Raw genomic sequence first — 56,746 nt, forward strand, 5'->3', positions numbered from 1 at the left:
GTGCACCCCGGGGATCTTGCTGAGCAGCGAGTTCAGCACGCCGTAGTCGGCGTCGGTCATCCACTTGAAGACGGTGACCGCGACGATGATCGGCATGGACCAGCTGGCCACCAGCGAGATGTTGATCAGCGTGCGGACGAAGGGGCTGACCTTCTGCAGCAGCAGCGCCACCAGCATGCCGAGCACCAGGGTCAGCACCACGGCACCGGCGGCGAAGCCGATGGTGCGGAGCACGACCTGCCAGAAGAAGCTGTCGCCCAGCACCTTCGAGTAGTTCGCGAAGCCGACCCAGCTCGGCGGGATGAAGCCCCAGAGCTGGCTCTGCCCGTAGTTCTGGAACGAGATCTGGATCAGGTGGAACAGCGGGTAGCCCAGGACCAGCAGCAGCAACAGCAGCGCGGGGGCGAGGAGCAGCCAGGGCGCGAGCGGGGACGCGCCCCTCCGCCTCGGCGCTCGTGGTCGGGTTTCGGCGGCACTCATCACTGTGCTCCTCAGTTTTCCTCTTCACGCGGTCGTGCTGTGCCAACAGATCGTGCTGTGCCAAGGGTGGTGCTGAGCCAAGGCGGACCGTGCCTGGGGCAGAGCGGGCCGGATCGGGGATCCCGATCCGGCCCGCTCAGATTGATCAGCCGTTGATGACGGCGTTGATCTGCGTGTCGGCGTTCTTGGTGGCGTCAGCGATGGAGGCCTTGCCCGTCGCGATGTCCTGGAGCATGTTCTGCAGGATCGCGTTCTTCTCGACGGTCAGCCAGCCCGGCGCGGTCGGCACGAACCAGGTGTTGAGGGCGACCTTGGCCATGTAGCCGAGCTTCGGGTCGCTGCCCAGGGCGGCCATCATGGTCTTGTTGTTGGGCAGGTTGCCGGCGGTGACCAGGGCCTGCTGCGCGGTCGGGTTGGTGAAGTCGTTGATCCACTCGGAGGCGAGCGCGACGTTCGGCGACTTGACCGGGACGACCAGGTCCGAACCGCCGATGAAGGACGGCATGGTCGCGTTCTTCACGCCCGGCAGGGCGAAGGGAACGATGTTGTCCTTCAGCTTGCCGCCGGTCTTGTCGAACTTCGGGTCGGCGGCGGAGGGGGCCTCCCAGCCGGCGCCGAAGATCAGGTCGGACTTGCCCTGGCCGTAGACGATGTAGCGGTCCGACTCGTCCTTGGTCTTGTCGCCGTGCATGTACTTGTCCTCGATGGCCTTCCAGCTGGCCAGACCCGCCTGCGCGGCCGGGTCCTCGAGGGTGGCGGTGAACTTGCCGGAGCCGTCCGCCTTGGCGATCTGGCCGCCGTTGTCGTAGACGAAGGACATGGCCGCGTACCAGTCACGGGTGGGCTGGTACCAGGCGGAGAAGCCGGAGCCCTGCTTGGCCTGCACCTTGTCCAGGTCGCCGGTCAGCTCGGCCCAGCTGGTCGGGGTGTTGTTGGTGACACCCGCGGCCGCGTTGACGTCCTTGCGCCAGGCGGCGGTCTTCACACCGGCGTAGTAGGGGACACCGAAGAGCTTGCCCTGGTAGGTGGCGGTGGACTGGAGGGCGGGCAGCCAGTCGGAGGAACCGGTGAACTTGGTGGCGTCCAGCGGCGCGAAGGCGCCCTTGATCATGTAGGAGAGGGTCTCGGTGTTGCCCATCTCGATGACGTCGGGGACGTTCGGGGTCGCCAGCGCGGCGTCGAACTTCGTGTTCTTGTCGCCCCAGGAGTAGTACTGGACGTCGACCTTGGTGTTCGGGTGCGCCTTGGTGAACGTGGCGGTGGCGGCGGAGACCGCGCCCGGCCAGTTCTGCTGCGCGTCGACCGCGAGCCAGACCGTGATCTTCGCCGGGTCGGCAGCGGGCTTGGACTTGTCGGTCGTGGAGCTGGAGCTACAAGCGGCGATGCTGAACAGCATCGCGGTGCTGCCGATAGCGGCGATAAGTCGACGGTTCACGCCATCCTCCTGGGATGCCCGGATTCCCCCCATCTGTTCCGGTTGCGGCCTCTCGCGACGAGCAGTGTGCGGAGGCCGCCGTCCCAGTGATGGGTCGGGGAGTTGTAGTGGTCGATGTGGTTTAGACCAGTGCCTGGAGCTTGGCCTAGACCAAATGCGAGTGTCAACGGGTTGCACGCCAAAGACTCGGAGCCGTTATCAACCCGACACCGGGCCAGCGCCGGGGCGTGATCCGGTGGTACACCTCTTGACCTGGACCGGTCGCACGCATGCGAAAGGGGGGTCTTGCCAAGCCGGGGCTTCAAGGTCTAGACCATGTGGTACGCCTGGCCTGGACCAATCCCTTCCGCCGGTCAGTCTCAACGGAGGAAACTCGGTCCGGCGTCTCGTACTGAGCATGCTTTCGCGCACGCGGACGTGCCACCATAAGGGCCGAACGGCGTGCTGCCGACGGCGACGATCAGGGACAGGAAACAGGAGCGGTGATGACGACCGATGGGGGTCCCGGGACCGTGCCGGCGGAGGAGACTTCGGCAGGTGCGTCCACCGCGCGCGTCCCGAAGTACTACCGCCTGAAGCGCCACCTGCTGCAGATCACCCAGACCCAGGCGCCGGGCACCCCGGTCCCGCCGGAGCGGACGCTGGCGCTGGAGTTCGAGACCTCGCGCACGACCGTGCGCCAGGCGCTGCAGGAGCTGGTGGTCGAGGGACGACTGGAGCGCATCCAGGGCAAGGGCACCTTCGTGGCCAAGCCCAAGGTGTCGCAGGCGCTGCAACTCACCTCCTACACGGAGGACATGCGCGCGCAGGGCCTGGAGCCCGCGTCGCGGCTGCTGGAGGTCGGCTACGTCACCGCCGACGACCGGCTCGCCGAACTGCTGGACATCCGTCCGGGCGGACGGGTGCTGCGGGTCGAGCGGCTCCGCCTCGCCAGCGGCGACCCGATGGCGATCGAGACGGCCCACCTGAGCGCGAAGCGCTTCCCGGCGCTGCGGCGGAACCTGGTCAAGTACAACTCGCTGTACACGGCCCTGGGCGAGGTCTACGGCGTGCACGTGGCCGAGGCCGAGGAGACCATCGAGACCTCCCTGGCCACCCCGCGTGAGGCGGGCGTACTGGGCACCGACGTCGGCCTGCCGATGCTGCTGCTCTCGCGCCACTCCTTCGACGCGGCCGGCGAGCCGGTGGAGTGGGTGCGCTCGGTCTACCGCGGTGACCGCTACAAGTTCACCGCGCGCCTGCAGCGCCCGGAGGCCTGAGACCGGTGGGGCGGGCCAGGTTCGGCCTGCTCGGTCCGCTCCTCGTCGACGGGGCGCCGACTCCGGTCGGCCCGCCCCGTCCCCGTGCGCTGCTGGCCGTCCTGCTGCTGCGGGCGAACCGGCCGGTCCCCCGCCGGGAGCTGGCGGAACTGCTCTGGGACGGACGTCCGCCGGAGCACGGGGCGCGGACCGTCTCCAGCTACGCCATGCGGCTGCGGCGCGCCCTCGGCCCCGAGCTGGCGCCGAGACTGACCACGCACGGCCACGGCTACGCGTTCCACGTGGACCCGGCCGAGCTGGACGTCTCCCGCGCCGAGCGGCTGCGCGAGGCCGCGCTCGACGCGTCGCGCGGCGGCGACCAGCGGGAGGCGCGGAGCCGCGCGGAAGAGGCGCTGGAGCTGTGGCGCGGCGACCCGCTGGCGGACATACCCGAGTTCCTCGGGCGGGCCGCGGTCCTCCAGCACCTCACCGAACTGCGCCTGCAGCTGACCGACCTCCGGCTGGACGCCGCGCTGGCCCTCGGCGACCACCACGCCGTCCTGCCCGAACTGCGCGCCGCGACGGCGCACGACCCGCTCCACGAACCGCGGATCGCCCAGCTCATGCTCGCCCTCCACCGCGCCGGCCGCCGCGCCGAGGCACTGGAGACCTACGTCACCGCCGCCGCCTCCCTCTCCGCCCGGGCCGGCCTCACCCCGGGCCCCTCCCTCCGCGCCCTCCACCTCCGCCTCCTCTCCGACGACCCCTCCCTCACCACCCCCGAACCCCCCACCCGGCCGCCCGGCAGCGACCGACCGCAGGCAGGAGCCCTCCCCGAGCCCCCACCCGCGACACCGGAGGACGCCGCGGCGGCGCGCCCACCCGCGCGTGCGGACGGGGTCCGGCGAGCCTCGGCCCACCCACCGATGCCCGAGCGGCCGTCCCGCTCCCCGGAGGAGGGCACCGCGGCGGACGCACTCCCGGGCGAGAGCCGAGCAGAGGGAGCCCCGACCGACCCGGTCACGCCCGAGCAACCGTCCGGCTCCCCGAAGGGCGGCCCCGTGCGCCGCGACACCGACCCGGCCGCGCAGCGCGCGGCGCAGGCCGGCGACCCGCCGCACGACCAGCGCTCGCCCCGAGGTCCGGACTCCGGCGCCGGCCTCAAGGACCCGGCCGGCCTGCCCGGGGAGGCCGCCGCGGTCGGCACCTCCCTGGGCGGGAGCGAGGCCGGGGTGGGCGGTGAAGCCGCGGGGAGAGGGCCGCGCCGGGGGCGGGCCGTGCCACGGGAGTTGCCGGGGGCGGTGCGGGGGTTCGTGGGGCGGGAGGCGGAGGAGGGAAAGGTCGAACAGCTGCTGCTGACGGCCGGCGAGGGCGGCGCGGCGGTCGTCGTGGTGAGCGGGCCGGGCGGGATCGGGAAGACCGCGCTGGCGGTCAGGGTCGCCCAGCGTCTGCGCGAGGAGTTCCCCGACGGGCAGCTGTACGCGGAGCTCGGGTCCGCCGACGTCGCCACCGTGCAGGCGCGGTTCGTCGCCGCCCTCGGCGAGACCGAGCCGCTGCCGCAGGAACCGGGGGCGCGCGCCGCCCGGTACCGGAGCCTGCTCGCGCGGCGGCGCGTCCTGCTCGTGCTGGACAACGCCTCCGACAGCGCGCAGGTGCGTGACCTGGTGCCCGGTGACGAGCGCTGCGCCGTCCTGGTCACCAGCCGTTCGCCGCTCGCCGACCTCGACGGCGTCCGCACGCTCGCCCTGCCCCTGTTGACGGACCACCAGGCCACCGCCCTGCTCGCCGAACTGATCGGCCGCGACCGGATCGAGGCCTCCCCTGACGCCGCGCTCGCGACCGTACTGGAGGCCTGTGGCGGACTGCCGCTGGCCCTCCGGATCGTCGGCGCCCGCCTCGCCTCGCGGCCGGCCTGGCCGGTGTCCGCGCTGGCCACGCGGCTCGCGGACCGCCGGGGCAGGCTCGGTGAGCTCACCGCGGGCGAGCTGTCCGTCCGCGCGGGCCTCGACGTCGGCTACCGCGGCCTGCACGGGCGGGCGGTCGCACAGCTGCCGCTCGGCCTCGCCTTCCGGCTGCTCGGCGCGGGCGGACTGCCGGTCTGGTCGACGGCGGCGGCCGCCGCCCTCTTCGGCACCGACGAGACCACCGCCGACCGCGTGCTGGACGCCCTCGCCGACGCGCAGCTCCTGCAGGCGCACCGCGACGGCGGTTACCGGTGCCACGACCTGGTCGCCCTCTACTCCGCCGAGTTGAGCGAGACCGAGGGCACCGCCACGAGCGCGCTCGCCCGCCTCGCGGACTGGTACCTGCGCGCCGTCGAGGCCGCCGACCGGCTGCTGCGGCCGGGCGGCAAACCGCTCGTCGCCCTGCCCGCCGTCCACCCGGCCGCCGCCGGGGCGGAGCCGGCCTCCCCCGTCCTGCCCGACGCCGCCGCCTCGCTGAACTGGCTCGACGCCGAGCTCGGCAATCTCGTGGTGCTGATCCGCCGCTGCTGGGAGGCGGGCCTGGACGCTCCCGCGTGGCAGCTGCCGACGCTGCTCTTCCCGTTCCTGGTCCGGCGCAAGTACTGGCTGCCGTGGGAGGAGAGCCACGCGCTCGGGCTGCGCGCCGCCGCCCGCGCGGGCGTCGCGGAAAGGGAGGCCGAGCTGCACAACGGCATGGCCATGGCACTGGCCCTGACCGGCCGCGCCGACGCCGCGATCACGCATCTGGAGACCGCGTTGGAGCTCAACCGCGCCGCCGGCGCGGAGTACCAGATCGGCCGGACGCTGAACAACCTCGGCATGGCCCATCGCGAGAGCGGACGGCCCCGCGAGGCCATCGGCTACCTGCACCAGGCGCTGGAGTACCGACGCCGCACCGGCCCCGGCGACGGGGAGGCGGCGACCTGGTCGGGTCTGGGCGAACTGCACCAGGACCTCGAAGAGTTCGGACGGGCCACCGACTGCTACCGGCGGGCTCTCGCCCTGCTCAGGGCCGGGGGCAACCTCCACGCCCAGGCGCTGACGCTCAACGGCATGGGCGAGAGCCTGATCGCGCTCGGCGAGCACCGCGAGGCCGCCACCTGCCTGCGCGACGCCTGCGGAATCCTGGAGGAGACCGGCGACCCGATGAACCTGGGCATCGCCCTGGGCAACCTCGCCACCGCGCTGCGCCGGCTCGGCCATCGCGGTGAGGCGGAGGACGCCGACCGCCGCGCCCAGGAGCTCATGACGGAGACACAGCTCCCCCACGGCCACGAGCCGCGACGGGCGACGGCCCTGCCCGCCACCCGCAATCCGCTGGAACAGGCCCGCCCCCACGCCTGAACGCGTCGCTGGCCATAGCGCTCCCCACGTCCGGGCCGGCTCCAGCGGTCCCCTCGCGAAGGAAAGCCTGCCAGGCGGCAGTGACAATCCGATGGCATCTCGATGGCGCCCCTGCCGGGCCTAGGCGTCGGCGTCCGCTTCTGGGGATCCGCCGCCGCGGCGGGCCTGCTTCACCTCGCGGGAGAGCTCCCAGGCGTCCGCGACCGGGCCCAGGTGGGCCAGCTTGTCGGGGTTGAGCACGATGCGGATCGCCTGGATCCGCCCGTCGAGCACGTCCAGCGCCAGCGTGTGGACCACCCTGCCGTCCCGGTCGCGGACGATCGCGCCCGGCAGGCCGTTGATCTCGTGCGGCTCCGTCGTCACGTCGAGGCCGGCCAGCAACGGGAACAGCGAGGCCAGCAGCCGGGCCACGTTCCGGGGGCCGACAATGGCCCTGGCCAGCTGCGGAGCCTTGCCGCCGCCGTCGCCGACCATCGTCACGTCGGCGGCGAGCAGTTCCTGCAGCCCGGCGACGTCGCCGTCCCGCAGCGCCTCGAAGAAGCGCGACGCCAGCTCCTCCCGCTCCCGGCGATCGGCCTCGAAACGCGGGCGGCCCTCCTCCATGTGCCGCCGCGCCCGCACCAGCAGCTGCCGGCACGCCGCCTCGGACCGTCCGGCCGCCGCCGCGACCTCGTCGAATCCGAAGCCGAACACCTCGCGCAGCACGAAGACCGCGCGTTCCAGCGGGCTCAGCCGCTCCAGCAGCAGCAGCGCCGCCATCGAGACGGAGTCGGCCAGCTCGACCGCCCGCGCCGGGTCCTCGTAGGGGTCGGCGAGCAGCGGCTCGGGGAACCACGGCCCGACGTACTCCTCCCGCCGCACCCGCGCCGAGCGCAGCACGTCGACGGAGATCCGGGTCACCACGGCCGACAGGTAGGCCTTGGCCGACACGGGCTCGGTCGCCGAGGCGTCGTACCGCAGCCAGGTCTCCTGGACCGCGTCCTCCGCCTCGCTCACGCTGCCCAGGATCCGATAGGCGATCGAGAACAGCAGCGGGCGCAGTTCCTGGAACTCCTCGACCTTCTCCATACCGGCTCCCTTCCCCGTCGTTCCGCTCACCACCCTGGACGAGACAGCCGGGCCTCCTGTGACATCGCCGGAGATTCGACCCCTGTGACCTGCGTCACCCTTGATCGATCGAACGTACGCGATCTCAGTCGGCGGGATTCCGTGCACGCACCCGTGACGTGAGCGCGGCAAAGGTCTAGATTCCGGGGGTCAACAGATCGTCAAAAGGACAGCTGGGAGCCGCCGGTCATGCCAGATGCCTCACAAGCCTTGCCGACACCGACCAGGGCGCTGCCCCTCGTGACGCCCGTGCGGATCGTCTGTGCGGTCCTGCTGCTCGCCCCCTTCGTGGCACTGCTCTGGGTCTCCTCGTACGCGCGGATGACACCCGCGTTCGCCGGGATCCCCTTCTTCTACTGGTACCAGCTGATGTGGGTGATCCTCTCCGCGCTCCTGACGGGCCTCGCCTACCTGCTGTTCACCCGGGAGGAGAAGAGCCGCAAGGCGCTCCGCGACGCGGGCGCGGCGGCCGGCTCAGCCGCCGCGGACTCCGCGGCCTCCGGGGGTGAGGAGGCGTGAAGACCGACTGGGTCGCGCTGACCGTCTTCCTGCTCTTCTTCGCCCTCGTCACCGCCGTCGGCTTCGTCGCCGCGCGCTGGCGCCGCGCCGAGAACGCACACCACCTGGACGAATGGGGTCTGGGCGGACGCAGTTTCGGCACCGTGGTGAGCTGGTTCCTGCTCGGCGGGGACCTGTACACGGCCTACACCTTCATCGCCGTCCCGGCTCTGATCTACGGCGTGGGCGCGGCCGGCTTCTACGCCGTGCCGTACACGATCATCGCCTGGCCGCTGGTCTTCCTCTTCCTGCCGCGGCTCTGGTCGGTGGCCCGCAGCAAGGGCTACGTCACCCTGGCCGACTTCGCCCGCGGGCGCTACGGCAGCAAGAGCGTGGCCCTGGCCGTCGCCCTGACCGGCATCCTGGCCACGATGCCGTACATCGCCCTGCAGTTGGTGGGCATCCAGGCCGTGCTGGACACCCTGCACGTGGGCGGCGGCAGCAGCTGGGGCAAGGACCTGCCGCTGCTGATCGCGTTCGCCGTGCTCGCCGCCTACACCTACAGCTCGGGGCTGCGCGCGCCCGCGCTGATCGCCTTCGTCAAGGACACCCTGGTCTACGTCGTCGTCATCGTCGCGATCATCTACATCCCGATCCGGCTGGGCGGCTACGGCCACATCTTCCACGACGCGGCCACCGCCCTGGCCAAGACGAACCCGGCCACCGGCAAGCCGCGCGGCGCGCTGGTCTCCGGCCCGAAGGCGCAGTGGGCCTACGCGACGCTGGCACTCGGCTCGGCGATGGCGCTGTTCATGTACCCCCACTCGGCGACCGGCGTGATGGCCGCCAAGGACCGGCTGACGGTCCGGCGCAATCTCGCGATCATGCCGGCCTACTCGCTGATGCTCGGCCTGCTCTCGCTGATCGGCTTCATGGCCATCTCCGCGGGCGTCGGCAAGGGCGTCAAGGGCTACAACGCGCAGCTGGCCGTGCCGCAGCTGTTCCAGCAGATGTTCCCGAGCTGGTTCGCGGGGGTGGCCTTCGCCGCCATCGGCATCGGCGCCCTGGTCCCGGCGGCGATCATGTCGATCGCCGCGGCGAACCTGTTCACCAGGAACGTCTACAAGGAGTTCCTGAAGCCGAACGCCACCCCGGAGGACGAGACCAAGGTCGCCAAGCTGGTCTCGCTGGTGGTGAAGCTCGGAGCGCTGGGCTTCGTGCTCGGCATCGACAAGCAGTTCTCGATCAACCTGCAGCTGCTGGGCGGCATCTGGATCCTGCAGACCTTCCCTGCGATCGTCGGTGGTCTGTTCACCCGGTGGTTCCACCGCTGGGGTCTGCTCGCGGGCTGGGCGGCCGGCATGGCCTACGGCACCTACGAGGCCTACGGCGTGGCCGCGGCAGGCAAGCCGCACTCGCACTTCGGCGGCAGCTCGGCGAACATCCCGGTGATCGGCCAGATCGGCTACATCGGGGTGACCGCGCTGGTGCTCAACCTCGCCGTCGCCGTCGTGCTCACCGTGGGCCTGCGCCTGATCAGGTCGACCGAGGGCCTCGACGAGACCGTTCCCGCCGACTACACCTCCGACGTGGACCAGATGGAGCACACACCCCCCGTGATCGCCCCCGTCACCACCTGATGCGCCCTTAGAACGGGCCGCGCGCTCCCGCACACTGGGACGGCGGCCCGTTTCGCATTCCGGCGACGGGCAGGTCGATCCCCAGGGGGCGCGACGTGGCACTGACCGACCAGAACCCGAAGGCACAGCGGACGGCACCGCGCCGGCTCTTCCCCGGCCTGCCCGGCCCGCTGACGCTGACCGCAGTCCGGCACGGCCAGAGCACCGCGAACGCCGCCTTCCACGCGGCCGAGGCGGAGGGGGCCCTGGACGTCGGCATCAGCTGCCGCGACGCGGACCTCTCGCTGACCTCCCTCGGCCGGGAGGAGGCCCGCGCGCTGGGCCGCTGGCTGGCCACCCGGGACGGCGACGGACTCCCGCAGAGCCTCTGGGTCTCCCCCTACCTGCGCACCCAGGAGACCGCGGAGCTCGTCGTCGAGGAACTGGACCGCGCCGGGCTTCCGCTGCCCGAGCTCTGCACCGACGAGCGGCTGCGCGACCGCGAGCTCGGCGTCCTGGAGATGCTGACCTCGGCGGCGATCGAGCTCCGCCACCCGACCGAGGCCGCACGCCGCCGCCTCCTCGGCGAGCTGCGCTGGCGCCCGCCGGGCGGCGAGTCCTACTCCGACGTGGCGCTGCGGCTGCGCAGCGCGCTGCGCGACCTGTACGAGGCGGAGGCCAACCGGAGGGTGCTGGTCGTGGCCCATGACGCGGTGGTGCTGCTGCTCCGCCACGTCATCGACGACCTTCAGGAGGGCGAGCTGATCGAGATCGGCCGGGCCGGAGCGGTGACCAACACCTCGGTCACCCGCTGGATCCGCGACGCCAAGGGCGCGCTGACCCTCGACCGCTGGAACGAGCGCCCGCACCTGGCGTGACGCCGCGCGCCGCGGGCCCCGGTCAGCGCTGGACCGTTCCCGGTGCGGGCGCCGGAGGCCACCGCGTGGCCGGACCAGGGATCTCCGCGCCGGTCGCACCACCCCAGGCGCGCGCAGCCCTGCCGGTCTCCGGCTCCGCCGCGTGTGCGCGACACCTCTCGGCAGAGGACCAGTTGGTTGCTCGCGTCAGCCGGTGACACGGAAGTAGGAGGGGTTGGTCACCCCGACGGGCCAGCTGACCGTCGTACCCTTGGACTGCATCGGGGCGTAGGCCACCGCCAGGGAGAGCCACTCGCCGTGGGGCGCGGCGCGGGTGACGCGCATGCGGACCTGGAGCGTCGCGGACTCGCCCGCGCGCAGGCGGAGGCCGGCGCTCGGGCCGACGCGGCCCGCGAGCTGGCCGAGCGCGGGATCGAGGTCGACCCGGTGCCAGTGGCCGCCGCGCAGCGACTCCAGACGCAGCGCGTTCGCCCGCAGCGTCCGGCCACGGGCTCCGTAGACCAGGACCGGTCTGACCTGCGCGCACACCGCGCCCGTGCGGTTGCGGACGGTCAGCCGCAACGTGGTCCAGCCGCCGCCCGCCCGGTACGCGCCGTGGACGCCCGAGAGGGTGACCGCCATCGGACTCGGGCGGCTCGCGTCCGCGCACGGCGCCGCGCGGACGACGGGTGGCGCCGCCTGCGCGGGTATCGCCGCCACGCCCGTCCAGAGTGTGGTCGCCGCGCAGCAGCCGGCTGTCAGGGCTCGGGTCCATCGCAAGTTCATCACTCAACGAACATGGCACGTGACTCTCCGCACCGCCGCTCGAGCACCCCGGTCGGAGCAGCACCCCGCACCTCGGGCATCCTTCAAGGATGAGCATCATCGTCCGCCCCGCCCTGCCCTCCGAGTACGACGCCGCAGGTCACCTCGTCGCCGAAGCCTTCATCGCCGACGGCCACACCGAACGCGACGGCGACTACGCGAAGCTGCTCCGCGACCCCCGCGACCGCGCGGTCAAGGCGGAACTGCTCGTGGCCGTGGAGGAGGAGAGCGGGACCGTTCTCGGCTCGGTGACCTTCGCGCCGCCCGGCTCCCCCTACGCCGACCTCGCCGTCGACCGCGAGGGCGAGTTCCGGATGCTCGCCGTCTCGACCGACGCCGCCGCCCGTGGCCGCGGCGTCGGCGAGCTGATGGTGCGCGCCGTGATCGCGCGCAGCCGCGAGCTCGGACTGCCTCGGATCGTCATGTCCTCGCAGCAGCGGATGCGCCACGCGCACCGGATCTACGAGCGGCTCGGCTTCGTCCGCACCCCGGACCGCGACTGGTCGCCCATCCCCGGCGTCGACCTGTTCACCTACGCCCTGGAGCTGGTTCCCGAGGCCGGACAGCCGGCTCTCAGCTCTCGAACTGAGTAACTAACGACACAACATCTGGGGGTGCATGGCGAGAGCGCCACCAGATGTATGCTCATGCTCGCTGTCGACGCAGGGGAACCCGGTGCGAGTCCGGGACTGCCCCGCAGCGGTGAGCGGCCCTGCCGTGAGTCCGATGACCTGCCGTCAGTGTGCCTTCATGTGCCCACATGAAGGCACTGCACGTCAGGGCCTCGCGGGTGGGCCGACGGGCCGCTTCGCGCTGCCCTCCTCCCCCGTGGCCCCACTCAGCCACCGGCCGCCAACGAGGAGCGAGCGCGTAGATGACGGACACAGCCGTCCCCACCCTGCCCCAGCCCACCCAGGAGCCCAGCGGGCCGTCGGACGCCCCCGGCACGGCGCTTCTGGTCACGCTCACCGAGCGCTCCGTCGACCTGCCGCAGGTCGACCCGGGCAAGGTCGCCGCCGCCGCACTGCGCGGCCGCAGCGCCCGGGCGGACTACGCCGAGCTGCGGGGGCTGGCCATGGAGGCGGCCGCCGCGCTCATCGCCGAGGACCCGCAGTACTCGCGCCTCGCCGCGCGGCTGCTGGCCGAGGAGGTCCGCGAGGAGGCCGCCGGGCAGGGGGCGACCTGCTTCGCCGCGTCCGTCGCCGTGGGTCACCGCGAGGGCCTGATCGGCGACGCCACCGCCGCGTTCGTCGCCGCGCACGCGGACGAGCTGGACGCCGTCGTCGACCCGCAGGGCGACGACCGCTTCGAGTACTTCGGCCTGCGCACCGTCTACTCCCGCTACCTGCTGCGCCACCCCATCACCCGTCAGGTGATCGAGACCCCGCAGCAGTTCATGCTGCGCGTGGCCTGCGGCCTTGAGGTCGGCGGCGACGAGGCGTCGGTGGCCGAGGTCGCCTCGCTCTACACGCTGATGAGCCGGCTGGAGTACCTGCCCAGCTCGCCGACGCTGTTCAACTCCGGCACCCGGCACCCGCAGATGTCCTCCTGCTACCTGCTCGACTCGCCGCTGGACGAGCTGGACTCGATCTACGACCGCTACGCGCAGATCGCCCGGCTGTCCAAGCACGCCGGCGGCATCGGCCTCTCCTACTCGCGCATCCGCTCCCGCGGCTCGCTGATCCGCGGCACCAACGGCCAGTCCAACGGCATCGTGCCGTTCCTGCGCACGCTGGACTCCTCCGTGGCCGCGGTGAACCAGGGCGGCCGGCGCAAGGGCGCGGCCTGCGTGTACCTGGAGACCTGGCACGCGGACATCGAGGAGTTCCTCGAGCTGCGCGACAACACCGGCGAGGAGGCGCGCCGCACGCACAACCTCAACCTGGCGCACTGGATCCCCGACGAGTTCATGCGCCGCGTCGAGGCAGACGCCGAGTGGTCGCTCTTCTCGCCCGGCGACGTGCCCGAGCTGGTCGACCTGTGGGGCGCCGAGTTCGACGCCGCCTACGCGAAGGCGGAGCAGGCGGGCAAGGCCGTCCGCACGGTCCCCGCGCGCACCCTCTACGCCCGGATGATGCGCACCCTGGCGCAGACCGGCAACGGCTGGATGACCTTCAAGGACGCCTCCAACCGCGCCGCCAACCAGACCGCGCTGCCCGGCCGGACGGTCCACTCGTCCAACCTGTGCACCGAGATCCTGGAGGTCACCGACGACTCGGAGACCGCCGTCTGCAACCTCGGCTCGGTCAACCTCGGCGCGCACCTGGGCGCCGACGGCGAGATGGACTGGGAGCGCCTGGACGCCACCGTCCGCACCGCGGTGACCTTCCTGGACCGGGTCATCGACATCAACTTCTACCCGACCCCCGAGGCCGGCACGTCCAACGACCGCTGGCGCCCGGTGGGCCTGGGCGTGATGGGCCTGCAGGACGTCTTCTTCAAGCTGCGGCTGGACTTCGACTCGGCCGAGGCGAAGGCGCTGTCCACCAGGATCTCCGAGCGGATCATGCTCGCCGCCTACGAGACCAGCTGCGACCTGGCCGAGCGCCTGGGTCGCCACGCCGCCTACGCGGAGACCCGCGCCGCCCGCGGTCAGCTGCACATCGACCACTTCGCGGTGGCTCCCAGCTGGCCCGCGCGCTGGGAGGCGCTGCGCGCCCGCGTCGCCGAGACCGGCCTGCGCAACTCGCTGCTGCTGGCCGTCGCGCCGACCGCGACGATCGCCTCGATCGCCGGCGTCTACGAGTGCATCGAGCCGCAGGTCTCCAACCTGTTCAAGCGGGAGACCCTGTCTGGCGAGTTCCTGCAGGTCAACCCGTACCTGGTGGCGGACCTCAAGCGGCTGGGGCTGTGGAACGCGATCACCCGCGAGGAGCTGCGCGAGGGCAACGGCTCCGCCCAGGAGATCACCGACCTGCCGGAGGACCTCAAGCGCCTCTACCGCACCGCCTGGGAGCTGCCGCAGCGCGCGCTCATCGACCTGGCCGCGGCCCGCATGCCGTACCTGGACCAGAGCCAGTCGCTCAACCTCTTCATGGCCGCGCCCACCATCGGCAAGCTCAGCTCGATGTACGCGTACGCCTGGAAGGTCGGCCTGAAGACCACCTACTACCTGCGCTCGCGCCCGGCGACCAGGATCGCCCGCGCGGCCGTCCAGCAAGCCCAGTCCGTGCAGGAGGCCGAGGCGGTCGCCTGCTCCCTGGAGAACCCCGAGTCGTGCGAGGCCTGCCAGTAATGAGTGACCCCAGCAAGAACATCCTGGACCCGGGCTTCGAGCTGACGCTCCGTCCGATGCGCTACCCGGACTTCTACGAGCACTACCGCAACGCGATCAAGAACACCTGGACCGTGGAGGAGGTGGACCTGGTCTCCGACGTCGCCGACCTGGCGAAGCTGTCGGAGGGCGAGCGGCACATGCTCGGCCGCCTGGTCGCCTTCTTCGCGACCGGCGACTCGATCGTCTCCAACAACCTGGTGCTCACCCTCTACAAGCACATCAACTCCCCGGAGGCGCGGCTCTACCTCTCGCGCCAGCTCTTCGAGGAGGCCGTGCACGTCCAGTTCTACCTGACGCTGCTGGACACCTACCTGCCCGACCCCGAGGACCGCAACGCGGCCTTCGCGGCGGTGGAGAACATCCCCTCCATCCGGGAGAAGGCGCAGTTCTGCTTCCGCTGGATGGACAGCGTGGAGAAGCTGGACTCGCTGCAGACCAAGGAGGACCGCCGCCGGTTCCTGCTGAACCTGATCTGCTTCGCCGCCTGCATCGAGGGGCTCTTCTTCTACGGCGCCTTCGCCTACGTGTACTGGTTCCGCTCGCGCGGCCTGCTGCACGGCCTGGCGACCGGCACCAACTGGGTGTTCCGCGACGAGTCCATGCACATGGACTTCGCCTTCCAGGTCGTCGACACGGTCCGCGCGGAGGAGCCGGACCTGTGGGACGACTCGATGGGCGAGCGGGTCACCGCGATGCTGGAGGAGGCCGTCGAGGCCGAGCTGCAGTTCGGCCGTGACCTGTGCGGCGAGGGCCTGCCGGGCATGAACGCGGACCAGATGCGCCAGTACCTGGAGTGCGTCGCCGACCAGCGCCTGACCCGCCTGGGCCTGCCGGTCCGCTACGGCTCGGAGAACCCGTTCGCGTTCATGGAGCTGCAGAACGTCCAGGAGCTGACGAACTTCTTCGAGCGTCGGGTCTCCGCGTACCAGGTCGCGGTCGAGGGCTCGGTCTCCTTCGACGACGACTTCTGATCCACGCGACACGAGAGGGGCACGGCGTCGGTCGACGCCGTGCCCCTCTCTTCGTCCATCGGAGTGAACCAGCGGCTCAGTCGCTCGGTCGCTCAGTCGTTCGGGACGGTCTCGTAGCGCGGGGTGAGCTCGGCCATCTGCCGCAGGGCGTCCTTGCGGTCCCGCTTGCTGAGCCGGTCGATGTACAGGTACCCGTTCAGGTGATCGGTCTCGTGCTGCAGGCAGCGCGCGAAGAAGCCGGTCCCCTCCACGACGACGTCCTTGCCGTCCCTGTCCTGCCCCCGCACGACGGCGAAGTCCGGCCGGGCCAGCTCGGCGTACGCGCCGGGCACCGACAGACAGCCCTCGTTCCCGTCGTCCAGCTGCCGCTTCGCGGGGTCGAGGTCGTCCAGCACCGGGTTCACCACGACGCCGATGTGGCGGACGTTGTCGTCGTCCGGGCAGTCGTAGACGAAGACCCGCTGCCCGACCCCGATCTGGTTCGCGGCCAGCCCGACGCCCTCGGCGGCGTACATGCTCACGAACATGTCGTCGATCAGCGCCTGCAGCTCGGGCCCGAAGTCCGTCACCGTGGCACACGGGTGGTGCAGCACGGGATTCCCGACCACCGTGATCGGCCGCGCCGTCCCCCGCGACGTGTCGGGCTCCTCCCCGATCACCTGCTGCGGGGCCTCTTCCAACTGCTCTTCCGACATGCTCTCGCCTTCAACGTTCCCAGCACTCTCGCAGCAAGGTTACGTTGCGCGTTCAGAGCGCGGGGTCAGTTGCGCCCCAGGGGTGCGAGGAACTGCGCGACAAGCCACCCAGCCAGGTATGCCTCCGAACGCGCAGGACCGTCCTCCCCCAGCCTTCGGCCGGGGGTACCTCCTCCGGGTGGTCAGCAGACTTCTTCGAGGTCCCGGTACGCCCTGCGGCCGGGCGCGCTCGCCGCCCAGCGGTCCAGCAGCTCCTGGACCAGGCCCTCGGGCGCGGCCACGCCGCACTCGCGCTCGGGAACCCACATCTCCCCCTGCGCGTGGTGGCTCAGCCGCCCCAGCGGGCCGTCGTCGTGCGGGTCGTGGGTGCCGCTGTGGCCGTCGTCCGAGGCCATCCTGCTCTCCGAGCAGGCCCGGCAGAGCAGCCGGACGGACGAGGTCCAGTCCTCAGCCGCGTAGCCGGCCTCCGAGACCAGCCGTTCCAGCGCGTCCCGGTCACTCTCCGTCGCCGCCTGCAGCAGCACCACGTGCGTCGGAACGGGTGACGGCGCCCACAGCTCGATCTCGTCGAAGACCGGGAAGGGGACCCCGTCCGCCACGCGCTCCCCGTGCGGGGTGCCGTCGTGGAGGACCACCTCGCCCCAGCGCCGTCCGGAGGACGGCAGCGGAATGCTCAGGACCTCCACTCTCGCCGGGTCCAGGCGTCTGCCCCAGACCACCTCGGACTCGCCCTCCGGCGACAGCCGGACCGGCGTGGTGCCGAGGTCCAGGCCGACCGGGCCGTCCCCCGCGGGCACGCGCAGGCCGTAGGCCTGCCAGGAGCGGCGGGCCAGGGCCCAGTCCTGCAGCGCGGTCGCCGCGATGCCCAGGTTCCACCAGTCGGGCGCGCCGACGCCCGAGCCGCGGTCCAGCAGCGCGACCGCGCGCAGCCCCGCGGCCCGCGCCTGGTCCCAGTCGCGGCGGAACTTGTGCAGGAGCGCGAGATTGAACCAGGAGTCCGAGAGCCACGGTTCCAGATCCGTGGCGCGGACCAGCAGCGCGCCTGCGTCGTCGAGCCGACCGTCACCGATGAGCGTGAAGGCGCGGTCGGTGGTCTGCCGCCAGCTGGCGGACGGCCTCTGCCGTGCACGATTGAAGATCTTCACCTCAGCCTGCCGCTTGTCGGTCCCCAGCACCCTGCGTACTTGCGATACCTGCGTTCCGGCCGGGCCGGTCACGTCAGGGCGTGCACACGTTGCGTTGCTACATCCATAGGTCGACACATGGACCCGCAAGGGCCCTGCATCAGCATCCAACCACGAGCACCCCCTGCCCGCTGCCTACCCAGGCATCCTCAGGCAAACACGGGCCAATGCCTCGACCACTCGTGGTTCGTACTCCGACGCGGTGTTCGCCCGCAACTGGGCCAGCACCTCGGCGCGACGGGCCGGACCGGGGTCGTCGCACGCCAGGTCGTCGTAGGCGTTGGCGGCCCGGATGATGCGGGCGGCCATCGGCAGGCCGGGGTCGCGGGAGCCGTCCGAGCGCCGGTAGGGCTCGGCCAGCCGGGCCACGATCTCGGCCACCTGGGCGGGGACGCCGGTCCGCCGGATCACCTCGCTGCCCAGCCGGCCGATCCGGCGCTGCTCCTCCTGGGACAACAGCGCCGTGGCGCCGCCGGGAATGGGGTCGACGAGCGAGAGCTGACCGATGTCGTGCATCAGTGCGGCGTATTCGAGCAGCAGCAGTTCGCTTTCGGGCAGGGCGAGTTCGCGACCCACGCCGCGCGCGAGAGCGCAGACGCGCAGCGCGTGGCCGGGCAGCGTGTAGCCGGCGACCTCCGTCGCGCGGGCGAGGCTGGCGATGGTCTGCCGCTGGGTCGCCCGGATCGCCGCGTAGCGGCGGAAGCCCGCCTGGGTCAGCAGCAGAGGCACCGAGAAGAGCGGCAGGGCCCAGAGCCCGATCTCGCCCGCCGCGACGGAGATCACCACGCCGGTGGCCACGATCGCCGAGCCGATCCGCAGCAGCGCGCCGAACTCGTCCCGCAGGGCGCGCCCGAATCGCGCCTCGGACAGCAGTGCGCCGAGCAGGACGTCCGCGACGGCGGCGAGCGCCGCGCAGGCGGCGATGTAGGTGCTGTAGGCGGGGCCCTGCTGGAGGCCGTGGCGCAACAGCACGCCGTGGTTGTAGAAGGGCTGGAAGAGCAGCGCCGCGAAGCCGACGGAGAGCACCCGCCGCACCGCGGAGTCCCAGCACAGCCGCCTGCCCTGGACCAGTCGCGGGACCATGCCGACCAGCGCCGCCCCGCTGCAGACCAGCACCACCTGGCCGACCCCGTGGTGCGTCCGCGCCCCGGCGAGGCTGCCCAGCAGGGCGTAGGCCAGCGCCCCTGCCGCCCCGAGCGGCGTGTGCTCCCGCTCCCCCGGCAGCGGCGTCCGCACCAGCTCGCCGACGGCGACGAGTCCGCCGAAGGCCAACGCCACCCACGGATCGACGAATCCGTAGCGGACCGTCCAGAGCAGGGAACTGACGAGCAGCAGGACGGCCGCCGCGTAGACGGCCGCCGCCCGCCAGGTCGCGGGCGGAGCCTCCGGCCCCACCGCACGCCACACCGCCGCCAGCGGCGCCCTCGGCCCGGCCGACCGCGTCGGCTCCGCCCGCGCCGCTCCGGCGGAGCCGCCCTGCTGGGCCGGGAGGGCAGGTAGAGCGGGTCCGGCCGACGACGACGGTGACGATGGCGACGCCCCTGCGGCCCCCTCGCCGCGGGCGGCTCCGGGGGTGCGTTCGGGCTGCCCCATCAGGCAGCGCCCGCACGGGTCGGCTCGCGGATGCCCAGCGGCAGGTCGGGGGCGTCCTCGTCGCCGGGTGAGAAGGCCACCGGCTCCCAGCCGTGCCGACGGACGGCGCGGATCAGCGCGGCCACCATCACCGGGTCGAACTGGCTGCCCGCGCAACGCTCCAGCTCCACCACCGCCTCGGCGACCGGCCTGCCGCGCCGGTAGGAGCGGGTCGAGGTCATCGAGTCGAAGGCGTCCGCCACCGCGATCACCCGGGCGAACTCGGGGATCTCCTCCCCGGCGAGCCCGGCCGGGTAGCCGCGCCCGTCGATCCGCTCGTGGTGGTGCAGGATGCCCTCGCGCGCCTCGCCCAGGAAGCCGATGCCGCGCACCATCTCGTGCCCGAAGGTCGGATGCAGCTGCACCGCCTCGTGCTCGTCGTCGGTCAGCGGGCCGTTCTTGCGCAGCACGCGCGTGGGCACGCCGAGCTTGCCGATGTCGTGCAGCACCCCCGCGATCCGCAGCGACGCGACGCGCTCCTCGTCCATCCGCAGCTCGCGCGCCATCAGCACGGACGCCCTGCTGACCCGCTCGCTGTGGCCGCGGGTGTACTCGTCCTTGATCTCCACCGCCTGCACCAGTGCGCTGACCGTCGCCTGGTGCGCGGCCTCCTCCCGCTGGAACTGCGCGAAGACCCAGGAGGACACGGTCAGCGGCAGCAGCACCAGCACGGCGGAGAAGGATCCGTAGGGCCCCTGCCACAGCACCGCCATGGTCAGCCCGATCAGCCCGTACCCGAGGCAGGGCACGAGCGAACGCAGCAGTGCTCCGCGCCAGACGGTGCGCGGGTCGGCATGCTCGGCGGCGACCCTGATCCCCCCGGCGAGCACGCCGGTCACCACACAGAAGCTCAGCGCGGCGAGCAAGGTCGGGCCCAGCACCTCGGGGAACTGATGCCGCGCCAGCTGTTCCGTGCCGCCGGTGGCGTCGAACACCACGGCGGCCGCGCAGGCGGCGAGGGCGAGCTGCGCCGCGTTCCAGGCCCGCCGCAGGGCGCGCGGCGGCGCGGCGGGGGTGAACACCGCGCCCATCACCGGCACGAGGGCGGCCTCGCCGGGCCGCAGCAGAACCGCCGCCGCGAGCAGCACCGGAAAGAACGCGGCCCACCGCCCGGGCGCGACGGCCGCCTCGCCGGCGGCCTGACGTCGCATCAACCACTCGCAGGCGACGTACAACCCGGCCAGCACCACGACCCGGCTCCACGGCCCGCCGCCCACCCCGCACAGCGCCGTACAGACCAACGCACCGGCGATCACCGCGACGGCATACAACCGCCCCCCGACTCCCAAGGGCACCCCGCACGCGCCCTCAGGCGGGTCCGCGATCTCCGCCTTCGCCACCGACTCCGCTCCGCCTTCACCCGGTCCCGGGCCCATCAGCCCGCGCGTCAGTCCATCGCACAGCGCCCGCACAGGTCGGCCGTTCCGCGAAAAACTCCACGATCGGGTGACTGGATACCCGTGTCCCGAAGGCTTGATGCAGCGGGCCGCACGAATTCTTCACACCCGAAGTGGACATTCTGCGACGACGGGTCGGCGGCAACGCCGAGGGGAGGTGGTGCGACTACTCCTGCGTCGCGGCGGCCGGGTCGGCGAGGAGTTCGCCTTCGACCGGGAGGCCGGCGCGGATGCGGTCGATCCTGGCCAGCACCTTGCCGCGGAGGTCCGCCGGGGCGGTGTCGCAGCACGAGCGCTTCACCAGCGCCTTGATCGCCGCCTCGAGCCCGTACATGTCCAGGCAGGGCGAGCACTCGTCCAAGTGCTGGCGGAGCTTCGCGCAGTCGCCCTCGCCCATCTCGTTGTCGAGATACTCGTACAAGTGGTCGAGGACGTCCGCGCACGGCGTCTCGTGGTGGTTGCCGCAGCTCATGAGTCCGCGCCTTTCCGGTCTTCCCCCGTGCTGCCACTGCCCGCCGGGACCAGTCCGCGCTCGCGGGCGTAGTCCTCCAGCATGGTGCGCAGCTGGCGGCGGCCGCGGTGCAGGCGGGACATCACCGTACCGATGGGTGTCCCCATGATGTCGGCAATCTCCTTGTACGCGAAGCCCTCGACGTCCGCGAGATACACCGCGATCCGGAACTCCTCCGGAATCGCCTGCAGGGCTTCCTTCACGTCGCTGTCCGGGAGGTGGTCCAGCGCCTGCGCCTCCGCCGACCGCAGGCCGGTCGACATGTGCGACTCGGCCCGTGCCAGTTGCCAGTCCTCGATCTCGTCCGCACCGGTGCGCTGCGGCTCGCGCTGCTTCTTCCGGTAGGAGTTGATGAACGTGTTCGTCAGGATGCGGTAGAGCCAGGCCTTGAGGTTCGTGCCCTCGCGGAACTGGTGGAACGAGGCGAACGCCTTGGCGAACGTCTCCTGCAGCAGGTCCTCCGCGTCCGCGGGGTTGCGCGTCATGCGCAGAGCCGCGGAGTAGAGCTGGTCCAGGTAGCCCAGGGCGTCCCGTTCGAAGCGCTGGGAGCGCTCCGCCTCGGTCTCCTCGGTTTCCTTCGCGGCGACCGGACCCACCTCCTCAGCGACGACATGCGTACTCGCCAAGGAGCCTATCGGGCTCACGGAGGAATCGCCCGCGACGGGCCACTCGGCCCAGGCAAGGAACGACTCCGCCGTGTCCTCCGGGCGGGCCGGGCATGCGGCTGCAACCATGAGCTGCCTTCCACTGACGTGTTCGATCCTGACAGTGGCCTCAACCAAGCAGCCCCGACGTTCATTCCCCGACCTGCGGCCCCGCCCCGGACCTCAGAAGAGCATTCCCGCGTCCTCCGGCTCCGGCTCGACCCGCTCCAGCAGTTCTGGACCGTTGTTGCGGAAGTTCCCGACCGCCGGACCGACCGGCCGCAGCTCCATCAGCCCCGGCGTCGGCGGGACCAGCAGCGCGGCGGCCTCGTCGGGGTCGGTGAGCGAGCGGTCCAGCCAGTCGTCCCAGCGGTCGCGCGGAAGGATCAGCGGCATCCGCGGATGCACGTGCTCCAGCTCCGGCTCCGCCGCGAGGGTGATGACCGTGCAGGTGGTGAGCCAGGCGGCCGGGTCGTCCTCGGGGATGCTCCGATCCCGCCAGAACTCGTAGAGCCCGGCGAAGGCCATCTCCGCGCCGTCCTTCGGGGTCACGAAGTACGGCTGCTTCTTCGGGGCCTTCTGCCCCGGCAGCTTCTCGGCGGTGTGCCACTCGAAGTAGCCGTCGGCCGGCAGCAGGCAACGCCGGGTGGAGAAGGCGCGGCGGTACGCGGGCTTCTCGTGCACGGTCTCGGAGCGCGCGTTGAACATCTTGACCCCCACCGAAGGGTCCTTGGCCCAGGAGGGCACCAGACCCCAGCGCAGCACCCGCAGCTGGCGTATCGGCTCCGGACCCCGCTCCCTGATCGGCCGTTCCAGCACCGCGAAGACGTCCTTGGTCGGCGCGACGTTCCAGTCGGCCGCCAGGGTCTCCTGCGGGTCCCACGTGGCGACCTCGAACAGCTCGACCAGGTCCTCGGGCTTACGACTTGACGCGTACCTTCCGCACATGGCTCCACCCTGCCAGGTCCCCGCCCGCGGCGGGACCGAACCGGGGACCGCATCAGGGACAGAACCAGGGACCGAACCGGAGGCTGGTCCGGCGGCGTCCCCCTGTGCGAGGCTGCACGCCTCGTCGGGCGACCGCGCGTCAACGCACAGGTGGAGAGCAGCAGCATGCAGCCGCAGAGCATCAGCCAGGTCTGGGACCAGGTCACCGGTACCCAGGCGGCGCCCACCGACGCCGTGGTCTGGGCCACGGCCGCGGTCGCGCTGCTCGCGGTCGGCTGGCGGGTGCTGTGGCAGCTGACCAGGAACGTGGTCACCATCGCCCACGAGGGCGGCCACGCGCTGGTCGCCCTGCTGATGCGACGCCGCCTGCACGGGATCCGGCTGCACTCGGACACCAGCGGGCTGACCGTCTCCTCCGGCAAGCCGCACGGGCCCGGCATGGTGTTCACCGCCGCCGCCGGTTACGTCGCCCCCTCCCTGCTCGGGCTCGCCGGCGCCTGGCTGATCTCCGGTCGGCACACCACCGCGTTGCTCTGGGGCGTCGTGCTGCTCCTGCTCTGCGTGCTGATCGAGGTGCGCAACGCGTACGGGGTGTTGACCGTGCTCACAACCGGCGGGCTCTGTTTCGCCGTTTCCTGGTTCGGCGGCCCGCAGCTCCAGGGCGCCTTCGCCTACCTCTGTGTCTGGTTCCTGCTGCTGGCCGGCGTGCGCCCGGTCGTCGAGCTGCAGAGCAAGCGCTCCCGCGGCCAGGCCCGCGACTCCGACGCCGACCAGCTCGCCCGGCTGACCCGCCTGCCCGGACTGCTCTGGGTCGGCTTCTTCCTCCTCGTCTCCATCGGTTCACTCCTGCTCGGCGCACACTGGCTGCTGCCCGCACCGTTCTGACCTCGAAGCATCGGCAGGCCGTAAGCTCAGGGGTCATGACCGCCGCCGAGCAGCACTGGCCCGCCCCGACCGCGACCGATCCCGTGGACGCGGTGGTCACCGTGCCCGGATCGAAGTCCGCGACGAACCGGGCGCTGGTGCTCGCCGCCCTGGCGTCCCAGCCGGGCTATGTGCGTCGGCCGCTGCGCAGCAGGGACAGCCTGCTGATGGCGGACGGACTGCGCGCGCTGGGCATCGGCGTCGAGGACGAGCTGAACTCCAGCACCGGCGTCAGCGGCGGCGGAGACGCCTGGCGGGTGCTGCCCGCGCCGCTGGGCGGACCGGCCAGGGTCGACGTCGGCAACGCGGGCACCGTCATGCGCTTCCTCCCGCCGGTCGCCGCCCTCGCCGACGGCGACGTGCACTTCGACGGCGACCCGCGCTCCCACGAACGGCCGCTCGGCGGCGTGATCGACGCACTGCGCGTCCTCGGCGCACGCGTCGAGGACGGCGGACGCGGCGCCCTGCCGATGACCGTCCACGGCACCGGCGCCCTGGTCGGCGGGACGGTCACGGTGGACGCGTCCAGCTCCTCCCAGTTCGTCAGCGCGCTGCTGCTCTCCGGCCCCCGGTTCCAGAACGGCGTGGAGGTGCGCCACGTCGGCGCGCCGGTTCCCTCGATGCCGCACATCCGGATGACGGTGGAGATGCTGCGCGCGGCCGGGGCCCAGGTCGACGCGCCCGAGGACGGCGGCGTGCCGGACGTGTGGCGGGTCACCCCGGGTGCCCTGCTCGGCCGGGACGTGGTCGTCGAGCCCGACCTCTCGAACGCTGCGCCGTTCCTCGCCGCCGCGCTGGTCACCGCGGGAACGGTGCTGATCCCCGACTGGCCCGAGCGCACCAGCCAGCCCGGCGACCAGCTCCGTGACCTCTTCACCCGGATGGGCGGTTCCTGCGAGCTGGTCGAGGAGGGCCTGCGCTTCTCCGGCACCGGCCGGGTCCACGGCATCGACGCCGACCTGCACGCGGTCGGCGAGCTGACGCCCGTGGTCGCCGCCGTGGCGGCGCTCGCGGACTCCCCGTCGACCCTGCGCGGCATCGCGCACCTGCGCCTGCACGAGACCGACCGCCTGGCCGCGCTCGCCCGTGAGCTGAACGCGCTCGGCGGCGAGGTCAGCGAGACGGAGGACGGTCTGCGGATCGTCCCGCGCCCGCTGCACGGCGGCGTCTTCCACACCTACGAGGACCATCGCCTGGCCACCGCCGCCGCCGTCATCGGCCTGGTCGTGCCGGGCGTGGAGGTCGAGAACGTGGCCACCACCGCGAAGACCCTGCCCGACTTCCCCGATCTCTGGTCGGGCCTGCTCGGGGCGAAGGGCTAGGGGCACCGCCATGCGCCGCTACGGCAAGGACGCCGACGAGGACGACATCCGCAACCGCCCGTCCCGCAAGGGATCGCGCCCGCGCACGCGGATCCGCCCCACCCACGAGGACGCGGCGGAGGGGATGATCCTCACCGTCGACCGCGGCCGGTTCACCTGCCTGATCGACGAGGGCGCCAAGCGCGAGCGCGAGATCACCGCGATGAAGTCGCGCGAGCTGGGCCGCAAGGGCGTCGTCGTCGGCGACCGCGTCGCCCTGGTCGGCGACCTCTCCGGCGAGGCCGGCTCGCTGGCCCGCATCGTGCGCGTCGAGGAGCGCGAGTCCGTGCTGCGCCGCACGGCCGACGACGACGACCCGTACGAGCGCATCGTCGTCGCCAACGCGGACCAGCTCGCCATCGTCACCGCGCTCGCCGATCCCGAACCGCGCCCGCGCCTGATCGACCGCTGCCTGGTCGCCGCGTACGACGCGGGCATGGAACCGCTGCTGGTGCTGACCAAGTCGGACCTGGCGTCCGCCGATCCGCTGCTGGAGACGTACGCGCCGCTGGGCGTCCGCCATGTGGTCACCAGCAGGGAGACGCTGGCGACGGAGGGCGCGGAGGCCGTGCGCGAGGTGCTGCGCGGGCTCTCGACGGTCTTCATCGGCCACAGCGGCGTCGGCAAGACCACGCTGGTCAACGCGCTGGTCCCGGAGCATCAGCGCTCGACCGGCCACGTCAACGCGGTGACCGGTCGCGGCCGCCACACCACGACCTCGGCCCTGGCGCTGCGCCTGCCGGCGAAGAAGGGCCAGGAGTCGGGGTGGGTCATCGACACCCCGGGCTTCCGCTCGTTCGGGCTCTCGCACATCGAGCCCTCCCGCGTCATCCACGCCTTCCCCGACCTGGAGCCCGGCACGGGGGGCTGCCCCCGCGCCTGCTCGCACGACGAGCCCGACTGCGCCCTCGACGCGTGGGTCGCCGACGGCCACGCCGACCAGGCCCGCCTCTACTCCCTCCGCCGCCTCCTCTCCACCCGCGAAGCCCGCGAGGGCGACTGACGCCTTGGGCGTGGGCGCGACAGATCGGAGCGGGAGGGTGAGTTGCAGCGTCCAGGGGCGCGCGGCTCTGCCGATCTGCGCCTCCGACGCGTGGGCGCGACAATCCCTCAGCCTGCGGCCGGGAGGTACCCCTCCCACGCAAGGAGAGCACCGAACGCGCAGGGCCATCCGCATGTCAGTGGCCTCTCGCGCACGCAGTGAATCAAGCAGGGCCTCGCGGCGCCGGACGCTGCCAGCTCGGGCGGTTTGCACCTGACCGTTTTGCCCGCAATTATGGTGATCACTCGATCGCTGCTCGGTGGAGGGTCCGTGGCCTGGTTCTTGGTGATCATCGCTGGGCTGCTGGAGACCGGCTTCGCCGTCTGTCTCAAGCTCAGTCACGGCTTCACCAAGGTCTGGCCCACGGTCGGCTTCGCCTGCTTCGCGCTCGGCAGCTTCGGCCTGCTGACCACTTCGCTCAAAACGCTCGACGTCGGCCCCGCCTACGCCGTCTGGACCGGCATCGGCGCGGCGGGGACCGCCATCGTCGGGATGGTCTGGCTCGGCGACACCGTCTCCGCACTGAAACTGATCTCCATCAGCCTCGTGCTGATCGGCGTCGTCGGCCTCCAGCTCAGCGGCTCCGGCCACTGACCTCGCAGAACGCGTTCCGCGGCAGGCCCGCGCACGGACGCGGCATCGAGTCCTGCGCCACGATCGGCGCGAGGTCCAGGCCGGTGCGCTGCGGGTAGCTCGCACCGGGGACCGGGCACGGCCCGAAGCCCGCAGCGCAGACCAGCTCACCGAAGAGCAGTCGGTCGTCGCCGACCCCGGCGCCCGCGCCGCACGGCGTGCCGTCCACCGCGCCGCTCTGGATCGACGCCGGGTCGCTCGTCAGCGGGCCGCCGCCGATCACCCGGTTCCGCGCGAAGCAGTTCCGCGGAGCGGTCGCCGACTCGTTCGCCAGGTCCGCGTTGGTCGGGTTACCGAAGAAGCCGACCCGGCTGAAGGCGTTGCCCGCGACCACGTTGCCGTAGGACAGGAAGAGGCAGACACCGGCCTGCTGCACGCCGCCCTGGCAGTCGCTGCCCGGTGGCGGGGTCTCGCTGTCGGGGAAGTCGTGCAGCACGATGCCCCAGCTGCCCTGCCGCTCGATCCGGTTGTCCCGCATCGTGTCGTTGTGACCGCCCGAGATCTCGATCCCGACGCCGATCACCGGCGCCAGCCCGGAGACGGGCGCGTTCGGGTTGTTGTTGTCGTGGATGAAGTTGTGCTCGATGAAGGTGCACGAGGCCTGCGGCGCACCCGCGCAACTGCCGTCCTGCGGTGGCGGCGCGTCGTCGTTGTTCAGCGAGTTCGGCGCAATGCCGGTGCGGTTGTGGTCGAACTCGGAGTCGCGGATGGTGTAGCCGCCCGAGTTCGTGCCGGAGAAGCCGAGCGCCGAGTTCTGCCCGTGCGCGTCGGTGAGCGTCACCCCGCAGATGTTGCGGCAGGCGCCGACGTAGTAGTCGGAGTCGCCCATGTTCGAGGCGTAGGTGTGCGCGATCACCGCGGTCCGGTCGCGTTGGAGGCGAAGATCCCGTACTGCGCCATCGGCGCGCTCGCGTCCGCCGAACCGTAGCCGGAGGTCGCGGTCAGATAGGCGCCGTGATAGCCGTGCAGGCCGATCGCACCACTGCCGTCGCCGCCGTTCCACCAGATCTCGTTGCCGCCTTCGCCCTCGCCGCCGGACAGGTAGTTGCAGACGGTGAGGTTCTCGACGGACACGTCGTCGGCCTTGGACACGACGATCCCGCTGCGTCCTGCGGTGTCCTGCAGCGCCGGGGCGGACGGGCAGGGATGGGCCGCGGTGCCGTCGCTGCCGTCGATCACCACCCGGTTGCGGTCGAGGCCGCGCAGGTGGACACCGGGCGTGGTGATCAGCACGCCCGCGTCGGCGGTCGCCTTCTCGTGGTAGACGCCGGGCCAGATCAGCACCCAGTCGCCCCGGCGGGCGGCGTCGACCGCGGCCTGGACCGTCCGGTACTCGTGCCCGCCGTACCCGTCGCGTCCGCCGTGCCCACCCTGGCCCGCTCGCGGGCAGGGCGTGGTGCTGCCGTTGCAGACCAGCAGCACCCGCGCGTCGTCCCGGTCGCGCCCCGACGCCGCGCCGGTCGGCGACGCCGACGCCGGCGCGATCCCGGCCAGCGCCAGGGCGAACGTCCCCAGCAGGGAAGCCAGCACTCTCTTCGCTCTCGGAGCCGATCTCACGGGCAAACCTCCACCAGTGAACATGAGCTGACGTCATGTCAGCTCCGGCTCAGCCTCGGGGCGGTTCCCGGCGAAGTCAATCCCCTCGCCCCGCCCCCGCACAACACGCCCCGCCCGGCTTGGACGGCGCTGGCACCGCACCCCCGGCGATCGTTACTGTTCAGAGCATGGCCGACTACTCCGACGATCTGCGCCTCGCCCACGTCCTCGCGGACCATGCCGACTCCGTCACGCTGGACCGCTTCCGCGCGCTCGACCTCGCCGTCGAGACCAAGCCGGACCTGACCCCGGTGAGCGACGCGGACAAGGCCGTGGAGGACCTCCTCCGCGGTGACCTCCAGCGCGCCCGGCCACGCGACTCCGTTCTCGGCGAGGAGTACGGCACCACGGCGGGCCAGGGCCCGCGCCGCTGGGTGATCGACCCGATCGACGGCACCAAGAACTTCATCCGCGGCGTCCCCGTCTGGGCGACGCTGATCTCGCTGATGGAGCTGGGCCCCGGCGGCGAGCAGCCGGTCGTCGGCCTCGTCTCCGCCCCCGCCCTCAGCCGCCGCTGGTGGGCCGCGCGGGGCACCGGCGCGTTCACCGGCCGCAGCCTGACCCGCGCCTCACGGATCAAGGTCTCCGAGGTGTCCCGGCTGGAGGACGCGTCCTTCTCCTACTCCTCGCTGAGCGGTTGGGAGGAGCGCGGCAAGCTGGACTCCTTCCTCGACCTGACCCGGGCCTGCTGGCGCACCCGCGCCTACGGCGACTTCTGGTCGTACATGATGGTGGCCGAGGGCGCGGTGGACCTGGCCGCCGAGCCCGAGCTGAGCCTGTGGGACATGGCCGCCCCCTGCGTGATCGTGGAGGAGGCGGGCGGCCGCTTCACCGGCCTGGACGGCGTCCCCGGCGTGCGCAGCGGCAACGCCGTCGCCAGCAACGGCCTGCTGCACGGGGAAGCGCTCAGTCGCCTGGGCTGATCCGCCCTTTACGGAGCCGGACGGTACGGTAAGAGCCCGTCCCGTCCCGCTCTCCCCCCTGCCGAAGGACTGACTGTGTCCTGGATCAGCGACCATCTGCTGGCACTGAACGGCACGCTGGTGCTGATCGCCGTGTTCCTGCTGCCCGCGCTCGAGTCGAGCGTCTTCCTCGGATTCCTCATCCCCGGAGAGACGGCCGTGGTCATCGGCGGCGTCACCGCCTACAACGGCCACACCCACCTGTGGGCGGTGCTGCTGGTGGCGATCCTGGGCGCGGTGATCGGCGACAGCATCGGCTACGCGGTCGGCAAGCGCTGGGGCGACACCCTGCTCGGCCGACTCCCGGCCCGCCTGATCAAACCGTCGAGCGTCCGTCAGAGCAAGGAGCTGATCAAGCGGCTGGGCGGCAAGGCGGTCTTCGCCGGCCGCTTCGCCGCGGCGCTGCGCGCGCTGGTCCCCGGCCTCTGCGGAGTCTCCGAGATGCGCTACCGCACCTTCGCCGTGTGGAACGTGCTGGGCGGGATCATCTGGGCCACCGGCTTCGTGCTGCTCGGCTACTTCGCCGGCGCGGGCTGGCACAGGGTGGAGCACTACGCCTCGGTGGCGAGCTGGATCGCCGTCGGCGCGGCAGCCGTGGTGATCGCCGGCCTGGTCCTGCTGAAGCGCCGCGCCGAGAAGAAGGCGGAGGCCTGGCTGGACGACCCGGACGCCGACGAGGCCGCGGCGTCGGCGCAGACGACGGTCTGAATCTTTTTCCCTCCCGATGTCACACTCCCGCCGGACGCGGGGTCAGGGCAGTGACGAACTCGTTCGAAGCCTGCCTGATGGGGAGATTGACATGTCGACCGCCTACACCGCCGTCACCGTCGTCGGAGCCGCGCTGGCCGCCTTCTCGGCCGGCTCGGTCCTCGCCGGGGCCACGTGGGTCACCGAGCCGCTCACCGCATACGGCGTGCCCCGGTCGTGGTGGACCTGGCTGGGAGCGGCCAAGGCCGCCGGAGCCCTCGGCCTGCTGATCGGGCTGCTGGTGCCCCTCGTCGGGATCGCGGCCGGCATCGGTCTGGTCCTCTACTTCACCGGCGCGGTGATCACCGTGGTCCGCGCCCGCTCGTACGCGCACATCCCCTTCCCGCTGATCTACCTGGCACCGGTCGTCGCCTCACTCGCGCTGACCGCGTGAACCGCCCCCGGCGTCGGCCGGCCGGTCCGCCGCGGGGAGTTCCACCGTGACGCGGAGTCCGCCGTCGGCGCGCGGGGTCAGGGTGAGGGTCCCGTCGTGGGCCTGGGTGATGCTCCTGACGATCGCCAGACCGAGACCGACACCCGCCTGGTCGGTGTGGACGCGCTCGGTGGCCCGTCGGAAGGGCTCGGTGAGCGTCGCGGCCAGCTCCGGGGCGATCAGCTCGCCGGTGTTCTCGACGGTCAGCACCGCCCGGCCCGGGTGGGCGGCGGTGGTCACCCGCACGACGCCCCGCTCGGGGAGGTTGTGGACGATGGCGTTCTGCACCAGGTTCACGGCCAACTGCAGCAGCAGCGCGGGCGACCCCTCGGCGGAAGCGATCTCGCCCGCGGTCTCGACGCTGACGCCGCGCCGGTCCGCGAGCGGCAGCAGCGTCTCGGTCGCCTCCTCGGCGACCAGGGAGAGGTCGACGGGCTCGCGGGCGAAGGTCCGCTGTTCGGCCCGGCTGAGCAGCAGGAGTGCCTCGGTCAGGTCGATCGCCCGGGTGTTGACGACTTGCAGGCGCTCGAATGCCTCGTCGGCGTCGCGGTGCGGATCGGCGCGGGCCACGTCGAGGATCGCCTTGGAGATCGCCAGCGGGGTGCGCAACTCGTGCGAGGCGTTGGCCGCGAATCTCCGCTGCTCGGCGACGTGCGCTTCGAGCCGGGCCAGCATCGTGTCGAAGGCGTCGGCCAGTTCCCGGAACTCGTCGGTGCGGCCCGGCAGCCGGATCCGGTGCGCGAGCGACCCTTCGCCGGCCAGGCGGGTGGCCTCGGTGATGCGGGTCAGCGGGGCGAGCATCCGACCGGCGAGGAACCACCCGCCGACCAGCCCGAAGACCAGCAGGACCGCCAGTACCGCGGCCGCCTTCGGCGCGAAGACGCGCAGCAGGTTGGACCGGATGGGAAAGACACCGTGCGTGTCGGTGCCGCTGTAGACCAGCAGCGCCCGCTCGGGGACGTACCGCAGCAGGAACACCCACACCGCCCCGAGCAGCAGGACTCCGGCGAGCATGAGGAAGCCGGTGTAGCTGAGGGTGAGTCGCAGACGCACGCTCGTCCCGCGTGCCCGCGTCACGCGCCGCCTCCGTCGATGCGGTAGCCGACGCCGGGCACGGTGGCGATGATCGGCGGCTCGCCGAGCCGCTTGCGCAGCGCCGAGACGGTGATGCGCACCGCGTTGGTGAACGGGTCGGCGTTCTCGTCCCAGGCGCGGGCCAGCAGTTCCTCGGCGCTGACCACACCGCCCTCCGCGGCGACGAGGACTTCGAGCACGGCGAACTGCTTCCTGGTCAGCGCGACATAACGCCCGTCCCGGTAGACCTCGCGGCGGAACGGGTCCAGCCGCAGGCCCGCGATCTCCCGCACCGGCGGCCTGCTGTGGGCCCGCCTGCGGTCCAGCGCCCGGAGCCGGAGCACGAGCTCGCGCAGCTCGAACGGCTTGGTGAGGTAGTCGTCGACGCCGATGCCGAACCCTGAGGCCTTGTCGTCGAGCCGGTCGGCGGCGGTGAGCATGAGGATCGGCATGCCGTCGCCGGAGGCGACGATGCGCCGGGCGATCTCGTCGCCGGAGGGTCCGGGGATGTCGCGGTCGAGCACGGCGATGTCGTACGCGTGGACGCTCAGCAGTTCCAGCGCGGTGTCGCCGTCTCCGGCGACGTCGGCCGCGATCGCCTCCAGCCGCAGACCGTCGCGGACGGCTTCCGCCAGGTAGGGCTCGTCCTCGACGATCAGCACACGCATGCACTCGATGCTAGGAGCCGACGCGTATCGTCGGCGTATCCAAAAGGGCATACGCGCGCACAACACCCCGTCATTGTCGAATGTCCGCATGACGCGAAACCCACCGCCAGGACCTGCAGCGAGCCGCGAGGCCTCCCCCGACGGTGCGCGCGCACGGACGACGGCGGAGCCGCGGCCCGACGGGGCCCGCCGGCGGCGCGGGGGCGTGCGCCGGGGACTGCGTGCCCTGGCCGGGCCCGGCCCCTGGAGGCGCGGCCCGGTGCTCACGGCGGCGGCGCTGGTGCTCGGGCTGCTCCTGCTGCTGCACGCGGAGATCCCGAACGGGTGGACAGGAAACCTCGGCAGCCTGGTGGAGACCTTCCTGCCCTGGTTCGGCGTCTTCGTCCCGGTCCTGCTGGCTGGGGCGCTGTGGCGCCGCTCCGCCTCCGCGGTGGTCGCGCTGCTGCTGCCGGTCGTGGTCTGGTTGAACCTCTTCGGCGGGCTGCTCCTGGACAAGTCCCGCCCCGCAGGCGACCTCACCGTGGCCGAACAGAACGTCGACGCCGGCAATCCGGACCCGGCCCGCACCGCACGGGATCTCGCCGCCTCAGGAGCCGACCTGCTGGCCCTGGTCGAGCTGACCCCGCAGTCCACGGGCGCCTACGAGAAGGGACTGGCCGGGGCGTACCCGTACCGCGCGGTGCAGGGCACCGTCGGGCTCTGGAGCAAGCTGCCGCTCTCGGACGCCGAGCAGCTCGACATCATGGACTTCGGGCCGCTGGCAGCCACGAAGCCGCTCGCCGAGAAGACGGCAGGGAACCGGGCGCTGCGCATCACGGTGACGACGCCCAGGGGTCCGCTGACGGTCTACGTGGCGCACCTGGGGTCCGTCCGGGTCAACCCCAGGGCCGGCTTCTGGACGACCTCACGGGACATCGGCGCCCAGATCCTCGGCAAGGCCGTCGCCGCCGATCCGAGCCGGCGGGTGGTGCTGCTCGGCGACCTGAACGGCACCACGGACGACCGCGCGTTCGCCCCCCTCACCTCACAGTTGCAATCGGCCCAGGACACGGCGGGCAACGGTTTCGGCTTCACCTGGCCGGCCGCGTTCCCCGTCGCGGGGATCGACCAGATCCTGGTCAGAGGCGTGCAGCCGGACAGCTCCCGGGTGCTGGGCGCCACCGGCAGCGACCATCTGCCCGTGGCGGCGGCCATCAGCTGGTAGGACCCTCGCACCGACCGACGCCACGCGCGGATCGCCCCACGGACTCGCCGGGCGACGGGCCGCACGGAGCGGTGGGCATCGCCCGTCGACCGAGGGCGCAGGCGCATCACATCGCCACAGCCATGTGGGCCCTCGCGACTTCAGCCGGTAGGCACGCATGGCTGCGCCGACGCCGCGAGCACGGATCGGCGCGTCACAGCCCTGCCGGCACGCGGCACCGGCCCGTGGTCAGGACATCGCTGCCGACGCCGCGCGCGAAGCAGCGCGTCAAAGCCCTGTCGGTGGGCGCATGTCCTGCGGCGGCCTCGCGGGCGCAGCCGCGCGATGGACGGTCACCCCCAGACCCCCAGGCCTCGGCCGCCGGATTCCGCGGTGTCGACCCGTCCGCAGGGGTCGCTCACGCGTGGGGCCCGGGTCGGCCGGGCCTCAGGCGGAGAGTTCGGACCGCAGCGCTTCGAGGAGGCGTTCCGCGCGCTCGGTGACGGCCTCGGGCCCCAGCTCGGCCGCACGGACGCACCAGACCCGTGCCTCCAGCAGTTCGCCACGACGGGCGGCGATCAGCGCGAGCCGCAGCGCCGCACGGCCGTGGCCGGCCTCCGCCGCCGTCGCGTACCAGCGGATCGCCTCCGACTCACCGCCCTCGCGCGCCAGCAGCAGGCCGAGGTTGAACGCACCGCTGCGGCTGCCGCCCTCGGCGGCGCGCCGGTACCAGTGCTCGGCCTCCTCCGTCTCGCCGCGCTCCGCCGCCCGGACGCCGACACGGACCTGGGCGCGACCGTGTCCCGCCTCGGCGGCTCTGCGGTACCACCGCTCCGCGTCGTCGCCGCGGCGGCCCGACTCGTCCTCGCGGCGCTCCAGCAGCACGGCGAGCCGGAACGCGCCCTCCGCCGAGCCTCCGTCAGCAGCCTGCCGGTAGCGGGTGATCGCCGCGCCGAGGTCGCCGCGGCGCTCCTTGGCCACGCCCAACTGCAGCGCCGCGTCCGCGTGCCCCTCCGCCGCCGCCCGGGCGTACCACTCCTGAGAGGAGTGCAGCTCACCGCGGTCGGCGTGAAGGATGCCCAGGTTGTAGGCGGCGTCCACGGAACCCGCCTCGGCGGCCTTGCAGAACCACGGCTCGGCACCTGGGGTGTCACCACGCTGCAGCAGCATCACCGCCAGCGCGTTGCCCGCCTCCCGGTGTCCGGCATAGGCCGCGCGGCGGTACCACTGCTCGGCCATCGCGTCCTGGCCCTGCGCGGCCGCCATCAGGCCGAGGTTGAACGCCCCGTTGTGGTCGCCCGCCTCCAGCGCGGTGCGGTACCACTGCTGGGCCATCTCCGTCTCGCCCCACTCGTCGTGCAGCGCGCCGAGCGCGTTCGCCGCGTTGCCGTCGCCGGCCTCGGCCGCCTCCCGCCACCAGTCGGCCGCGCCCACCGCGTCGCCGAGGTCGCGCAGCAGGAAGCCCATGGCGCAGGCCGCGCGCGACTCGCCCGCCTGCGCGGCCTGGCGGTACCAGTGGGAGGCGTCCTCGCGGTCCCCCCGCGCTTCGAGCAGGCTGCCGAGGCGCAGCGCCGCTGCGGCGTGGCTGCGCGCGGCCGCCTGGCGGTACCAGGGCTCGGCCCCCGCCGGGTCCTTCGCCGCCTCGCGCAGTCGGCCGAGCCGGTAGGCCGCCTCGCGGTGGCCGACCTCGGCCGCGGCACGGAACCACTTCTCCGCGCGGACGTCGCGTCGGTGCTCGAACAGGTCGGCGAGGGCGAAGGCGCCACCGGTGTGGCCCTGCTCGGCCGCCTGCAGGAGCCAGTACTCGGCGCCGGGCTCGTCACCGTGGTCGCGCAGGTGCAGCCCCAGGGCGTGCGCGGCCGGCGCGCTGCCCGCAACCGCGGCGGCACGCCACCAGTGGCCCGCCTCCTCGCGGTAGCCGCGCTGGTGCAGCAGGACGCCGAGGTTGTTCGCACCCGCGCGCAGGCCCGCGACGGCGGCGCGGCGCAGGTAGGGCTCGGCCGCGTCGAGATCACCGCGGCGGAGCAGCAGCGCGCCCAGCAGGCTGGCCGCGCCCGTGTCGCCGGCGTCCGCGGCGTCGCGGTAGCGCGCCTCCAGCGCGCCCTGTTCCCGGGCGGCGAGGACCGCCTCGAAGCTCTCGGCGCTGTGGACGCCGTCGGCTCTGTCGACGCCGTCGGGGCTCTCGTCGCCCTCCAGGGCGCGCTCGTCGGCGGCCGGACCGTCGTCGACGCTGCCCGGGTGCTCGAAGGTGGGATCGGAATCGAGGGCCGCGTGGTCCAGCCGGACGTCCTGGGCGCGTTGCAGCGGCAGCCGCCCCGCCTGCTCGGCCCCTGCCGGGCCTCCAGCCTTTACCGACATGTCGACTCCCGCGTCCGCCGGGGCTGCGGGCACCCCTGGTACGCAATCTCCCCAATCGAGCTCATCGTCGCACCATCCGCAACCCGCGTACACCTGGTATACCGCAGCTTGTGAGGCTACTTCAGCGCTTTGTCGATTTCGCGACACATCTACTGTGCAACACGTGTGCGAGAGCTTGCCGCTGACGTCCCGTGACGCCTGGTGAGCCCCATCTTCCCCTCCGAGGGCGAAATAAGACTGGTCGTCAGATTCCTACCCGTTCGGACCATCGGACCACCGGCGCGGCGGCGGCACGAGGCCCGAACAGACAACAGGCCCGGTGCCTAAGCACCGGGCCTGTTGCCATCAGTAGCGGGGACAGGATTTGAACCTGCGACCTCTGGGTTATGAGCCCAGCGAGCTACCGAGCTGCTCCACCCCGCGTCGTTGTGTCTCAACTGTACGACACGTTCGCTGATCAGAGCAAATCGATATAAGCGAAGGGAGCGCACCCGATCCGCACCGCACGCCCCGGCGAGGCCGGACATGACGAAGGCCCGGTGCCTGAGCACCGGGCCTTCGTTCTGGAGTAGCGGGGACAGGATTTGAACCTGCGACCTCTGGGTTATGAGCCCAGCGAGCTACCGAGCTGCTCCACCCCGCGTCGTTGTGTCTCAACCATAGCACGGGGGCCGGACGGCCCTCGACCGCCGGCCTCGGTGACGCGCGCCGCGGCCTCAGCCGAGCGCGCCGACCAGCAGCGGATAGACCCCGCCAGCCAGGAGCGAACTGAGCATCAGCAGGCCCAGGCCGGTGAAGGCCGGCAGCCACCGTCTGCGCAGCGGCACGAGGAGGAACAGCCCCGCACAGATCAGCGCCACACAGCAGAGCAGCGTCTTCGCCTGGAGCCAGGCGTCGAACTCCCGTGGACCGAGCGCTACGGCGCGGCCGACGATGTCGTACCGGTCCAGCCAGTACGCGGCGGCCTTGAGCGCCAGCAGTACCGCGAAGAGCATGGAGAGCTGGGCGCGCGCCGCGGCGGTGCTCCGTCTTCGCCGGTCCTGCAGCTGGAGCCCGCCGTAGAGGTAGTGCACGGCGCCGGCCGCGGCGAGCGAGGCGAACATCGCGGCGAAGCCGAAGTCGACCAGGAACCGGTACCAGGGCACCGTGGTCAGGTAGAAGCTGGAATCCAGATGGAACTTCGGGTCCCTGGTACCCCAGGGCGCCTCGTGGACCGTGTCGCGCCAGAGCTCCGCGTGGGTCGCCGCGGCGGCCCCCGCCAGCACCCCGGGCAGTCCGGCCACCGCCGCCAGCAGCAGCGGCTTGCGGCCCGCGACCAGCTGACGGCACGGGTCGAGGCTCACCTGTTCGGGCGACATCACACTCAAGGGCTGCCGCATCCGGTGGGCCAGCCAGCAGTTGCCGCCGACCATCAGGGCCATCACCGAGCCGAAGACCACGAAGAGGAAGAACTGCCCCCAGGTCGGCGCTGCCAGCACCACCAGGGCCGCCAGCATCACGCCCGCTGAGGTCGCCGAGGCCAGCGGCAGGACCCTGGGACGGCGGCGGGTCGTCGGGCCGGGCGTCGGCATCTGGAATACCAAGGCGGGTCCTCGGGCTCGTCGTGGTGGCGGTGGGGGTCGGATAGTCCAACTCCGACGACGATTATTTGAGTTCCCGACGACATGTGAGGATAGGTTCCATGTCCGACGCCACGCCCCCTGCCGCCCGCCCGCTCACCCGCGCCGCGCTCGAGATCGACGAGTACGCCGCAGGCCTCGGCTGGGACCAGCCCGCCCGCCTCTTCGCCCTCGTCGACACGAGCGAGCTGCTGGCCAACCAGCCCGCGCTGGCCCGCCAGCTCGGCCTGGAGCCCGGCGCCAAGGGCGAGCTGACCCCGATCGAGCAGGACGAGCTGCCCAAGGGCACGCAGCTGGACGACTTCCTCGGCACCATCGCCTGGCCCGAGGCCGTGGCCGGTTGCGCCCTGGTCGTCGAGCGGCTGATCCTCCCGCCCTCTGCGGAGTCGGCCATCCCCGGCGGCAAGAGCGAGCGCGAGCTCGCGGCCTTCGTGGCCAGGCATCCGGAGCGCCAGGAGGTCAGGATGACCGTCGCGGTCCTGCGCGACGGCACCCGTGAGACGGCCCTGCGGCTGCGCGAGAAGGACTCCCCGCGTGAGGTCCTCACCGGCCCGGACCTGGTCCCCGGTCTCGCGGACGCGCTGCTCACCACCTTCAGCTGACCGCTTCCCCGCCGGCCGCGCCGACCCTTTCCGCGCCCCGGGACATGGCGGCGGTCACGTCCCGGGCCAGGCCCGGTGCGTGACCGCCGCCGACGGCTCCCTGGCCGCTACTTCGAGCAGGACGGCAGCGCCGCGGTGTTGCCGGAGCGGATCTGGGCGAGGGCGTCCAGCGCGCCCTTGAGGCTGGTCTCCTTGATCAGGGTCAGCCCCTTCGGGGTTACCGCGGAGGCCTCGGCGCAGTTGTCGGCGGGGGTGAAGAAGTACTGGGCCCCTGCCGCACGCGCGGCGATCAGCTTCATCGAGATGCCGCCGATCGGCCCCACGCTGCCGTCCGCGTCGATCGTCCCGGTGCCGGCGATGAACCTGCCGCCGGTCAGGTTGGTGCCGCCGAGCTTGTCGACGATTCCGAGCGCGAACATCAGGCCGGCGCTCGGGCCGCCGACGTCGCCCAGGTTGATCTCCACGTCGAACGGGAAGGTGTGCTCCACGTCCGGCTGGATGCCCACCATCGCCTTCTGCGTGTCCGGGTTCTTCGCCGTCTTGATCACGACCTTCTGCTCGGTCGCGGCGCGCTGCGCGGAGGTCGGCGTGATCTCGGTGGTCTTCCCCTTCGGGATGACCGTGAAGACGACGTCCTCGCCCGGCTGGTGCTTGGTGACCAGGACCGAGACCTGCTTGGGGTCGGTGACCGGGGTGCCGTCGACGGCGACGATCACGTCGCCCGCGTGGAGCTTGCCGACCGAGGGGCTGCCCTCGACGACCGCGGCGACCACGACCTCCGACGCGACGGGGAAGCCGAGCTGCGTCAGCGCCGCCGTCTTCGCGCTGTCCTGGGAGGCGGAGAACTCCTCGGCGTTCTGCTGCTGCGCCTGCTCGGCGGTCTGGTTGTCCGGGTAGAGGGTGCCGTGCGGGACGATCGCCATCTTGTCGTCGATCCAGCCCGCCAGCGCGGAGATCAGGTTCGGACGGTAGTCGGCGCTGCTCACCTCGACCGTGGTCATGTTGAGGTTGCCGGTCGTCGGAAAGGTCGGGTGACCGCTGATGACGATGACCGGCTTGCCGTTCTGGTCGCCGAGCGTGTTGTACGTCGGCCCGGGACTCATCTCGGCGTAGGGCGCCGGGACCAGAAGAGTGACGCAGAAGAGCGCTATCAGCAGCAGCGTGGAGGCGAGCATCGTCGCGGAGCGGCGTGGCATGGCACGACAGTACGGGACGCGATCGCCGACACGCCCGCCGGACTACGCTTCGCCGGGCTCCGGGCGGCCCTCGGGCCGGTCGGGCTGCCGCTCCATGGCGGCACGGAAGCGCTCGTAGTCCTGGAGCGAGTCACGGTCCCCCGTGGCCCTCGTCCGGGAGGACCAGGTCACCCAGATCGCGGCCAACACGCCGCCCAGCAGCGGGATGATCCACCAGGCGAGCACACTCATGTCGTTCTCCCAGCTCATCGTGGTATCAGCAGACTAGCCGTTGATACGCACAACGATCACAGGGGCCTGCCGGTCACGCATGCGATGCACCCCGATCCGGGTGCGTGCGCGCTCCCGGTCAGCAGGCGGCGACCCACTCGTCGGTGCCGTCCGCGAAACGCTGGTGCTTCCAGATCGGGACCTCGTGCTTGAGGGTGTCGATCAGACGCCGGCACGCCTCGAAGGACTCGCCCCGGTGGGCGGTGGAGACCGCCACGATGACGGCCACGTCGTTGATCGCCAGCAGTCCGACGCGGTGCACGGCCGCAAGGGCCAGCACCGGGAACTCCTTGCAGACCTCCTCCGCGACGCGTCGCAGCTCCGCCTCCGCGGTCGGGTGCGCGCTGTACTCCAGCGCGGTGACGCCCTTGCCCCCGTCGTGGTCCCTGACGGTGCCGACGAAGATGTCGGTCCCCCCGGCGGCGTCGTGCTCCACCGCCGCGTAGACCTCGTCGAGCGAGAGGGCGGTGTCGCACAGCGCGAGCAGGCGGATGGGGTCCTGGAGGGTGCTCATGCCGTCCATCATGGCGGATCGGCCGCGCGGTTCAAGACCCCGATTCCGCATCGTGACACTCGCCTTCCACTCGAAGGGGCAGCTCCCCTGGACTCGGCCCTACCTCTCCACAGGCCGCGGCCCTGCGTCAGACCCGGCGGCGCTTGCGGGCGCGGCGCACCAGGGCGGCCGTGCCGACCAGGGCGACCGTCGCGCCGGCCGCGCCCAGGCTGGTCGCGGCGTCCTTGCCGCTCAGCCTGCGGCCCGCCACCGCGTGGTTCCCCGACACCTGGGCCAGCAGCTCGGCCAGGACCTCGTCGTTGTCGTAACGCGGCCTCCAGCCGGCCTCGTGCAGCCGACTGCCGGAGACCACCCACGGGTACATGGTGTAGGCCAGGTCACCGGCGGGCGCCGGCGTCAGGCCGAGCCGGTGCAGCCGGGCGGCCGTGCCCAGGGCGAGAGAGGCCGGCAGCTCCATCCGGCGGATGCCGGTGATCTGCTCGACCTCCTCCTGCTCCAGCCAGCCGTCGCAACCGACGGTCACCTCGCCCTCGACCAGTCCCAGCACCGCGTACTCGAGCGCCGTGGTCAGGTCGTCGACGTGGCAGAACTGCCAGCACGGCCGCGAGCCCGCGACCACCAGCAGCCGCGGCGCCTCGAAGTGCCGGGTCAGCACGGTGTCGACGCCGGGGCCGACCACGACGGCCGGACGGAGCACCGTGACCGAGAGCCCCGGGTGGACGTGCGGGGCCCTCCTGGCCAACCGCTCCATCTCCAGCAGGTCACCCACGAGGGTGGCCTCCTCGGTGGCGCGCAGCGTGGCGTCCTCCGCGAGAGGGACCTCGTTGTCGGCCAGCGCGCCGTAGACCATGGCCGAGGTGCACAGCACCACGCGATGGACGCCCGCCGCGGCGGCTGCGGTGATGACCGTCTGCGTCCCGCGCACGTTGTACGCCGAGCGGGCCTTCGGGTCGGACTCCATGCCCAGGTCGAGTGCGAGGTGGACCACCACGTCGACACCTGCCAGCCGTTCGGCGACGGCCGGGTCCCGCACGTCGAGCACCCGCCACTGGACGCCCTTGGTCTCCCCGCGGCGCTCGTCGATGGCCAGCACCCGGCGTACGCCCTTGGACTCCACCAGGCGACGGACCAGCCGCTCGCCCATCCCCGAGGCCGCGCCGGTGACCGCGACGACCAGAGGCGGCCCGTCGTAGGCGGGATGCTCCGGCTCGGCGTGCGGGCCCGACTCCGGCACGGCGAGGTCGTCGGACCCACTCGCGGCGTCGGATCCGGGCCCGTCCGCGGTCGGCCCCGGGGCCTCCTCCGACGCCGGGGACGGCCCCTGAGCTGGGATCTCGGCCGGTGGTTCGACGGGCCGCGCGGCGACGGTCCCGGCGGGGAGCCCGGCCGCGTCCGCACCGCTCGGACCGTTGCGGTCGCCGGTCAGCCCAGAGCGAACGTCCGAAGGTGGGGAACTCACCGGCTATCCTCCGCGGTTAGTTTTGATGCGTACGTAAGTGTCACGTACCGGTCCATCCTGCCCGAGGCCAGGGCACCGCGGTGCACCCGGCACCAGCTGTGTTCCGGCGCGGCCTACCAGATCGAGGCGACTCGTGAGCAACAACCCCTTCGGCTTCGGCCTTCCCCCCGAGGAGCCCGAGGAGGGCGACGAGGGGAAGCAGGGCAGCTCCGGCGGCTCTGGCGACTCTGGAAACAAGGGCGGCAACCCCTTCGGTTTCGGTCTTCCCGGCTTCCCCGGCATGCCCGGCATCCCGGGTGCGGGCGGCCCCGGTGGAGACAATCCGCTCGCGGGCCTCTTCGGCGGGATGAACCCGAACGACATCGGCGCGGCTTTCCAGCAGCTCGGCCAGATGCTCTCCTTCGACGGCGGACCGGTCAACTGGGATCTCGCCAAGAACATCGCCCGCCAGGCCGTGGTGGCGGGCACCGGCGAGGACGCCTCCAAGGACCGCTCGGTGGGCGAGTCGGAGAAGTCCGCCGTCTCCGAGGCGATGCGGCTGGCCGAGCTCTGGCTCGACTCCGCGACGGCCCTTCCCACCGGCGCCGGCAACGCGGTGGCCTGGAGCCGCGCGGAGTGGATCGAGGCCACCCTCCCCGCCTGGCAGCAGCTGGTCGACCCGGTCGCCGAGCGCGTCGGCGCGGCGATGGGCGGCGTCGTGCCCGAGGAGATGCAGGCCATGGCCGGCCCGCTGCTCGGCGTGATGCGCAGCATGGGCGGCGCCATGTTCGGCACCCAGATCGGTCAGGCGCTGGGCGCGCTCGCGGCCGAGGTGCTGGGCTCCAGCGATGTCGGCCTTCCGCTCGGCCCGGCCGGGAAGGCGGCCCTGCTGCCGCAGAACATCGAGGTCTTCGGCGAGGGGCTCTCCGTGCCCGCCGACGAGGTCCGGCTCTACCTGGCCCTGCGCGAGGCGGCCCACCAGCGGCTCTTCGTCCACGTGCCGTGGCTGCGCCAGCACCTGTTCGGCACGGTGGAGGCGTACGCCCGCGGGATCAAGGTCGACACCTCCCGACTGGAGGATCTGGTCGGCCAGATCGACCCGATGAACCCCGAGTCGCTGCAGGACGCGATGAGCGGCGGTCTCTTCCAGCCCGAGGACACCCCCGAGCAGAAGGCCGCGCTGGCCCGTCTGGAGACGGCGCTGGCCCTCGTCGAGGGCTGGGTGGACGCGGTGGTCCACGCTGCCGCCGCGCCGCACCTGCCGCATGCCGCGGCGCTGCGCGAGACCCTGCGCCGCCGTCGGGCGAGCGGGGGACCGGCCGAGCAGACCTTCGCGACCCTGGTCGGTCTCGAACTGCGCCCCCGCAGGCTGCGCGACGCCTCACGGCTGTGGGCCTCGCTCGCGGACGCCCGGGGCACGGACGGCCGCGACGCGCTCTGGGCGCACCCGGACATGCTGCCCACGGCAGCGGACCTGGACGACCCGGACGGCTTCGTCCACGGGGCCGGCACGGAGGATCTCCCCGAGGGCGGCATCGACTTCACCAAGCTGGACGAGCTGCTCAACGAGGCCGCGGGGCGCGGCCCCGCGGGCAAGCCGGGTCCGGAGCAGCCCGCGCCTGACAAGCCCGAGGCCGGGACCGGCGACGCCGAGAAGCCCGGTGACTCCGACGGCGCCGGCGACGAGAAGTCGGACGGGGACAAGTGAACGACTCCCCGTCGACCCTGCACGCCGATGCCGTGCGCGTCCTGCGGGAGTGGGACGCGCCCGACGCCTCGCAGGACCTGCTGCGGCACGACTACCTCGACCACCTCGACGCCCGCGCCGACGGTGTCTGGCGCAGCTGCCGCCCGGCCCACATCACCGCGAGCGCGCTGGTGGTGGACGTCGAGCGCGGCCGTGTGCTGCTGACGCTCCACCCCAAGGTCGGACGCTGGCTGCAGCTGGGCGGGCACTGCGAACCCGAGGACACGACGCTCGCCGAGGCCGCGTTGCGCGAGGCACGCGAGGAGTCGGGCATCGTGGAGGGCCTGACACTGGTGGGCGAAGGGCCGGTGAAGCTCGACCGGCATGCCGTGCGCTGCGCCGGCCGGGACCAGCCGGAGAACACGCACCTGGACGTCCAGTACGTGGTGACGGCTCCCACCGACGCGCTCGCCCGGATCAGCGAGGAGTCCCTCGACCTGCGCTGGTTCCCGTTCGAAGCGCTGCCGGAGCTGACCGACGCCTCGGTCAGGGAGCTGGCCGCCCGCGCCCAGCACGCCCTGCACTGACGCTCGGTACTGACGTGCCGCGCCGGGGCGTCAGTACTGGCGCGTCGCAGCGACCCCTGGCCGGCCTGGGCCTCGACCGGCGCCGGGCCGGTCGGGGCCGACCGGACCCTCAGCCCTCGCGTTGCACCGGGATCCTGGCGGCGACGACGCCCTCCAGATACCCACGTGCCCGCTCGGTGCGGGGGTAGGCGTCCAGCAGGGCCCAGAACCGGCGCCCGTGGTCCGGTTCGAGGAGGTGGGCGAGCTCGTGCAGCAGCACGTAGTCCACCACGTACTCCGGCATGCCCTGCAGGCGGTGGGAGAGACGGATCGTCCCCTCCGCGGGGGTGCAGGAGCCCCAGCGCGTGTTCTGGTTGGTGACCCAGCGGACGCTGCGTGGCCGGGCCCGGCCGTCGAGGTACTTCCGCGACAGCTCGCGGGCCCTTTCGGCCAGCTCGTCGTCCCCGGGGATCGCCCGGCTCTCCCTGGCGTCGAGCTTGTCGAGCATCTGCGCGACCCAGCGCTTCTCCTCGGCCGCCGACATGCGGGCCGGGATGAGGACGACGGTGCGTCCGCCCTCGCGGTAGGCGGAGACGGTACGGCTGCGCCGGGTGCTCCGGCGCACCTCGACGTCCTGCGCCGCGGACCCGCTCTGGGCTGCCGCCAGAACAGACCTGCGCGGCACAGCAGGTCGTTGTTCCGCTCCCGCAGCCACGTCGGAGACGCTACCTGCCGGGGCTGACAAAAGTCCCGACCTGCTGGCCGAAAATCTCCCTTCGGGTGGTGATTCCCACAGCGGGAATACGGCCAACTCGCGGCAAAAGCGGACCAATAACCGACGATTTCAAGTGATCTTCAGACTGTATCCACAGCCCTGTGGATAACTTTCCGCACCTTTTCCCGATCCGGTGCATGCTGACGCCACAGTCCGTGCTCAGCGGCTCGTCCTCACGAACGGAGCGGATGATGCGCCCCTGTCTGAAGCCTGCCCTTCGCCGTGCCTGGCGCGATCGGGAGACCCTCCAGTTCGGCGTCGGGCCGGGTCACGGTGGCCTGCTCACGGCCGCGCCGGCCGAGGCCGAGTTCCTCGACCTGCTCGACGGCTCGCGGGAGCTCGCCGAGCTCCCCGCCGAGGCGGCGCGTCTCGGTCTGCGCCCCGACCGGGTGCAGGAGCTGCTGCAGGGGCTGCAGGCCTGCGACGCCCTCGACGACAGCAACGCCCACCGCCCGCTGCTGGCCCTGCCGGCGGCCGAACGCGCCCGGCTGGCACCCGATCTGGCCGCGCTCTCGCTCGCCCGACCGGGCCCGGGGGCCGCTCCCGCCGCCCTGCTGGCCCGCAGAGGAGCCCGGGTGGAGGTGCGCGGCGCGGGCCGCGTGGGCGCCGCCGTGGCCGCCCTGCTCGCCTCCGCCGGGGTCGGCCGGGTCAGGGTCAGGGACGCGGGGCGGGTCCAGCCGGAGGACGCCTCCCCCGCCGGAGTCCGGCCCGACGACGCGGGGCGGCTGCGCACCGACGCGGCCCGGGCGGCCGTCCGCAGGGCGGCCCCGGGGCTCCCGGACGACACGGCCGGCGCACAGCGTGCCCCCGATCTGGTCGTGGTGGCCCCACGGGGTCTGCCCGATCCCGAGCTCGGCCTCGCCCTCCAGCAGGCGGCGCTCCCCCACCTGTACGCGGGCGTGGTGGAGACCACGGGCTCGGTCGGCCCGCTGGTTCTGCCGGGTAGCAGCCCGTGCGGACGCTGCCTCTCCTGTCACCGGGCGGACGCCGATCCGCGCTGGCCGCTGCTGCTGGCCCAGCACTGCAGCGGGCGGCCCGCCCCGGGCGCCTGCGACTCGACGCTCGCGGCCACGGTGGCGGCCACGGCCGCGCTGCACGCGCTGATCTTCCTGGACGGCGGAGCACCGCCTAGCCTTGGCGGGTGGGTCGACATCTCCATGGTCGACGGATCGATGCGTCGACGCCGCCTCGATCCGCACCCCGACTGCGGCTGTTGCTGGCAGGCGGAGGCAGAATAGGCCGACCGGCAGATGGACCAACCGCGCCAGACGAGCAGGGAGGCATCCGTGAGCGATCTTCCACGGAAGGCAGTGACCCGCACGGCCAAACTCGCTGCCCTCCCGCTGGGGATAGCCGGACGCGCCACCCTGGGCCTGGGCAAGCGGATCGGCGGTCGGCCCGCCGACGTCGTCGCCGCCGAGCTCCAGCAGCGGACCGCGGACCAGCTGTTCAAGGTGCTCGGTGAACTCAAGGGCGGGGCCATGAAGTTCGGCCAGGCGCTCTCGGTCTTCGAGGCCGCGCTGCCCGAGGAGGTGGCCGGCCCCTACCGAGCGGCGCTGACGAAGCTTCAGGAGGCCGCGCCGCCGATGCCGGCCGCCTCGGTCCACAGCGTGCTGACCGAACGGCTCGGCCCCGACTGGCGCGGGCTGTTCACCACCTTCGAGGACAAGCCGGCTGCCGCGGCGTCCATCGGTCAGGTGCACCGCGCCGTCTGGCACGACGGCCGGGAGGTCGCCGTCAAGGTGCAGTACCCGGGCGCGGGTGACGCTCTGCTCTCGGACCTGAACCAGCTCGGCCGGGTCGCCCGGCTGATCGGTCCGCTGATTCCCGGCCTGGACGTCAAGCCGCTCATCGCCGAGCTGCGGAACCGGGTCACCGAGGAGTTGGACTACGCGCTGGAGGCCCAGTCCCAGACGGTCCACGCCGCGGAGTTCGCCGAGGACCCGGAGATCCGCGTCCCGGCCGTGGTCCACCAGGCCGAGCAGGTGCTGGTGACCGAGTGGATGGACGGCATCCCGCTCTCCGAGGTGATCGCCTCGGGCAGCACCGAGCAGCGGGACCGCGCCGGTCAGCTGCTGGCCCGGTTCCTTTTCGCCGCTCCCGCCCGCACCGGCCTGCTCCACGCCGACCCGCACCCGGGCAACTTCCGGCTGCTGGTGGACGAGGGCCCCGCGGAGGGCTGGCAGCTGGGCGTGCTCGACTTCGGCACGGTGGACCGCCTGCCCGAGGGCCTGCCCACGCCGATCGGCAACGCCCTGCGCATGGCGTTGGCCGGGGACGCGGCCGGGGTGCTCGAAATGCTGCGGCAGGAGGGCTTCGTCAAGCCGAGCATCGATCTCGACCCCGACGCGGTGCTGGACTACGTGCTGCCGATCATCGAGCCCGCCGCGGTGCCGGAGTTCCGCTTCACCCGCGCCTGGATGCGGGCCCAGGCCGCCAGAGTGGGCGATCCGCGCTCGCCCGCCTACGCGCTGGGGCGCCAGCTCAACCTGCCGCCGTCGTACCTGCTGATCCACAGGGTCACCCTCAGCACCATCGGGGTGCTGTGCCAGCTCGACGCCACCGCCTCCTTCCGCGACGAGCTGCTCGCCTGGCTGCCCGGCTTCGCGGACGAGGAGGTCGTCGCGTAACGCGCGACGAACGCGCAGCGAAAAGCCCTCGGGCCCGCCTCTTCGAGAAGAGACGGGCCCGATCGGTTTCTGATGGATTCAGCTGCTGTGGTTACTGCTGGTGCCGGTGCCGGCGGAGCGCGGTTCTCAGAGGACGACGCTGGCGAGGGCGCGCCGGGCGCGCAGCGAGGCGCGCTCGGCCCTGCGCCTCAACTGGACGGCGCGCACCAATCGTTCGCGCTCGGCCTCCTGCAAACGCTCTTGCATGTGGACACGGGCCAGGGCTTCGGGCATGAGTTGCATGGTGAGGGTCCTGTTCTGGGTGTTCTCGTGGCGGGGGGAGGTGCTGGGACGTGCCTCGGCGGGACGGTTCATCGAAGGGACCTGCTTGTCGGTGGTCGGGGTGGGACGGATGCGTGTGATGGCGGGATCGGCGATCTCGCGGATGGAGCTGCGCAGTGCGCCTGCGGCGGTCACGCCATGACCTCGGTCTTGCGCGGACGGCCACGGGGCCGCTTCCGGGCGACGACGACACCCTGGACGAAGAGCTCGCCACCCCAGACACCCCAGGGCTCGCGGCGCTCGAGGGCGCCGGTCAGGCAGGCGGCCTTCACCGGGCAGGTCCCGCAGAGGGACTTGGCGTACTCGACGTCGGCCGGGGTCTCGGCGAAGAAGACCTCGGGGTCGAGCGAACGGCAGGGGATCGGGGCGCCGAGAGTCTCGGCCTCCTCGAACGCGGTGAGCTGCATCAGGGATACCTCCGGGGGGTGGGAGTCGTCGAAGTGGTCGGCGTTGGGTGCGGACGGGGCGTGTGGGCTGGTCACCGGTGACACGTTCGCGTCGTCTTCCTGTTTGAGTGGATGTTCTCTGTCTGACTGTCTGTTCTGCCTGCGGCTGTTCTGCCTGGGCAAACAGAAGGGCCGCGGATCCCGATTCGGGAATCCGCGGCCCTGGAAGCGCCGACCTGATGCAGGCTCAGGTTCGCTCTATCCATGGGTGTGGGCCGCGGAAGGCCCTCATCGTGATCGCCGTTTCGGCGACCTTCTGCTGCGACTGGTGCTGGAGGGACGCGTGGTGTCCCGTGGAGCCGGCTCCGGCACCCGCCGCGTCGCCATAACCGCCCGCAGGGGCGGCGATGGGCGCTACGGATGCCGACAGCGGTCGCTCAATGCGACGTGCATCCCACGCGCCGAGGCCATTGCTGGCAACGACGGAGGCGACGCGCACCAGAGCGGTGTCGACACCGGCACCGGCAAAGGACAGACCACGGGCGTCGAAGGTCTCGACACACGGCATGCCGAAGTCGGCGGCGGTCAGCGTCCGGCCAGTCAGTTTGGTGATCATGGTCTTCACAATGTCCGCCTCCCTTCGGCGTGCTCGGGGTCCGCTTGTTCAGCGGGCCCGCTGGTGGTCACTAGGTCAGTCAATCTTGGCAGTACAACCCGGGGGCTGTACAGGTGCAGCAGTGACGCCCGCTACAGGTGGGACCTGAGTGGGCTCGATCTCGTTTCCTCGACCGTGCTCGCACGCTAGTAGGGTCCGCACTGCGGGCGCAAACTATTTTTCCGGCGAGTCTTCGGACGAGTTCACGAAGGCGCCGTTCTCGTCCGACAGGTCCGAGATGTCCCCCTGCCCGAGCTGCGCGGACGACCCGAACGACTCGAGCGATCCGGACGGCGAATCGACTCCCCCGCACAACGACAGCACGGTCTCGCCGTACTTGTCCAGCTTCGCGCGACCCACTCCGGAGATCTGGCCGAGTTCCGCCAGCGAGCCGGGAAGCTGTTCCGCGATGGCGAGCAACGTGGCGTCGGTGAAGACGCAGTAGCCCGGCAGGCCCTGCTCCTTCGCCATCCGGCCGCGCCAGTCGCGCAGCCGCTCGAACAGCGCCTCGTCGAGGTTGGACGGGCAGTCGTCGCAGCGGCGGAGCTTGCGCTCGACCGCCTCGGTGAGCACGCGCCCGCAGACCCGGCACTTCAGCGGCGCCTTCGAGCGCGCGGCACGGCCCTCGCGCCCGGCTGCACCCGCGGCGCCCGCGGCGCGTCCGGCGCCCCGGCCGCCGCGGGCGGCCGAGCCCGGACGCAGCCCGTCCAGGAAGCGGGAGGGGTTCCGGGAGGCGCGGCCACCGGGCGATCGGGCCAGCGCCCAGGACAGGCCGAGGTGCTCCCGCGCCCGGGTCACCCCGACGTAGAGCAGCCGGCGCTCCTCCTCCACCTGTTCGTCGGTCTTGGCGTAGGTGATCGGCATCATGCCCTCGGTCAGGCCGACCAGGAACACGGCGTCCCACTCCAGGCCCTTGGCCGAGTGGAGGGAGGCGAGGGTCACGCCCTCGACCGCAGGGGCGTGCTGAGCCGCCGCGCGGGCGTCGAGCTCGGCGACGTAGGCCGCCAGGCCGGCCGGCTGCCCCGCCGCCTGCTGGGCGGACTCGAAGTCCTCGGCGAGGCGGACCAACGCGGCCAGCGACTCCCAGCGCTCGCGCACCGCGCCCGAGCCGGCCGGGGGCTGTGGAGAGAAGCCGCGCGTGGAGAGCACGGCGCGGACCTGCTCGGCCAGGCGTTCCGGGGCGTCCTCCAGCAGCGGGTCGACCGGGCCGCCGCCCGCCCTGGCCGCACCGCGGAGCAGCATGCCGGCCTCGCGGACCTCTGGGCGCTCGAAGAAGCGCTCGGCGCCGCGCAGCTGGTAGGCGATGCCCTGGTCGGCCAGGGCCTGCTCGTAGACCTCGGACTGCGCGTTGACCCGGAACAGCACGGCGATCTCGCTGGCCCGCACGCCCGCGTCGAGCAGCGCGCGGATCCGCTTGGCCGTGCCCTCCGCCTCGGCCGGCTCGTCCGGGTACTCCGTGTACACCGGCTCGGGGCCCGGCTCGCGCTGCGAGACGAGCTCCAGGCGGTGCTGGGCGGCCTGGCCGCGCGCCTGCGCGAGCAGGCCGTTGGCCAGGTGGACGACCTGCGGCGTGGACCGGTAGTCGCGGACCAGCTTCACCACCGTGGCGTCCGGGTGCTTGGCACGGAAGCCGAGCAGGTACTCCGGCGTGGCGCCGGTGAAGGAGTAGATCGTCTGGCTGGCGTCGCCGACCACGCAGAGGCTGGAGCGCGGGCCGAGCCAGAGGTCGAGCAGGCGTTGCTGGAGCGGGGAGACGTCCTGGTACTCGTCGACGACGAAGTGCTGGTACTGGGCCCTGACCTGTTCGGCGACCTCGGGCCGCTCGTCCAGCACACCGACGGCGAGCAGCAGCACGTCCTCGAAGTCGATGACCCCGCGGTCGCGCTTGAGCTCCTCGTAGACCTTGTAGACCTGCCGGATCTCGGCCGGGTCGCGCGGCGTCTCGCGCCCGGCCTTGATCGCGGCGGCCGGGTAGTCCTCGGGCACGGTCTGGGTGACCTTGGCCCACTCGATCTCGCCGGTCAGGTCGCGCAGCTCGGTGCGCTCGAGCCGGAGCCTGCAGCGGCCGGCCGCCTCGGCGACCAACTGCACCTTGCGCTCCAGCAGGCGGGGCAGCTCACCGCCGACCACCCGCGGCCAGAAGAACTGGAGCTGGCGCAGCGCGGCGGCGTGGAACGTGCGCGCCTGCACCCCCTCGACGCCCAGCCCCCGCAGCCGGCCGCGCATCTCTCCCGCGGCTCGTGCGGTGAAGGTCACGGCGAGCACCCGCTGCGGCTGCATCACGCCGCTGCGGACGCCGTAGGCGATCCTGTGCGTGATCGCCCGGGTCTTGCCCGTGCCGGCGCCCGCGAGGACGCAGACAGGGCCCTGCAGCGCCGTGGCGACGGCCCGTTGCTCAGGGTCGAGCCCGGCGAGCACGGCTTCGGCGTCACGAGGTGCGGTCGTGAAGGGCACTGCGCCCGGAAGCTCTACCTGCATGCCGTCCATCCTCTCAAGCCGCAGCGACAACCCGGGCCACGTTGTCCACAGGGGCGGTGTGCTGATACGACCGGGGAATGCCGTCGCCCCGCCGCTACGTTGGGCGTACTGGCAGCCAGACACCGGGCACGGGACCACCGGGCACGACACGAGGAGCGATGCGGATGTCCGCCACAGTCACGATGTACAGCACCACCTGGTGCGGTTACTGCCAGCGGCTGAAGTCCCAGCTGACCCGCGAGGGCATCGCGTACACCGAGATCAACATCGAGCAGGATCCGGACTCGGCCGCCTTCGTCGAGAAGGTCAACAACGGCAACCAGACCGTCCCGACAGTGCTGGCGATCTCCTCCACCGGCGCCGAGACGGTGATGACCAACCCGTCGCTCGCGCAGGTCAAGGCCGCCATCGCCTGACGCTCGGACAGCTGGTTCCGTGACAGGCCCCGGGCTCGAAAGCCCGGGGCCTGTCACGTTCGCCGGGACCGGGACCCGGCGGACCTCCGGGGGATCGGACATCCGGGCGCAGAGTTCGTCCACGCATCGCGTCTTCCCGCACGCCTCGCCCCGGGCAGGCGCGATCTCCGTGACGCGGCGGCCGCCGCAGCACGACCGCCGCGCCGGGCGCGATGCGGAGCCGATCGGTGATGTCGGTGGCGGCCCGTACGATCAGCATTCGGAAGTCGGCGGTCAATTTCCGACCGGTCGCCCCCGCTTCCTCCGCACAGGAAGGGAACGCGGAGCGAAGGGGTTACGGCGGCGGGTCCCGTGGGTGCACGATAGGCGTGGTGATCGGGGGCCGCATGGCCCTCGGGACGGGTTCCCTTTCCCCGGCCCCGTACCAGCAGGCCTTCAGGTTCGAGATTATCAACAGCAAGTCGGACAGTATGACGAGCAATGCGGTATTGGTTCTCCAGATCGCCCTCGACCGGCAAGGGCACGCCCGTCCGCCACTCCCCGTCCATGATCCGCTGCCGTAGATCCGCGGCGATCCACCGACATTTCCGAGCCCGGCCCGGCACACGGGAAATGTTCACCCCGAGAATGTAGTCATTCCACTTGCGCTGCCTCGGCGAAACGGTCCAACATCGGTCGGGGCTGGCTCAATCCGGATTATCCCAACGCTCTGCGCAGTACGATGCGGCACGATTCTGCCTCGGAGGCACGCACAATGAACGACCGGAGAGCCTGGGCGGCCATCGCCTCCTTCCCGCCCCATCCGCGGAATGTCCGCCACGCGCGCCGGATCACGCGCACAGCGCTCTCCGCCTGGGGCGTGTCCGAGCTCGTCGACAGCGCCGAGATGGTCGTCTCCGAGCTGGTGACGAACGCCCTTCGCTACGGCAGCGGCCCGGTCGACCTGACTCTCGCGCTGACCGAGACCGGCCTGCGCATCGCCGTCACCGACGAGGGCACCACGCTGCCGGCCGCCCGCGACGCGGGCCCCGACGCGCAGGGCGGACGCGGCCTGCAGATCGTGGAGCTGCTCGCCGAGAGCTGGGACGTGGTGGTCCGGCTCACCGGCAAGACGGTCACCTGCGTACTCCGGCTGGAGCCGGCCACGCCGGACCGCCTCCAGGGGGTCGGGGCGGTCGGCGGCCTCGTCCACCCTTCGGGTGATGTCGGCGCGTGAAGCGCGCCGGGGGGCGCACCCCCAGGCGCTTCACGCCGACGGGATCGACCGGATCACCAGCTGACCTCGGGCAGCGGTCCGCCGTACCAGAGTTCGACGAGTCGGCGGGCGATGGAGATGCCCGCCGGCGGCAGCGTCGTCCCGTTCTCCATGCCGGTACGGAGCTCCTCGCGGGTGAACCAGCGCGCCTCGTCGAGCTCCTCGCCGTCGACCTGGATCTCCGCACCGCCGTCGCGCATGTCCGCCCGAGCCGTGAAGCCGAGCATCAGGCTGGAGGGGAACGGCCAGGGCTGTGAGGCCACGTACTCGACCGAGTCGAGGTCCACCCTGACCCCGGCCTCCTCCGCGACCTCACGGGCGACCGCCTGCTCCAGCGACTCGCCGGGCTCGACGAAGCCGGCCAGGGTGGAGTACCGCCCCTCCGGCCACAGCGCCTGACGGCCGAGCAGCGCCCGGTCCTGCTCGTCGGTGACGAGCATGATCACCGCGCCGTCGGTGCGCGGGTAGTGCTCCTGGGCGCAGGAGGTGCAGCGGCGCACGTGTCCGGCGGCGGCCACCACCGTGGCGTGCCCGCAGCGCGCGCAGAACCGGTGCGACTGGTGCCAGTTCTGCAGTGCCACGGAATGCACCAGCAGGCCGGCGTCACGGTCGCCCAGCAGACCGCCCACCTCGCGCAGGCCGGCCGGGCGCGCCGGTCCGTCCAGCCGCCCGGGCAGCTGGGCGCAGGAGACGGCGAAGTACGCCGTGCCCTCCTCGTCGCAGCCCAGGAAGTAGCGCTCGCCCTCGTCCGGCGCCTCGAACGTGGGCAGCAGCACCAGTTCGCTGCCGGTCTCCGTGTCCACCACGAAGGCCTTGCCCTCCGAGATCGCCAACACCTGCGTGCTGGGGTGGCTCCAGGCCGCGGCCAGCCACGGCTCGTCGAGCCGGTGCTCCGCGGCCCGGTCCACGCCCACGCGGGAAAGCGCGAGCGGGCGGTCGAAGTTCTGGTGAACCGTCACGGTTCCTACCCCCCTGATCAGTTGGTGCCAGCCGACGCCTGCGCGTCGGTCGGCTGCCCGGCGGTCCAGTGCGCGGCGAGATCGGCCCACAGGTAGGCCGAGGTCTCCACGCCCTTCGCGAGCAGGTCGAGCTCCACCTTCTCGTTGATCGAGTGCCAGCCGTCCGAGGGCACGGAGATGCCGAGGAAGAGCACCGGCGCACCGAGCACGTCCTGCAGATCGGCAGCCGGACCTGAACCTCCCTCGCGCGTGAAGAGGATCTTCTGCTCGAAGGCTCGCCCCATCGAGCGGACCACCGACTGCAGCGCCGGGTGGTCCAGCGGCGTCAGGCAGGGCCGGGTCGCGCCCCGGAACTCGACCTCGGCCCGGATGCCCGGAGTGACCTGGGCGTTCACCCACTCCGATACGGTCGCCTGGAACTTGTCCACGTCCTGGCCCGCAACCAGCCGGAAGGAGAGCTTGACGTGGGCCTCGGCCGGAACGATCGTCTTGCCGCCGGGGCCGGTGTATCCGCCCCAGATCCCGTTGACCTCGGCGGTCGGGCGGGCCCAGATCCGCTCCAGCGTGCTGAAGCCCGCCTCGCCCTGGGTGGCCCGGGACTTCGCCACGCGCAGCCAGGCGTCCTCGTCGAAGGGCAGCTCGGCGAAGAGCGCACGCTCACGCTCCGTCAGCTCGACCACGCCGTCGTAGAAGCCGGGGATCGCGACCCTCCGGTCCGCGTCGTGCAGCGCGGCGACCAGGCGGGCGGCCTCGTCGGCCGGGTTGGGGACGGCGCCGCCGAAGGAGCCCGAGTGGATGTCGGTGGCGGGACCGTGGAGGCTGATCTCGCAGTCGGCCACGCCGCGCATCCCGGTGCAGACCGTGGGCGTGGTCTCCGCCCACATGCCGGTGTCGGAGATCATCACGACGTCGGCCGCGAGCCGGTCGGCGTGCCGACGGACCAGGGCGACGAAGTTCGCGGAGCCCGACTCCTCCTCGCCCTCGATCAGCAGCTTGAGGTTGACGGCGGGCGCGGTGCGCCCGGTCGCGGCCAGGTGGGCGCGCACCCCGAGGGTGTGGAAGAAGACCTGTCCCTTGTCGTCGGCCGCGCCACGCGCGTACATCCGGCCGTCGACGACGGTGGGCTCGAACGGATCGGTGGCCCAGCCGTCCTCACGCGCGGCGGGCTGTACGTCGTGGTGGCCGTAGACGAGCACGGTCGGAGCGTTCGCATCACCCGAGGGCCACTCGGCGAAGACCGCAGGAAGGCCGCCGTTCTCCGTCTCCCAGACCTCCGCCACCGGGAACCCGGTCTCACCCAGCTTCGCGGCCAGCCACTCGGCGGAGCGGCGCACCTCGCCCACCCGGTTCGGATCGGCGGAGACGGAAGGGATGCGCAGCCACTCGGCGAGGTCGTCGAGGAAGGCGGCACGGTGCTGGTCGATGTATGCGCGGACGACGCTGTCCGGGGCTTCGGCAGGGCTCATGGGCACGACTCTAGTTCGAACGGAGCCGGTCCCGGGCACCGCCCGCCCGGGGGTGGACCGCCCGCTCGGCTCCGCGGGCGGTCCGGGTTCCGGGCGCGGACCGACTCAGTCGGTGCGCCGGACCAGCACCGTCCGCGAGCGGGTGACCAGCGCGGCCGACACCCAGGCCAGCAACGGCAGCCCGATGACCAGCAGTGCGAGCGGCATCCAGGGGACGGCGAGCGGACCGCTCGCGTCCGGCGGGACGGGCAGGCCTCCCGATCCCATCAGCACCCCGCCCTCGCTGCTCGTCACCGTGGCGCGGTTCTGCCAGACCGCGGCCGCGGGCACGATCCCGGTCAGGCCCAGCAGCGCCCCCATCGCGGCGATCACCGCGCACTGGAAGCCGGAGAGCCTGCGCCGCAGCGAGGGCGCGGCCCCGACGGCGGCGAGCGTCGCGAGATCACCTTGCGCGTCCGCCGCCGCCAGACCGGTGGCGATGCCGGCGGCCGCGACGGCGACCAGGGTGGCCGACCCGAGCAGGCCCAGCACCAGGGCCGAGTACTGGGGCTGGAAGCCCCGTTCCACGGTGAGGCTCGCAGACTGGGTGAAGTGCCCGACACCGGCCGCCGCCCGCTGCCGCTCCGCGGCGCTCGGCACGTGGTCGGGCAGCCACGCGAAGCCCAGCGGGTAGGCGGTCAGTCCGGCGGAGCGCACGGCGGCGTCCGGTACGACGGCCTGCACGCCGTCGACCGGGACCCGCACCGCGACACCGGGCAGCCGCACCTCCTTCGCGTCCGGCACCACGTCCTGCCCGGTCGCCCCGACCAGCGGCATGAGCGTGACGCTGAGCGTCACCTGCCCGTGGTCGAGGAGACGCGGGTCGGTGACGACGACCCGGCCCTCGGCCAGTGCCCTCACGGCCGCCGGATCGCGCGATCCGGTGAACGCCCGCAGGGTCGCCGCGTCACCCTCGACCAGGGGCCGGCCGGCGCGTGACATGCGGACCGGTCGGCAGCGCGGGTCCGTGGCGGCAGCGCCGCCGGTCGGGCAGCGTTGGGCGGGAGGGACGGTGAGTTCGACGTTCCCGCACTGCTGGAGCCGAGCGGTCGCGCGCTGCCCGCAGTCCGCGCCGAAGCCGAGCCGCCGCTCCTGCGCACGGGTCCCCAGCCCCGGTATCGCCCCTTCCACGGCGGCCGCCTGCCGGGCGAGGGTGCCGAAATCCTGGGAATCGGGATCCAGCAGCTCCACACCGCCGCGCGGCATGGAGGGCGTGTAGTCGGACCGGGCCTGCGCGTCCAGGCTCGTGGCGTAGACGAGCATCGCGACCGCGCCGGCGACGGCGGCCATGACCGCGGAGACGGCAGGCGCCGTCCTGCCGCGGTGACGCGTCGCGTCGCGCAGTGCCAGCCGGGGCCCGGGCGGCAGCCATCGGCCGATGCGCCCGAACTGGCCCACCAGGAACGGGGTGCAGAGGACCAGGCCCAACTCGGCGACGACCGACCCGGCCGCGATGCCGTCGGAGGCGTCGAGCCGCGCGGAGCTCAGCAGCGCGAGGACGACTCCCCCGGTCGCGGCCAGCGCGCCCACCACAGTGATCCAGACGGCGGGCGGCCTGGTACCGGTCTGCCCGGTGAGCGCGGCCACCACCGCCTGCCGTCCGGCCTGGATCGCCGGGGCCATGGCCGCCAACAGGCCGGTGGCCAACCCGATCAGCACGATGCCGGCCAGGTCCAGTGGACGGAGCACGATGCCGACGAACCGCGCCCCGGTGTGCTCCTCGATCGGGCCTCTGGCCAGGGCCACCGCGACCGTCGCGACCAGCAGCCCGGTCACCGCCCCGACGGCGCCGAGCACCGCTCCGCCCGCCAGCACGACCCGGCGCACATGGGCCCGGCTGCCGCCTGCGGCCGCCAGCAACCCCAAC

53 protein-coding genes, 2 tRNA genes and 1 riboswitch (2 of these 56 cut by a window edge) are annotated in these 56,746 nt (G+C 72.4%); of the genes, 23 read left to right on the forward strand and 32 right to left on the reverse strand.

What is annotated here, in order from left to right; genetic code table 11:
* Positions 1-480: the 5' portion of a carbohydrate ABC transporter permease gene (locus BS83_RS37970; protein ID WP_037607830.1), read on the reverse strand. Its footprint begins 453 nt before the window's first position; the window shows 480 of its 933 coding nt (coding positions 1-480); it begins with the start codon at positions 478-480; its stop codon lies off the left edge, out of view.
* Between the two features lie 145 nt (positions 481-625).
* Positions 626-1,915: an extracellular solute-binding protein gene (locus tag BS83_RS37975; RefSeq protein WP_037607832.1), complete on the reverse strand. Its 1,290-nt coding sequence runs from the start codon at positions 1,913-1,915 to the stop codon at positions 626-628.
* A gap of 485 nt (positions 1,916-2,400) precedes the next feature.
* Between BS83_RS37975 and BS83_RS37980 the strand changes: the two genes are divergently transcribed.
* Complete coding sequence (locus BS83_RS37980; RefSeq protein WP_037607834.1) at positions 2,401-3,174, forward strand: GntR family transcriptional regulator; 774 nt, start codon at positions 2,401-2,403, stop codon at positions 3,172-3,174.
* A gap of 5 nt (positions 3,175-3,179) precedes the next feature.
* On the forward strand, positions 3,180-6,461 hold the full coding sequence (locus tag BS83_RS37985) for an AfsR/SARP family transcriptional regulator (protein WP_037607835.1): 3,282 nt from the start codon (positions 3,180-3,182) through the stop codon (positions 6,459-6,461).
* A 120-nt stretch (positions 6,462-6,581) separates the two neighbouring features.
* Here the strand turns inward: BS83_RS37985 and BS83_RS37990 are convergent, their stop codons facing one another.
* Positions 6,582-7,529 (reverse strand): RNA polymerase sigma-70 factor, encoded by a 948-nt coding sequence (locus BS83_RS37990; protein ID WP_037607837.1) that lies wholly within the window; start codon positions 7,527-7,529, stop codon positions 6,582-6,584.
* 279 nt (positions 7,530-7,808) lie between these two features.
* On the opposite strand from BS83_RS37990, the gene BS83_RS37995 reads away from it, so the two are divergent.
* The 3 genes from BS83_RS37995 (at position 7,809) to BS83_RS38005 (ending at position 10,563) form a co-directional block, all read left to right on the forward strand.
* Positions 7,809-8,087 carry a DUF3311 domain-containing protein gene (locus tag BS83_RS37995; protein ID WP_408641070.1) on the forward strand — a complete coding sequence of 93 codons (279 nt, stop codon included), beginning with the start codon at positions 7,809-7,811 and terminating at the stop codon, positions 8,085-8,087.
* Positions 8,084-9,706 carry a monocarboxylate uptake permease MctP gene (mctP, locus tag BS83_RS38000; protein ID WP_037607839.1) on the forward strand — a complete coding sequence of 541 codons (1,623 nt, stop codon included), beginning with the start codon at positions 8,084-8,086 and terminating at the stop codon, positions 9,704-9,706. Before BS83_RS37995 ends, mctP begins: the two co-directional genes overlap by 4 nt.
* A gap of 95 nt (positions 9,707-9,801) precedes the next feature.
* Complete coding sequence (locus BS83_RS38005) at positions 9,802-10,563, forward strand: histidine phosphatase family protein (RefSeq protein WP_198035387.1); 762 nt, start codon at positions 9,802-9,804, stop codon at positions 10,561-10,563.
* Between the two features lie 186 nt (positions 10,564-10,749).
* Here the strand turns inward: BS83_RS38005 and BS83_RS38010 are convergent, their stop codons facing one another.
* Positions 10,750-11,262 carry a hypothetical protein gene (locus BS83_RS38010; RefSeq protein ID WP_157597480.1) on the reverse strand — a complete coding sequence of 171 codons (513 nt, stop codon included), beginning with the start codon at positions 11,260-11,262 and terminating at the stop codon, positions 10,750-10,752.
* Positions 11,263-11,417: 155 nt separating this feature from the next.
* Here BS83_RS38010 and BS83_RS38015 point away from each other — a divergent pair, with 155 nt between their 5' ends.
* From BS83_RS38015 to BS83_RS38025, 3 genes are all read left to right on the forward strand, one after another.
* Positions 11,418-11,960: a GNAT family N-acetyltransferase gene (locus tag BS83_RS38015; protein ID WP_051944906.1), complete on the forward strand. Its 543-nt coding sequence runs from the start codon at positions 11,418-11,420 to the stop codon at positions 11,958-11,960.
* A 48-nt stretch (positions 11,961-12,008) separates the two neighbouring features.
* Positions 12,009-12,120, forward strand: a riboswitch (cobalamin riboswitch).
* Positions 12,121-12,241: 121 nt separating this feature from the next.
* Complete coding sequence (locus BS83_RS38020; protein WP_051944909.1) at positions 12,242-14,602, forward strand: ribonucleoside-diphosphate reductase subunit alpha; 2,361 nt, start codon at positions 12,242-12,244, stop codon at positions 14,600-14,602.
* A complete protein-coding gene (locus BS83_RS38025; protein ID WP_037607842.1) occupies positions 14,602-15,615 on the forward strand; it encodes a ribonucleotide-diphosphate reductase subunit beta in 1,014 nt (337 codons plus the stop codon). Before BS83_RS38020 ends, BS83_RS38025 begins: the two co-directional genes overlap by 1 nt.
* 92 nt (positions 15,616-15,707) lie before the next feature.
* On the opposite strand, the gene def is transcribed toward BS83_RS38025, so the two are convergent.
* The 7 genes from def to BS83_RS38060 form a co-directional block, all read right to left on the reverse strand.
* Positions 15,708-16,310 carry a peptide deformylase gene (gene def, locus BS83_RS38030; protein ID WP_037607845.1) on the reverse strand — a complete coding sequence of 201 codons (603 nt, stop codon included), beginning with the start codon at positions 16,308-16,310 and terminating at the stop codon, positions 15,708-15,710.
* A 182-nt stretch (positions 16,311-16,492) separates the two neighbouring features.
* Entirely contained in the window at positions 16,493-17,455 is a 963-nt protein-coding gene (locus tag BS83_RS38035; RefSeq protein ID WP_037610831.1) for a tetratricopeptide repeat protein, read from the reverse strand.
* 174 nt (positions 17,456-17,629) lie between these two features.
* A complete protein-coding gene (locus tag BS83_RS38040) occupies positions 17,630-18,889 on the reverse strand; it encodes an HD domain-containing protein (RefSeq protein WP_051944912.1) in 1,260 nt (419 codons plus the stop codon).
* Between the two features lie 197 nt (positions 18,890-19,086).
* Positions 19,087-20,382 carry an HD-GYP domain-containing protein gene (locus tag BS83_RS38045; protein WP_408641071.1) on the reverse strand — a complete coding sequence of 432 codons (1,296 nt, stop codon included), beginning with the start codon at positions 20,380-20,382 and terminating at the stop codon, positions 19,087-19,089.
* Between the two features lie 307 nt (positions 20,383-20,689).
* Positions 20,690-20,995 (reverse strand): mycothiol system anti-sigma-R factor, encoded by a 306-nt coding sequence (gene rsrA / locus BS83_RS38050; RefSeq protein WP_037607847.1) that lies wholly within the window; start codon positions 20,993-20,995, stop codon positions 20,690-20,692.
* Positions 20,992-21,768, reverse strand: coding sequence for a sigma-70 family RNA polymerase sigma factor (locus tag BS83_RS38055; protein ID WP_269664884.1), 777 nt, complete (start codon positions 21,766-21,768; stop codon positions 20,992-20,994). The genes rsrA and BS83_RS38055 overlap by 4 nt, the downstream gene beginning before the upstream one ends.
* 93 nt (positions 21,769-21,861) lie before the next feature.
* Positions 21,862-22,626 carry an SOS response-associated peptidase gene (locus tag BS83_RS38060; protein WP_037607852.1) on the reverse strand — a complete coding sequence of 255 codons (765 nt, stop codon included), beginning with the start codon at positions 22,624-22,626 and terminating at the stop codon, positions 21,862-21,864.
* Between the two features lie 165 nt (positions 22,627-22,791).
* On the opposite strand from BS83_RS38060, the gene BS83_RS38065 reads away from it, so the two are divergent.
* The 4 genes from BS83_RS38065 (at position 22,792) to BS83_RS38080 (ending at position 26,547) form a co-directional block, all read left to right on the forward strand.
* Positions 22,792-23,511, forward strand: a complete 720-nt coding sequence (locus BS83_RS38065) for a M50 family metallopeptidase (RefSeq protein ID WP_037607853.1) — start codon at positions 22,792-22,794, stop codon at positions 23,509-23,511.
* A gap of 35 nt (positions 23,512-23,546) precedes the next feature.
* A complete protein-coding gene (gene aroA, locus BS83_RS38070; protein WP_037607855.1) occupies positions 23,547-24,872 on the forward strand; it encodes a 3-phosphoshikimate 1-carboxyvinyltransferase in 1,326 nt (441 codons plus the stop codon).
* A gap of 10 nt (positions 24,873-24,882) precedes the next feature.
* A complete protein-coding gene (gene rsgA, locus BS83_RS38075) occupies positions 24,883-25,914 on the forward strand; it encodes a ribosome small subunit-dependent GTPase A (RefSeq protein ID WP_037607857.1) in 1,032 nt (343 codons plus the stop codon).
* Between the two features lie 309 nt (positions 25,915-26,223).
* A complete protein-coding gene (locus BS83_RS38080; protein ID WP_037607859.1) occupies positions 26,224-26,547 on the forward strand; it encodes a DMT family transporter in 324 nt (107 codons plus the stop codon).
* On the opposite strand, the gene BS83_RS46860 is transcribed toward BS83_RS38080, so the two are convergent.
* Positions 26,528-27,442, reverse strand: a complete 915-nt coding sequence (locus BS83_RS46860; protein WP_037607861.1) for a right-handed parallel beta-helix repeat-containing protein — start codon at positions 27,440-27,442, stop codon at positions 26,528-26,530. The genes BS83_RS38080 and BS83_RS46860 overlap by 20 nt on opposite strands.
* A complete protein-coding gene (locus tag BS83_RS46865) occupies positions 27,439-28,116 on the reverse strand; it encodes a PemB family protein (protein WP_037607863.1) in 678 nt (225 codons plus the stop codon). Before BS83_RS46865 ends, BS83_RS46860 begins: the two co-directional genes overlap by 4 nt.
* Before the next feature lie 194 nt (positions 28,117-28,310).
* Here BS83_RS46865 and hisN point away from each other — a divergent pair, with 194 nt between their 5' ends.
* From hisN to BS83_RS38105, 3 genes are all read left to right on the forward strand, one after another.
* On the forward strand, positions 28,311-29,105 hold the full coding sequence (hisN, locus tag BS83_RS38095) for a histidinol-phosphatase (protein ID WP_037607864.1): 795 nt from the start codon (positions 28,311-28,313) through the stop codon (positions 29,103-29,105).
* A 75-nt stretch (positions 29,106-29,180) separates the two neighbouring features.
* Positions 29,181-29,852, forward strand: coding sequence for a DedA family protein (locus tag BS83_RS38100; RefSeq protein WP_063774311.1), 672 nt, complete (start codon positions 29,181-29,183; stop codon positions 29,850-29,852).
* Positions 29,853-29,943: 91 nt separating this feature from the next.
* Entirely contained in the window at positions 29,944-30,285 is a 342-nt protein-coding gene (locus BS83_RS38105) for a DoxX family protein (protein WP_037607866.1), read from the forward strand.
* On the opposite strand, the gene BS83_RS38110 is transcribed toward BS83_RS38105, so the two are convergent.
* Together BS83_RS38110 and vanR-Sc are read right to left on the reverse strand one after the other, a co-directional pair.
* On the reverse strand, positions 30,265-31,401 hold the full coding sequence (locus tag BS83_RS38110; RefSeq protein WP_037607868.1) for a sensor histidine kinase: 1,137 nt from the start codon (positions 31,399-31,401) through the stop codon (positions 30,265-30,267). The two genes, BS83_RS38105 and BS83_RS38110, sit on opposite strands and share 21 nt — an antisense overlap.
* Positions 31,398-32,066, reverse strand: coding sequence for a VanSc-type vancomycin resistance response regulator transcription factor VanR (vanR-Sc, locus tag BS83_RS38115; protein ID WP_037607870.1), 669 nt, complete (start codon positions 32,064-32,066; stop codon positions 31,398-31,400). The genes BS83_RS38110 and vanR-Sc overlap by 4 nt, the downstream gene beginning before the upstream one ends.
* An 88-nt stretch (positions 32,067-32,154) precedes the next feature.
* Here vanR-Sc and BS83_RS38120 point away from each other — a divergent pair, with 88 nt between their 5' ends.
* Positions 32,155-33,270 carry an endonuclease/exonuclease/phosphatase family protein gene (locus BS83_RS38120; protein WP_198035388.1) on the forward strand — a complete coding sequence of 372 codons (1,116 nt, stop codon included), beginning with the start codon at positions 32,155-32,157 and terminating at the stop codon, positions 33,268-33,270.
* Positions 33,271-33,696: 426 nt separating this feature from the next.
* Here the strand turns inward: BS83_RS38120 and BS83_RS38125 are convergent, their stop codons facing one another.
* From BS83_RS38125 to BS83_RS38140, 4 genes are all read right to left on the reverse strand, one after another.
* The gene (locus BS83_RS38125) at positions 33,697-35,607 is read right to left on the reverse strand and encodes a tetratricopeptide repeat protein (RefSeq protein ID WP_157597483.1); all 1,911 of its coding nucleotides are present in this window, start codon (positions 35,605-35,607) and stop codon (positions 33,697-33,699) included.
* Positions 35,608-35,956: 349 nt separating this feature from the next.
* Positions 35,957-36,030 (reverse strand) — tRNA-Met (locus BS83_RS38130).
* Between the two features lie 146 nt (positions 36,031-36,176).
* Positions 36,177-36,250: transfer RNA gene (locus tag BS83_RS38135), tRNA-Met, on the reverse strand.
* Positions 36,251-36,323: 73 nt separating this feature from the next.
* On the reverse strand, positions 36,324-37,190 hold the full coding sequence (locus tag BS83_RS38140; protein WP_157597484.1) for a UPF0182 family protein: 867 nt from the start codon (positions 37,188-37,190) through the stop codon (positions 36,324-36,326).
* A gap of 98 nt (positions 37,191-37,288) precedes the next feature.
* On the opposite strand from BS83_RS38140, the gene BS83_RS38145 reads away from it, so the two are divergent.
* Positions 37,289-37,828: a PPA1309 family protein gene (locus tag BS83_RS38145; protein WP_037607874.1), complete on the forward strand. Its 540-nt coding sequence runs from the start codon at positions 37,289-37,291 to the stop codon at positions 37,826-37,828.
* A 107-nt stretch (positions 37,829-37,935) separates the two neighbouring features.
* Here the strand turns inward: BS83_RS38145 and BS83_RS38150 are convergent, their stop codons facing one another.
* From BS83_RS38150 to BS83_RS38165, 4 genes are all read right to left on the reverse strand, one after another.
* On the reverse strand, positions 37,936-39,024 hold the full coding sequence (locus BS83_RS38150) for a YlbL family protein (RefSeq protein WP_037607877.1): 1,089 nt from the start codon (positions 39,022-39,024) through the stop codon (positions 37,936-37,938).
* 42 nt (positions 39,025-39,066) lie between these two features.
* Positions 39,067-39,273 (reverse strand): hypothetical protein, encoded by a 207-nt coding sequence (locus tag BS83_RS38155; protein WP_037607879.1) that lies wholly within the window; start codon positions 39,271-39,273, stop codon positions 39,067-39,069.
* Between the two features lie 100 nt (positions 39,274-39,373).
* A complete protein-coding gene (locus BS83_RS38160) occupies positions 39,374-39,817 on the reverse strand; it encodes a molybdenum cofactor biosynthesis protein MoaE (protein WP_408641110.1) in 444 nt (147 codons plus the stop codon).
* 118 nt (positions 39,818-39,935) lie between these two features.
* Positions 39,936-41,042, reverse strand: coding sequence for an NAD-dependent epimerase/dehydratase family protein (locus BS83_RS38165; protein ID WP_037610843.1), 1,107 nt, complete (start codon positions 41,040-41,042; stop codon positions 39,936-39,938).
* A 358-nt stretch (positions 41,043-41,400) separates the two neighbouring features.
* On the opposite strand from BS83_RS38165, the gene BS83_RS38170 reads away from it, so the two are divergent.
* Positions 41,401-42,954, forward strand: a complete 1,554-nt coding sequence (locus tag BS83_RS38170; RefSeq protein ID WP_037607881.1) for a zinc-dependent metalloprotease — start codon at positions 41,401-41,403, stop codon at positions 42,952-42,954.
* Positions 42,951-43,520 carry an NUDIX hydrolase gene (locus BS83_RS38175; protein ID WP_037607882.1) on the forward strand — a complete coding sequence of 190 codons (570 nt, stop codon included), beginning with the start codon at positions 42,951-42,953 and terminating at the stop codon, positions 43,518-43,520. The genes BS83_RS38170 and BS83_RS38175 overlap by 4 nt, the downstream gene beginning before the upstream one ends.
* A 109-nt stretch (positions 43,521-43,629) precedes the next feature.
* Here BS83_RS38175 and BS83_RS38180 read toward each other — a convergent pair whose 3' ends face one another.
* Entirely contained in the window at positions 43,630-44,214 is a 585-nt protein-coding gene (locus tag BS83_RS38180; RefSeq protein WP_037607884.1) for a M48 metallopeptidase family protein, read from the reverse strand.
* A 197-nt stretch (positions 44,215-44,411) separates the two neighbouring features.
* Between BS83_RS38180 and BS83_RS38185 the strand changes: the two genes are divergently transcribed.
* Together BS83_RS38185 and BS83_RS38190 are read left to right on the forward strand one after the other, a co-directional pair.
* Positions 44,412-45,512 (forward strand): ThiF family adenylyltransferase, encoded by a 1,101-nt coding sequence (locus tag BS83_RS38185; protein WP_232248628.1) that lies wholly within the window; start codon positions 44,412-44,414, stop codon positions 45,510-45,512.
* Positions 45,513-45,560: 48 nt separating this feature from the next.
* The gene (locus BS83_RS38190) at positions 45,561-46,904 is read left to right on the forward strand and encodes an ABC1 kinase family protein (protein WP_037607886.1); all 1,344 of its coding nucleotides are present in this window, start codon (positions 45,561-45,563) and stop codon (positions 46,902-46,904) included.
* 126 nt (positions 46,905-47,030) lie between these two features.
* Here BS83_RS38190 and BS83_RS38195 read toward each other — a convergent pair whose 3' ends face one another.
* The 4 genes from BS83_RS38195 to BS83_RS38210 all read right to left on the reverse strand — a co-directional run bounded on the left by BS83_RS38195 (position 47,031) and on the right by BS83_RS38210 (position 50,744).
* Complete coding sequence (locus BS83_RS38195) at positions 47,031-47,321, reverse strand: hypothetical protein (protein WP_051945804.1); 291 nt, start codon at positions 47,319-47,321, stop codon at positions 47,031-47,033.
* Between the two features lie 35 nt (positions 47,322-47,356).
* Positions 47,357-47,707, reverse strand: coding sequence for a WhiB family transcriptional regulator (locus BS83_RS38200; protein WP_037607888.1), 351 nt, complete (start codon positions 47,705-47,707; stop codon positions 47,357-47,359).
* A gap of 151 nt (positions 47,708-47,858) precedes the next feature.
* Complete coding sequence (locus tag BS83_RS38205) at positions 47,859-48,236, reverse strand: hypothetical protein (protein ID WP_037607890.1); 378 nt, start codon at positions 48,234-48,236, stop codon at positions 47,859-47,861.
* 204 nt (positions 48,237-48,440) lie between these two features.
* Positions 48,441-50,744, reverse strand: coding sequence for an ATP-dependent DNA helicase UvrD2 (locus tag BS83_RS38210; RefSeq protein WP_198035389.1), 2,304 nt, complete (start codon positions 50,742-50,744; stop codon positions 48,441-48,443).
* A 164-nt stretch (positions 50,745-50,908) separates the two neighbouring features.
* On the opposite strand from BS83_RS38210, the gene BS83_RS38215 reads away from it, so the two are divergent.
* Positions 50,909-51,160: a mycoredoxin gene (locus tag BS83_RS38215; RefSeq protein WP_037607893.1), complete on the forward strand. Its 252-nt coding sequence runs from the start codon at positions 50,909-50,911 to the stop codon at positions 51,158-51,160.
* 53 nt (positions 51,161-51,213) lie between these two features.
* Here BS83_RS38215 and BS83_RS49055 read toward each other — a convergent pair whose 3' ends face one another.
* A complete protein-coding gene (locus BS83_RS49055; protein WP_157597485.1) occupies positions 51,214-51,780 on the reverse strand; it encodes a GntR family transcriptional regulator in 567 nt (188 codons plus the stop codon).
* A 134-nt stretch (positions 51,781-51,914) separates the two neighbouring features.
* Here BS83_RS49055 and BS83_RS42605 point away from each other — a divergent pair, with 134 nt between their 5' ends.
* Positions 51,915-52,376, forward strand: coding sequence for an ATP-binding protein (locus tag BS83_RS42605; protein ID WP_051944924.1), 462 nt, complete (start codon positions 51,915-51,917; stop codon positions 52,374-52,376).
* Positions 52,377-52,429: 53 nt separating this feature from the next.
* On the opposite strand, the gene nudC is transcribed toward BS83_RS42605, so the two are convergent.
* From nudC to BS83_RS38240, 3 genes are all read right to left on the reverse strand, one after another.
* Positions 52,430-53,374 carry an NAD(+) diphosphatase gene (gene nudC, locus BS83_RS38230; RefSeq protein WP_037607896.1) on the reverse strand — a complete coding sequence of 315 codons (945 nt, stop codon included), beginning with the start codon at positions 53,372-53,374 and terminating at the stop codon, positions 52,430-52,432.
* A 17-nt stretch (positions 53,375-53,391) separates the two neighbouring features.
* On the reverse strand, positions 53,392-54,840 hold the full coding sequence (locus BS83_RS38235; protein WP_051944927.1) for a dipeptidase: 1,449 nt from the start codon (positions 54,838-54,840) through the stop codon (positions 53,392-53,394).
* 105 nt (positions 54,841-54,945) lie between these two features.
* Positions 54,946-56,746: the 3' portion of an FtsX-like permease family protein gene (locus BS83_RS38240; RefSeq protein ID WP_037607898.1), read on the reverse strand. Its footprint extends 1,040 nt past the window's final position; the window shows 1,801 of its 2,841 coding nt (coding positions 1,041-2,841); its start codon lies beyond the right edge, outside the window; the stop codon is at positions 54,946-54,948.

The organism is Streptacidiphilus rugosus AM-16, from assembly GCF_000744655.1.
GTDB lineage: Bacteria > Actinomycetota > Actinomycetes > Streptomycetales > Streptomycetaceae > Streptacidiphilus > Streptacidiphilus rugosus.

Coding starts and splice junctions, on each gene's coding strand:
- hisN (WP_037607864.1), top strand. CDS start 28,311: ATGGCCGACTACTCCGACGATCTGCGCCTCGCCCACGTCCTCGCGGAC.
- def (WP_037607845.1), bottom strand. CDS start 16,310: ATGTCGGAAGAGCAGTTGGAAGAGGCCCCGCAGCAGGTGATCGGGGAG.
- BS83_RS38055 (WP_269664884.1), bottom strand. CDS start 21,768: ATGGTTGCAGCCGCATGCCCGGCCCGCCCGGAGGACACGGCGGAGTCG.
- BS83_RS38185 (WP_232248628.1), top strand. CDS start 44,412: ATGCTGACGCCACAGTCCGTGCTCAGCGGCTCGTCCTCACGAACGGAG.
- BS83_RS38120 (WP_198035388.1), top strand. CDS start 32,155: ATGACGCGAAACCCACCGCCAGGACCTGCAGCGAGCCGCGAGGCCTCC.
- BS83_RS38155 (WP_037607879.1), bottom strand. CDS start 39,273: ATGAGCTGGGAGAACGACATGAGTGTGCTCGCCTGGTGGATCATCCCG.
- BS83_RS38150 (WP_037607877.1), bottom strand. CDS start 39,024: ATGCCACGCCGCTCCGCGACGATGCTCGCCTCCACGCTGCTGCTGATA.
- BS83_RS38020 (WP_051944909.1), top strand. CDS start 12,242: ATGACGGACACAGCCGTCCCCACCCTGCCCCAGCCCACCCAGGAGCCC.
- BS83_RS38210 (WP_198035389.1), bottom strand. CDS start 50,744: ATGCAGGTAGAGCTTCCGGGCGCAGTGCCCTTCACGACCGCACCTCGT.
- vanR-Sc (WP_037607870.1), bottom strand. CDS start 32,066: ATGCGTGTGCTGATCGTCGAGGACGAGCCCTACCTGGCGGAAGCCGTC.
- rsgA (WP_037607857.1), top strand. CDS start 24,883: ATGCGCCGCTACGGCAAGGACGCCGACGAGGACGACATCCGCAACCGC.
- BS83_RS38160 (WP_408641110.1), bottom strand. CDS start 39,817: ATGGACGGCATGAGCACCCTCCAGGACCCCATCCGCCTGCTCGCGCTG.
- BS83_RS42605 (WP_051944924.1), top strand. CDS start 51,915: ATGAACGACCGGAGAGCCTGGGCGGCCATCGCCTCCTTCCCGCCCCAT.
- BS83_RS38060 (WP_037607852.1), bottom strand. CDS start 22,626: ATGTGCGGAAGGTACGCGTCAAGTCGTAAGCCCGAGGACCTGGTCGAG.
- BS83_RS38145 (WP_037607874.1), top strand. CDS start 37,289: ATGTCCGACGCCACGCCCCCTGCCGCCCGCCCGCTCACCCGCGCCGCG.
- rsrA (WP_037607847.1), bottom strand. CDS start 20,995: ATGAGCTGCGGCAACCACCACGAGACGCCGTGCGCGGACGTCCTCGAC.
- aroA (WP_037607855.1), top strand. CDS start 23,547: ATGACCGCCGCCGAGCAGCACTGGCCCGCCCCGACCGCGACCGATCCC.
- BS83_RS37990 (WP_037607837.1), bottom strand. CDS start 7,529: ATGGAGAAGGTCGAGGAGTTCCAGGAACTGCGCCCGCTGCTGTTCTCG.
- BS83_RS38025 (WP_037607842.1), top strand. CDS start 14,602: ATGAGTGACCCCAGCAAGAACATCCTGGACCCGGGCTTCGAGCTGACG.
- BS83_RS37980 (WP_037607834.1), top strand. CDS start 2,401: ATGACGACCGATGGGGGTCCCGGGACCGTGCCGGCGGAGGAGACTTCG.
- BS83_RS38215 (WP_037607893.1), top strand. CDS start 50,909: ATGTCCGCCACAGTCACGATGTACAGCACCACCTGGTGCGGTTACTGC.
- BS83_RS38105 (WP_037607866.1), top strand. CDS start 29,944: ATGTCGACCGCCTACACCGCCGTCACCGTCGTCGGAGCCGCGCTGGCC.
- BS83_RS38125 (WP_157597483.1), bottom strand. CDS start 35,607: ATGTCGGTAAAGGCTGGAGGCCCGGCAGGGGCCGAGCAGGCGGGGCGG.
- BS83_RS38015 (WP_051944906.1), top strand. CDS start 11,418: ATGAGCATCATCGTCCGCCCCGCCCTGCCCTCCGAGTACGACGCCGCA.
- BS83_RS38235 (WP_051944927.1), bottom strand. CDS start 54,840: ATGAGCCCTGCCGAAGCCCCGGACAGCGTCGTCCGCGCATACATCGAC.
- BS83_RS38065 (WP_037607853.1), top strand. CDS start 22,792: ATGCAGCCGCAGAGCATCAGCCAGGTCTGGGACCAGGTCACCGGTACC.